Raw genomic sequence first — 57,496 nt, 5'->3', positions numbered from 1 at the left:
AGTACTCCGGAAACCTCCTGCAGTTCTTCGACCCCGAGACGACGGCGCGCACCGCCGACGAGGTGTACGCGGCGCTGCCCGACGCGCTGCCCGAGGGCCTGAGCGTGCTGGACCAGTCCACCGCGACCGACCAGGACTCCTACACCGTGACGAAGGCATTCGCCGATGAGAACTCGCTCGTCGAGATCGGCGACCTCGCGAACGTGACCACCCCGCTCACCCTCGGCGGCGCACCCGAGCTCGCCGAGCGCCCCTACGGACCCACCGGGCTCCTGGACACGTACGGTGTGACCGTCGCGTTCTCCCCGACCGCGGATACCACGGTCGAGGCGCTCCTGGCGAACACGATCCAGGTCGCGAACGTCTACACGGCCGACCCCCGCATCCAGACCGACGACCTCGTCGTGCTCGAAGACCCCGAGGGTCTGTTCCTCGCCTCGAACGTCGTCCCGGTCGTCAGCGGAGAGCTGCCCGACGGTGCGGCCGAGATCATCAACGAGATCAGCGCGGCGCTCACTCCCGAGGGTCTGGTTGCGCTGAACGTGCAGAGCACGGTCGACCAGGAGTCCACGCCCGACATCGCGACGGCCTGGCTCACCGAGAACGGCCTGATCTGATCCGGCCCTGACGGCCCTTCCGCGAGACTGCAGCGGAGCGCCGAGACTGCGGGTGATCCCCTCAGTCTCGGACGCCCGTTGCAGTCTCGCGGCTTTTCGCGGCCGACTACCCTGGGAGGGACATGGCACATCTTCTCGGGGCCGAGGCCCTGCAACTCGAGTTCCCCACGCGCATCATCTTCGACTCCGTCTCGCTCGGCGTCGACGAGGGCGACCGCATCGGCGTCGTCGGTCGCAACGGCGACGGCAAGTCCAGCCTCCTCGCGATGCTCGCCGGGCGACTCGAGCCCGACGGGGGTCGCGTGACCGTCCGCCGTGGCGTCAGCGTCGGTGTGCTCGACCAGGGCGACACGCTCGACGATGGCGACACGGTCGCCCGCGCCGTGGTGGGCGATCTTCCCGAGCACGAGTGGGCGGGTGATCCGCGGGTGCGCGACGTGACCGCGGGCCTGCTCTCGGGCTTCGACTGGAACGCGCCGATCTCCGACCTCTCCGGTGGTCAGCGGCGCCGCGTCGCGCTGGCGAAGCTGCTGATCGGCGACCATGACGTCCTCATGCTCGACGAGCCCACCAACCACCTCGATGTCGAGGCGATCGCCTGGCTCGCCGAGCACCTCAAGCGCCGCTGGGCGCCGAATTCCGGGGCGCTCCTCGTCGTCACGCACGACCGGTGGTTCCTCGACGAGGTCTGCACCCGCACGTGGGAGGTGCACGACCGCATCGTCGAACCGTTCGAGGGCGGTTACGCGGCGTACATCCTCCAGCGCGTCGAGCGCGACCGCATGGCGGCCGCTTCCGAGGCCAAGCGGCAGAACCTCGCCCGCAAGGAGCTGGCATGGCTGCGGCGTGGAGCGCCCGCGCGCACCTCCAAGCCCCAGTTCCGCATCGACGCGGCGAACGCGCTCATCGCCGACGTCCCGGAGATCCGCGACCCCGTCGCCCTCCGCTCGCTCGCCGTCTCGCGACTCGGCAAGGACGTCGTCGACCTCCTGGACGTCTCGGTCGCGTACGAGCGTCCCATCCTCACCGACGTGGAATGGCGGATCGCGCCGGGCGAGCGCACCGGCATCCTCGGGGTGAACGGCGCGGGCAAGTCGACCCTCCTGGGGCTCGTGGCCGGCTCCGTCCAGCCGACGTCGGGGCGGGTCAAGCGGGGCAAGACCGTGAAGGTGGCCACCCTCACGCAGCGCCTGGACGAGCTCGAGGCGCATCTGGACGATCCCGTGCGGGTCGTCCTCGAGCGCCTCCGTACGACCTACACGTTCGGCACCGGATCCAAGGCGCAGGATCTGACCCCCGGGCAGCTTCTGGAGCGCATGGGCTTCTCGAGCGCCCAGCTCTCCACTCCCGTGAAGGATCTCTCCGGCGGTCAGAAGCGGCGCCTGCAGCTCCTGCTCGTGCTCCTGGACCAGCCCAACGTCCTCATCCTCGACGAGCCGACGAACGACCTCGATACCGACATGCTCGCGGCGATCGAGGATCTGCTGGACTCCTGGCCGGGGACGCTCCTGGTCGTCTCGCACGACCGGTACTTCATCGAGCGCGTCACCGACCAGCAGTATGCGATCTTGGGCGGCCGCCTCCGGCACCTTCCCGGAGGCGTCGACGAGTATCTCCGCCTGCGGCACAGGCAGGAAGAGCAGGCGGATGCCGCCGCCGCGGCATCCGCTTCGGCCTCAGCCCCCGCGTCCACCGGTCTCACCGGCGCCGAGCTGCGCGCCGCGCAGAAGGAGGTCGGTGCGATCGAGCGACGGCTCGCGAAGCTCGCGACGCTGATCGACGCCGCGCACGTGAAGATCGCCGAACACGATCAGAACGACTACACCGGCGTCGCCGCGCAGACGGCGACCCTGCGGGAGCTCGAGACCGAGGTGTCTGAGCTCGAGGAGCGCTGGCTGGAGCTGTCCGAGCTCGTCTGATCCGCCTCAGCGCGGGCGCGGGGGCGGCGGAACCGCCTTCGCGGCGACCACGGTCGCCAGGCCCACGCGCTGAAGCCCCCGACGCGTCTCGATCACGACGCTGACGGCATCCCGTTCGCGGAGCTCGCCGAGCGCGTCCGTCGCGCTCCCGTCAGGCAGCAGGTAGCGCGCCACGACGCGTGTGCCGATCGGGATGCCGCGCAGGAAGTCCGCGGAGTGCGTCACCAGCTGCCGACCGCGTAGTCCTTCAGGAAAACCCCGAACACGTCCTCACCGGCTTCGCCGCGCACGATGGGGTCGTACACGCGTGCGGCGCCGTCCACGAGATCCAGGGGTGCGTGGAAGCCCTCTTCGGCGAGCCGCACTTTCGTCGGATGCGGTCGCTCGTCGGTGATCCATCCGGTGTCCACGCTCGTCATGAGGATGCCGTCCGTCTCGAACATCTCCCGCGCGCTCGTGCGCGTCAGCATGTTCACCGCGGCCTTCGCCATGTTCGTGTGCGGATGCCCGGGACCCTTGTAGCCGCGACCGAACACGCCCTCCATCGCGCTGACGTTCACGACGTACTTCCGCCGCGCCGGGCTCGCCGCCATCGACGGCCGGAGCTTGGACACGAGCAGGAACGGGGCGGTCGTGTTCGCGAGCTGCACCTCGAGCATCTCGAGCGGGTCCACTTCCTGCACGTGCTGCGTCCACGAGTTCACGTCGTGGAGGTCCGGGACGAGTCCGCCCGCGTCGATCGCGGTGCCGGCGGCGAGGCGGTCCAGCGAACTGGAGCCCGCGGCCATGGCCTGCTCGGTGAGCTCTTCGGCTTTCGCGGCGGCGGCGGCGAGGATCGGGTGGGCGCTGACGGACTGCGCGAGCGCGAGAGGGTGCGCGTCATTCGTGTGCCCGAACGTCACGAGTTCGGGCAGCGGACCGTCGGGCAGCGGCGCGAGCTCGGCATCCACGAGCGGCTGGTAGGCGCCGGGGGAGCGCCGCACGGTCTGGGTCGCGTTGTTGATCAGGATGTCCAACGGCCCCTGCTCTGCGACGGACTCCGCGAGCCCGATCACCTGGGCCGGGTCGCGCAGGTCGATGCCCACGACGCGCAGGCGGTCGATCCACTCGGCGGAGTCCGGCAGGCTCGAGAACCGCCGGACCGCGTCGCGAGGGAAGCGCGTGGTGATCGTCGTGTGCGCGCCGTCGCGAAGGAGCCGCAGTGCGATGTACATGCCGATCTTGGCGCGACCGCCGGTCAGCAGGGCCCGCTTTCCGCTCAGGTCCGTCCGCGCGTCGCGTTTGGCGTGGCTCATCGCCGCGCACGCGGGGCAGAGCTGGTGGTAGAACGCGTCGACCTGCGTGTAGGGCTGCTTGCAGATGTAGCACGGTCGGGCGACGCGCAGGGTGCCGGCCGTCGGCGCGGTCGCGCGGGTCTCCAGCGGGATGCCCCGCGTCTCGTCGTCGATCCGGTCGGGCGCACCGGTCGCCGTGGCGGCGATCACCGCGCGGTCGGCTTCGGCGATCTCGGCGCGCTTCGCGAGCCGCCGCTCCTTCTTGGCCGACTTGAACATGGCGGCCGTCGCGCGACGGACCGTGACGTAGTCGGGGTGCGTCTCGTCGACCTCGTGCAGGCGGCCGAGGACGCGGAGGGTGATCTCCAGTTCGGCGGGGTCGATGCCGCTCGGGGGGACGGCGGAAGAGTCATCGACGGAGGGCACACGGAATTCTATCCGGCCCGCGCGGCCCCGCTTCAGGTGTCGAAGCCGAGGCTGAGCTTGCGCAGCAGGCTCGCGAGGCGGTCCCGGTCCGACCGCGAGAGTGTGTCCAGCAGCAGCGCCTCTGCGTCGACGAGACGCGTGATGGCGGCATCCACCCGCGTGCGCCCGTCCCCGGTCAGCGTGACCAGGATGCTGCGCCCGTCGTCCGGGTCGGCCTCGCGGTGCACGAGGCGGCGGCCCACGAGCCGGTCGATGCGGTTCGTCATCGTGCCGCTGGAGACCAGCGTCTGCTGCAGGAGGGCCTTGGGGCTCAGCTGGAACGGCTCCCCGGCGCGCCGGAGCGCCGACAGCACGTCCCACTCCCACGGCTCGAGGTCGCTGCGACGGAACGCGTCCCGGCGGGCGCGGTCGAGGTGGCGCGAGAGCCGGTCCACGCGCGAGAGGACTTCGAGGGGCGAGAAGTCCAGGTCGGGGCGCTGGGCCATCCACGCCTGCACGATCCGGTCGACTTCGTCGCTCTCGTGGCCCATGCGCCCATTATCCCGGGGTCGCCGAGCCCGCCGTGCGCCTCCCCGGGGCCCGCACGCCGTCTTCCCGTGAAACGCCGGGGAGAAATCGCACGCTGCGACTCCGCGACGGCCCGGCTGAGCCGAAATCTCCCCGTGCTTTCACACGAGCCGCGCGACAGGGGTGCGGGTGCAACCGTCTGGCAGACTTGACGCGCGGTCCGGGCGGATGCCGGGGCCGTGGTCCGCCGTGGTGTAACGGCAGCACGACAGCCTTTGGAGCTGTTAAGTCCAGGTTCGAATCCTGGCGGCGGAGCATGTCGAACACGCACAGCACGGACGCGCCGGAACTCGCCGTCATCATCCTCGCCGCAGGACAGGGCACCCGGATGAAGTCCTCCCTGCCGAAGGTGCTGCACCGCATCGGGGGTCGACCGCTCCTCGGGCACGTGCTGGACACCGCGCGGAACCTGGAGCCGGCGAACATCCTCGTGGTCGTCCGCCACGAACGCGACCTCGTCGCCGACGCCGTCCTCGACATCGCGCCCGAGATCCTCGTGGTCGACCAGGACGAGATCCCGGGCACCGGCCGAGCCGTCGAGGTCGCCCTCGCGCGGGTACCCGACTTCTCGGGCGATGTGCTCGTCCTGAGCGGCGACGTGCCGCTCCTGGACGACGAGACGCTGGCCGGCCTCGTCCGTGCGCACCGCGCAAGCGGTGCGGCGGCCACCGTTCTGAGTGCCGTCGTCGCGGACGCGACCGGCTATGGCCGGATCGTGCGCGATTCCGTGGGCGGCGTGCAGCGCATCGTCGAGCAGAAGGACGCGACGGATGCCGAGGCGGAGATCACCGAGATCAACGCCGGGGTGTACGTCTTCCAGGCGCCCGCGCTGCGCGCGCACCTCTCGCTCGTCGGCACCGCGAATGCGCAGGGCGAGCGCTACCTCACCGATGTCGTCGGCCTTCTCCGGGACTCGCGGCTCGCGGTCGGCATCTCGCAGGCGTCCGATGCCGCAGCAGCGCTCGGTGTGAACGATCGGGTGCAGCTCTCGGAAGCTGCCCGCCTGCTGAACGCCCGGACGGTGCGTCGCTGGCAGCTGGAGGGCGCGACGATCCTCGATCCGGCCTCCACCTGGATCGATGTCACCGCGAGCCTCGCGCCGGACGTCACCGTGCTCCCGGGAACGCACATCCTCCGCTCCACCGCGATCGCCGCGGGAGCGACGGTCGGCCCCGACACGAGCCTGGTCGACTGCGAAGTGGGGGAGAACGCCACCGTCACGCGGACGGACGCGACCCTGGCGGTCATCGGCGCCGGTGCCACCGTCGGACCCTTCGCCTATCTGCGCCCCGGCACGTATCTCGGCGAGAAGGGCAAGATCGGCACGTTCGTGGAGACCAAGAACTCCACGATCGGCGCGCGCAGCAAGGTGCCGCACCTGTCGTACATCGGCGACACGACGATCGGCACCGGCGTGAACCTGGGAGCGGGCGCGATCACCGCGAATTACGACGACATCGCCAAGCATCGCACCGAGATCGGCGACGAGGTGCACACCGGGTCGCACAACGTGTTCGTGGCGCCCGTTAGGATCGGTGAAGGCGCGAAGACCGGGGCCGGAGCGGTGATCCGCAAGGATGTGCCCGCCGGTGCCCTGGCGCTCAGCGTGGCCCCTCAGCGCAACGTCGAGGGGTGGGTCGAGACGAACCGACCGGGCACCGCGGCGGCCGACGCTGCCGCGAAAGCCCGGTCCGCACAGAAAGCGGACGATGGCGCGCAAGAATAAGACGGTCGTCCTGGACCGGGCGAACGACATCGCCCCCGGACTGGTCGCCAAGACCAAGAAGCGTCTGGTCGTCGCCTCCGGCAGGTCGCACCCCGACCTGTCCGCGGACGTCGCCGCGGCGCTCGGCACCGAGCTCGTCCCGACCGAGTACCGCACGTTCGCCTCGGGTGAGATCCTCACGCGCTTCGAGGTGTCCATCCGCGGGTGCGACTTCTTCCTGATCCAGAGCTTCGGTCCGCCCGTGAACGAGTGGCTCATGGAGACGCTCATCATGTTGGATGCCGCCAAGCGGGCCTCTGCGAAGCGGATCACGGTCGTGGCCCCCTACTACCCGTACTCGCGCCAGGACAAGAAGAGCCGCGGACGCGAGCCGATCAGCGCCCGCCTCGTGGCGGACCTGCTCAAGACGGCCGGCGCCGACCGGGTCATGAGCGTCGACCTGCACGCCGCGCAGATCCAGGGCTTCTTCGACGGCCCCGTCGATCACCTCTTCGCCAAGCCCGTGCTGCTGGAGTACTTCGAGCAGAATCTGTCGACGGAGGACCGCGCGAAGCTCACGGTCGTCTCGCCCGACACCGGTCGGGTGCGTGTCGCGGACACGTGGTCGGACAGTCTCGGCGCCCCTCTCGCGATCATCCACAAGCGCCGCGACCCGAACGTGGCCAACCAGGTCACCGTCAACGAGATCGTCGGCCAGGTCGACGGCCGGGTGTGCCTCCTCGTGGACGACATGATCGACACCGGCGGCACGATCGTGAAGGCCGCCGAGGCGCTGAAGAAGAACGGCGCGGAGCGGGTCATCGTGGCGGCGACGCACGCGATCTTCAGTGACCCGGCGGCCGAGCGCCTCCAGTCCGAGGCGATCGACGAGGTCGTCGTCACGGACACGGTCCCGATCCCGGCCGAGAAGCGCTTCCCGTCGCTGACGATCCTTCCGATCGCCCCGCTGCTCGCCCGCGCGATCCACGAGGTCTTCGAGGACGGCTCGGTCACGAGCATGTTCGACGGAGCGGCGTGACGACCGCGGCAACTGCATGCGCGCGCATTCATAGGGACTTCTGAGGCGGAACGGTCGTTCCGACGCGGGCGGCCCGGATAGCGTGGAACCTCCCAGGCGTCGCTCGAGGAGGACCCCCATGATCCGCACCGCCGTACCCCGCCCCGTCCGCATGACCGTCGCCGCCGCCGGCGTCGCCGGCGCCTTCGCGCTCGCCGGCTGTGCGAGCACGGCCCCCGCCGCCGATCCGACGACCGACGCGCCGGCAGCCGAGCCCGAGTCGTCCTCGTCGCCGAGCGCGTCGGAGGCGGCATCCGGATCGAGCACGTATCAGAACGGCACTTACACCGCCGAGGGGTCCTACGCGACGCCGGAGTCGGTCGAGACGATCGTCGTCACCGTCACCCTCGAGGACGACGTCATCACGGCGGTCGACGTGACGGGCGACCCGCAGAAGCGCGAGTCGGAGGAGTACCAGAGCAAGTTCATCGGCGGCATCGCCGATGTCGTGGTCGGCAAGGACATCGACGAGATCTCGGTCAGTCGTGTCGCCGGATCCTCGCTCACCAGCGGGGGTTTCAACGAGGCGATCGACACGATCAAGTCCGAGGCGTCCTGACCCTCCGGTGAGCGGCGCATCGGGGCCGTTCTCGACGTGGCGCTTCGACGCGATCGGGACCGGCTGGCAGATCGACACGTCCGAGCCCCTGGATGAGTCCGCCCGCCGCCGGATCGACGCGGTGATCGATCGGTTCGACCGGGAGTGGTCGCGGTTCCGGGCGGACTCGGTCGTGAGCGGCCTGGCCCGCCGAGGTGGCTCTGCGCCCGCGCCGCCGGACGCCGCGCGCATGCTCGACGCGTACGCCGTACTGGACGCCGCCACCGGGGGAGCGGTCAATCCCCTCGTCGGCGCCTCGCTCGCCGCGCGGGGATACGACGCCGCCTACGCGTTCGTCGACCGGGGGGCGCGACCTGCCCCGCGGGACTGGCGTGACCGTCTCCGCTGGGAGCAGGGCACCCTCGAGCTGGGCGGGCCGGAACTGATCGACGTCGGCGCACTCGGCAAGGGCCGCCTGGTAGACAAGGTCGCCGCCGAGGTGGCCGCGTCCGTCGCAGGTCCGTTCGTCGTCGACGCGAGCGGCGACCTCGTCGTGGCGGGCACGGCCGAGCGGGTGGCGCTCGAGCACCCGTACGACTCGCGGCGCGCGATCGGTGTCGTCGAGGTGGCGGATGCCGCGCTCTGCGCCTCCGCGACGAACCGGCGGGCGTGGGGCGATGGCCTGCACCACGTCCTCGACGCGCGTACCGGAGAGCCCGTGCGGACGATCGCCGCGACCTGGGCGATCGCTCCGTGCGGCATCCCGGACCCCGCGATGCGCGCCGACGCCATCGCGACCGCGCTGTTCTTCGAGGGGGGTCCGGAGTCGGCCGCCGCGTGGGGGATCGACTGGGTGCGGATGACCACCGACGGCCGCGTGGAGTGGTCTCCCGGGAGTAAGGCAGAGTTGTTCACGTGATCGGAACCTTCACCTCGCTGTGGAACCGCGTCTTCGCGGTGCTCGGGCGCGTCTCGATGTACCGGCTGGCCCTGTACGCCCTCGCTGCGCTCGCCCTCGTGGCCCTCGCGGTGTCGTTCTTCGGGCTCGTCGCGCCGACCCCGCTCGAACTCCTCGCGTCCGCCGTGGTCCTCGCCCTCGTGTGCGTGCTGACGGATGCCGCCGCCCAAGCGGTCGTTCGCCTGCCGTGGCGTGTGGAGTCCTCGCTCATCACCGCGGGCATCCTGCTCTTCGTCCTGCGGCCGACGCTGGATCCTGCGGGGCTCGCCGGACTCGCGCTCGGCGCGGCCGTCGCATCGCTGTCGAAGTACGTCCTGGCCTGGCGGGGACGCCACATCTTCAACCCCGCCGCGGTCGGCGCGACCGTCTTGACGCTGGTGAGCATCGCGCTGCCGGCGCTGGGGGCGTCCTCGTGGTGGGTGGGTACACCGGTGCTCGCGGCTCCGGTCATCCTCTTCGGGCTCGCGGTCCTGATCCGGACCGAGAAGGTGCGCGTGATCGCGGTGTTCCTCCTCGTCGCGGTCGCCGTGGGCGTCGCCCGTGTCGCGACCCAGTACCAGCAGGCCGGCCTCGAGGTGGACACGGTCACGGTGCTCTTCTCGGTGCTGTGGTCGTCGCCGTTCCTCTTCCTCGGTGCGTTCATGCTCTCCGAGCCCCTCACGATGCCCCCGCGACGCTGGCAGCAGTTCACCGTCGCCGCGCTGGTCGGCATCCTCGCGGGGTGGCCGATCGACCTCGGGGAGATCAGTCTCGGCCAGGAGCGCGCGCTGCTGGTCGGCAATCTCCTCGCGTTCGTGTTCGCGTTCTCGACGCGCTCGGCGGTGAAGCTCACGCTGTCGTCGCGCGAGAACCTCACGCCCACGGTGCAGTCGCTCACCTTCCGGACCCGCCGGCCGCTGTCCTTCGTTCCGGGCCAGTACCTCGAGCTCGACGTGCCGCATCGCCATGCCGATGCCCGCGGCACGAGGCGGGAGTTCAGCATCGCCTCGGCGCCGGAAGACCTGCCTTCGCTCACGGTCGCGTTCCGTGAGGCTCCCGGGGCGCAGACGCAGAGCTCGTACAAGAAGGCCCTCGCGCGGGTGGGGGAGGGCGACACGCTCGCGGTCACCGGCGTGTGGGGAGACTTCGTGCTGCCGAAGAAGGCCACGAGCGCCGTGCTCATGGTCGCGGCCGGAATCGGCATCACTCCGTTCGTCTCCCAGCTGCGGCACGTGCGACTGGCGGAGGAGGACCGCGACATCGTGCTCGTGTACGTCGCTTCCGAGGCGGCCGAACTCGCCTTCCGCGATGAGCTGGAGGCATCCGGCATCCCGGTCATCGTCTTCACCCGCGACGAGCCTCGCGATCTGCCGCGCCATTGGCACTGGGCGCGCGGCGTGCGTCTGGACGCCGACGGACTGCTGCAGGTCGTGCCCGACATCGGCGCGCGCCATGCGTACATCTCGGGTCCGGCCGGGCTCATCGCCGATCTCGCCCCCGCCCTCGAGCGCGCGCGCTCGCTCACGACGGACGCCTTCAGCGGCTACTGATCGTCACCGTCACAACCACGCCCGGATCAGGAGATTCGGTGCAGACGGGCCGATTCCGGCCCACATCGTCCTTCGTCGGCCAAATCACCTGATCCGGGTCAGACGGATGCCGCGTCCGGCGTATCGGGAGACAGCGGCAGCCGCACCTCGAACGTCGTGGATCCGGGGGTGCTCCGCACCGTGATCGAGCCGCCGTGGGCGACGACGATCGCCTGGGCGATCGAGAGTCCGAGTCCGGTGCCGCCCGTCTTGCGCGCGCGTGACCGATCCGCCCTCGAGAAGCGCTCGAACAGCTCGTCGGCGATCGTGGGATCGATGCCCGGGCCGTCGTCGTGCACGCGGAGGACGGCATCCGCACCGTCGCGGTGGAGGCTCAGCGTCACGGCGGTTCCGGCCGGCGTGTGCGTGCGCGCGTTCGCGAGAAGATTGCCGACCACCTGGTGCAGGCGTGCGGCGTCACCGGTGACCACGACGGGCTCTTCGTCGAGATCCAGCTCCCATCCGTGGTCCGGCCCCGCTGGAGTGGCGTCGGCGATCGCCTCGATCGCGAGCCGCGACAGATCCACCGTGCCGTAGACGAGCTCCTGCCCCTCGTCCAGGCGCGCGAGCAGCAGCAGATCCTCGACGAGAGCCGTCATCCGGATCGACTGCGCCTGGATGCGCTCGAGCGACGACTCGGTCGTCTCGCTCAGCGCGGGATCACGCAGCGACAACTCGGAGTAGCCCCGGATCGACGCCAGCGGCGTCCGCAGCTCGTGACTCGCGTCCGCGACGAAGCTGCGCATGCGCTCCTCGTTGCGCTGCCGAGCATCCAGGGACTGTCCGACGTGGTCGAGCAGCGTGTTCAGCGCGTGGCCGACGCGACCGATCTCGGTGTGCTCGTCGGTCTCGTCGTCCGGCACGCGCTCGGTGATCGATACGGCGCCTTCGGCCAGCGGCAGTGCGGCCACCCGCGTGGCGGTGTCCGCGACGACCCGGAGCGGCTTCAGCCCGGCGCGGATCACGAGCGCGATCGCGGCGACGAGCAGCAGCAGGCCACCGGCGGTGACCAGCGCGATCGTCGTGAGCGTCTGGGCGATCGTGCTGCGCACCTCGGTGACGGGAAGGCCCGCGATCCCGACGAAGCTGTCGCCCGTGACGAGACGGATGCGGTAGTCGCCGATGCCGTCGCCCAACGAGACGGTCGTGAACCCGCCCTGACTGATCGCGTCGCCGATCCGTGCGATCTGCGAAGAGGTCAGACGGACGACGTCGCCCTCGTTGTCGATGTACGCACCCGAGATGCTCCCTTGTGCGGATTGCGCGATGAACAGGAAGCCGGGCTCCTGCGGACCCTGGCTCAAGACGTCCACCGCGTCCTGCGTCGCGTTGGGGAACTGATTCATCTGCAGCGCCCGGCCCGCCTGTCGGGCGCTTTCTTCCAGGCGGTTGTCCAGGTTCTGCTCGAGCACACGCCCGAGGGCCGCACTCGTCGCGATCGCCACGATCACGAGGATGAGCGAGACGATGCCGATCACGGTCGCCATGAGCCGGGTCTGCAGGCTCCAGGTGCGGCGTGATCGGCCGCGGGCGGCTGAGGTCACTGAGGGGCCTTGATCATGTAGCCGACGCCGCGCACGGTGTGGATGAGCGGCTCGCGGCCCTGATCGATCTTCTTCCGCAGGTAGGAGATGTAGAGCTCGACGACGCTGGAGCGTCCGCCGAAGTCGTAGTTCCAGACCCGGTCGAGGATCTGCGCCTTGGACACGACGCGACGCTGGTTGCGCATGAGGAAGCGCAGCAGCTCGAACTCGGTGGCTGTGAGCTCGAACGCGACGCCGCCGCGCTCGACCTCGTGGCTGTCTTCGTTCAGGCTGAGATCGCCGACCCGGAGGATCGGCTCGGACTCGGCCGACTGCGCGGTTCCCGCGCGACGCATGAGTCCGCGCAGGCGCGCCACGACTTCTTCCAGGCTGAACGGCTTCGTGACGTAGTCGTCGCCTCCGGCGGTGAGGCCGGCGACCCGGTCGCCCACGGCGTCCTTGGCCGTGAGGAAGAGGACGGGGACGTCGTTGCCGGACTGCCGCAGGCGCTGCAGCACCGCCATCCCGTCCAGGTCCGGCATCATGATGTCGAGCACCATCGCGTCGGGCGCGAAATCACGCGCCGCCTGGAGCGCCTGCAGACCGGAGCTCGCGGTGCGCACGTCCCACCCCTCCATGCGCAGTGCCATCGACAGCAGATCGGTGAGCATCTGTTCGTCGTCGACGACGAGGACACGGACGGCGGAGCCGTCGATTCGGCGCAGAGCCGGGGCGGAAGCAGGAGTGGCCATGCGTCCATTGTGCGCACGTTCCTATGCCCTTCCTATGGAGCCGGCTATGCGTGTGCTGTGAGTCGGTCTGCGGCTCATCGCATTTCCATATGCCGCGCTGACGCTGTGCACCGACGGCATCCCTAGCGTCGTCTCGAACGGCTCGACCGGCCGTCAGGAGGAGACCCATGTACTGGACGTATCTGCGGCGCGAGCTGTTCGGCCGCAAGAAGCAGACGATCATCGTCGCGATCGGGATGGCGATCGCGATCGCGCTCGTGATCATCGTGAATTCGCTCGCTGCGGGAGTGCGGGACGCGCAGGCGCAAGCCCTCGAATCCGTCTACGGCGTCGGCACGGATCTCACCGTGACGGGCGCCGCCGCTGAGCCGGGGGAAGGGCGCGGCGGACCTCGGTTCGAGTTCGGAGAGGATGACGGTGCGACCTCCGACGGCACCACCACCCTCAGCCAGTCACGACTGATGGCCGACCCGATGCGCGGCACGCTCGACGCGTCGACGGTGCAGACGATCACCGGCATCGACGGGGTCGCCGCAGCGACCGGCGCCCTGACGCTCACGAACACGACGTTCTCGGGCGAGCTGCCTGAGCGCCCCGCCGACGGGGCCGCTCCCGACGACGCCACCGTGCCGCAGGACGGTACCGCGCCCGAGGGACAAGGCGGCGCGGCGCAGGGCGGCGGCTTCGGCGGAGGCAACTTCGACGTCGACGCGTTCTCGGTGCTCGGCATCGACCCGGGCGCCACGGCGGTCGGCCCGCTGTCTGCGGCGAGCGTCACCGAAGGGCGCGGCCTGGAGGCCGGCGACGCCGGCCGGAACGTCGCTGTCCTGGACGCGACGTATGCCGCCACGAGCGACATCGCCGTCGGCGACACGATCGACGTGGGAGGAACCGACGTCGAAGTCGTCGGCCTCGTGACCTCGACCTCGAGCGAGGCCGACACCGCGGCGAACGTCTACATCCCCCTGGACGTCGCGCAGACGATCGCCGGAGTCGACGACGTCGTCTCCACCGTGTACGTCCAGGCCGCTTCGGCCGACGCGATCACCGCCGTGCAGGCGGACGTGGAGGCGGCCCTGCCGGACGCCACGGTCAGCTCGCAGTCCGACCTCGCCTCGACGGTCTCCGGATCGCTCTCCAGCGCGTCGAGCCTCATCACCAACCTCGGCACGTGGCTGTCGCTCGTCGTCCTCGTCGTCGCACTCGGCCTCGCCGTGCTCTTCACGATCTCGGGGGTCTCGCGCCGCACCCGCGAGTTCGGAACGCTGAAGGCGATCGGGTGGTCCGACGGCCGTGTCGTGCGCCAGGTGGCCGGCGAGTCGGTCGTACAGGGGCTCATCGGCGGCGCGGCGGGCTTGGCGCTCGGTCTCGTCGGGATCTGGGCCGTCAACATGATCGCGCCGACGATCTCCACGGCTCCGTCGGCCGTCGACGTCGGCGGCACAAGTGGGGGAATGGGCGCCGGACCGGGCGGCGGCTTCGGCGGTCTGGCCGCGCAGACGACCACGGCTGATGTCGTGCTGAGCGCACCGCTCACCCTGTGGGTCGTGGTCGCGGCCGTCGGCATCTCCGTCCTCGGCGGTCTGGTCGCCGGCGCCTTCGGCGGATGGAGGGCGGCCCGCCTCAGCCCGGCCGAGGCCCTCCGGTCGGTCGGGTGACACCTGCCATGTCCACCCCGTCCGCCCACCCTGCCCACGAATCCTCAGAACCGATCGGAGAGACCATGACCATGCTCGACACGCAGAACGTCCCGCGGACGCCGGACCCGGCATCCGCCCCGCTCTACCGTCTGCAGTCCGTGACGCGCACCTATCCGCAGCGCGGTCGTGTCGTCACGGCGCTCGCCGGGGTGGACCTGGAGATCCGCGAGGGGGACTTCGTCGCGATCCAGGGCCCCACCGGCGGCGGCAAGTCCACGCTCCTGCAGATCCTCGGAGCGCTCGACCGGCCCACGGCCGGCAGCGTCGTCCTCGCCGGCTCCGATATCGCGACGGCGACGCGCAGCGAACTCGGACGCCTGCGCGCCCACGAGATCGGCTTCGTGTTCCAGGGTTTCAACCTGATCCCGACGCTCACCGCGCAGGAGAACGTCGACATGGCGCTGGAGCCGCTGGGTCTGGAGAAGTCCGAACGCACGCGCCGCGTCGCGGAGGCCCTCGCCCACGTGGGGCTCGCGGATCGCGCCGATCACCGGCCGACCGAGCTCTCCGGCGGTCAGCAGCAGCGCGTCGCGATCGCCCGAGCGATCGTCAAGCGCCCGCGCGTGCTGCTCGCGGACGAGCCGACGGGCAACCTCGACGAGAGCATGCGCGACGAGATCCTCGCGGTGCTGCAGACCCTGAACGCGGAGGGCCTGACGCTCATCGTCGTGACGCACGATTCCGCCGTTGCGCGCCGCGCGGGACGGCGGCTGCGCCTGGAGAAGGGCACCGTGCACGAGATCACCCGCTGAGCGCCCGCCGAGCTGTCACAACGCTCGCCGCCGCGCATGCGAGGCGGCCGCTCGTGACACGTCCGTCGGCTCAGCCCGCGCTGCGCGCGTACGCCGCCATCCGGTCGAACGCGCCGTCCAGGTCCGCGTCGACGCGCTGCTCGGCTGGATGCGCGTCGTAGTACTCGACGATCCGCCGGGCGCCCTCGTCGAAGGTGATCGTCGTGCGGAACTCCGGGACGAGCGCGGTGACCTTCGCATTGTCGAAGACGGCAGAGTGGGCCTTGTCGCCGAGCAGGGTCGGGCCGAGGGCGGGCGCGAACGCGGCGATCGCCTCGGACGAGACGTGCACGAGATCCGGAGCCTTCACACCGGCGGCATCCGCGAGCCAGCCGTAGATCTGGTTCCACGTCGGGGCGTGCGAACCGGTGATCGTGAACGCCTCACCGATCGCCGCCGGATTGCCGAGGAGTCCCGTGAAGGCGACCGCGAAGTCGTCGCTGTGGGTGAGGGTCCACAGGCTCGTGCCGTCGCCGTGGACGATCACCGGTCGGCCGGCGCGCAGGCGCGCGATGTCCGTCCAGTGCCCCATCGTCGGGATCAGCCGTTCGTCGTACGTGTGCGACGGGCGGACGATCGTGGTCGGGATGCCGCGCTCGCGGTACGCGTCGACGAGTACGTCCTCGCACGCGATCTTGTCCCGCGAGTACTGCCAGAACGGGTTGCGCAGCGGTGTCGACTCCGTGATCGGCAGGCGCTGAGGCGGCTTCTGGTACGCCGAGGCCGAACTGATGAACACGTACTGCCCGCAGCGCCCCTCGAACCTCTCGAGGTCGGCGCGCACATGCTCCGGGGTGAACGCGAGGAACTGGGCGACGACGTCGAACTCGCGGCTCCCGATGGCCGCCGACACGGCTCGCGCGTCGTGCACGTCTGCGGTCAGCTCGTGAACCCCCTCGGGCAGCGGGCGGCGGCCCGAGCCGCGGTTCAGCACTGTCACGTCATGGCCCAGGGCGACCGAGCGTCGTACGCTCGCCGCGCTGATCGTGCCGGTTCCGCCGATGTACAGGATGCGTTGGTGGGTCATGGTGCCATCGTGCCCGATCTCGCCGCGCTCGCGACGTAGAGTGTCCGCGGGAGTGAAATGACCGTCGTGGACAACGCCATCTATGTGGGTGGGCACCGCACGTCCGATCCGTCGTCGCTGGACCAGACTTTCGAGGAGATGAACGAGCGCCACGGCATGGCGTGGATCGGTCTCTATCGGCCGGACGAACCCGAGCTGCGCGAGATCGCAGACGAGTTCGCGTTGCACCCGCTCGCCGTCGAGGACGCGCTGACCGGACACCAGCGACCCAAGCTCGACAGGTACGGGGACGCCGTCTTCCTGGTGCTCCGGCCCGCGCGCTATCGCGACGCGGCGGAGGAGGTCGAGTTCGGCGAGGTGCACATCTTCGCCGGGCAGGATTACGTCGTGACGGTCCGCCACGCCGAATCTCCGGATCTGGCTCGTGTGCGCCACCGTCTGGAGGCGGAACCGGAACTGCTCGAGCGCGGGCCGATGGCAGTGCTGTACGGCATCATCGACGAAGTCGTCGACGAGTACGAGCCGGTCGTGGTGGGCCTGGAGAACGACATCGACGAGATCGAGAACCAGCTCTTCGCGAACGATCCGGCAGTCGCTCGGCGCATCTTCGGCCTGACGCGCGAGGTGATCGACTTCCAGCGTGCGGTGGGCCCGCTCGTGCCGATCCTCGAGCGTCTTCAAGTGGATGCCGAGAGCTTCGGGGTGGACCTCGAGGTCAAGCGCGCGTTCCGCGACGTGCACGACCACGCGATCCGGATCGTGGAGCGCTCCGCCAGCTTCCGCACGATCCTCGAGAACGCCCTCCTGCTGCACTCCACTCTGGTGACACAGCGGCAGAACGACGCGATGGCGGAGATGACGGAGTTCAGCCTCACCCAGAACGAGCAGGTGAAGAAGGTGTCCGGCTGGGCCGCGATCCTGTTCGCCCCGACGCTCGTGGGCACGATCTACGGAATGAACTTCGACTACATGCCCGAGCTGCACTGGACTTTCGGGTATCCGATGGCGTTGGCGCTCATGGCGACGACGAGCTTCACGCTGTACAAGGTGTTCAAGCGCAAGGGATGGCTCTGACCCGAGCCACCCCTTCCGCGTGTCCCTGCCCGCGAGTAGCCTCTGGGCGATGCGGGTGGACGAGATGGGTTCAGAGGCCTCGGCGCGAATGATCACGCGCGCAGACGAGGCGTGGGAAGGTGCTCGGCACTTCCACGCGGGCAGCGGCGACCCGGACGCGATCGTGCAGGCCCGATCCGTGGAAGACGTGGTGACGGCGGTCCGGTGGGCCTCCCTTCGGCAGGTCCCGATCACGGTGATCGGCGGGGGACACAGCGCGTGGGGCACGGTCCCCGGCGGGCTGACCCTCGACGTATCGGGGCTGCGCACGGTCGAGGTCGTCGGAGACTTGGTGCGGATCGGCGGCGGAGCCACGTGGGGGGCAGTGGCCGACATCCTGGCCGGGCGCGGTCTCGGGATCAGCTCCGGCGACACCGCGTCGGTCGGCGTCGGTGGGCTCACGCTCGGCGGCGGCATCGGATGGATGGTGCGCGCGTGGGGTCTCGCGGCCGACCAGCTGGTCGGCGCCCAGGTGGTGGCGGCGTCGGGAGACGTGGTCGAGGTGACGGCGCAGACGCACCCCGAGCTGATGTGGGCGCTCCGCGGTGGGGGAGGCAACTTCGGCGTCGTGACCCGGTTCGACTTCCGCGCCCACGCGTTGGACGCCGTGGTCTTCGCCGCCTGCCGGGTCGTGGGCGACAAGCGCGCGGCCCTCCGCGCTGTGCGTGAACTCATGCGCGATGCGCCCCGCGAGCTGACGGTGACCTACATGGACGTGCCCCCGATGGACCCGAGCGCACCCGCGGGCGCGGGCATCACCGCGGTGTGGGCAGAGCCCGACGAGGAAGCGGCGCGCGACGCGCTCGCGCCGCTTCTCGCCCGCGACGACCTCGTCTTCGACAGCCTCGCTGTGGCGCGCTATCCCGACATCCTGCTCGATATGCCCGCCGCGGATCCGAGCGCTCCGCCGCCGGGCTTCGCCGGCGGCAACGCGCTGCTCGCAGAGCTCGGTGACGAGGCCGTCGACGAGCTCGTGTCCTTCCGCGAGCGGCATCCCGCGTCCGTCCTGCTCCTGCGCTCGCTCGGTGGCGCGTACGCGGACGTCGCCCAGGAGGACACGCCGTTCCCGGCACGCGACGCGACGTGGTTCGCGATGGCCGGGGCTTTCGACCTCCCCGGAGTGCTCGACGTCGCCGGTCGCGCGGACGCGCTGCGCCTGGAGGAGCGTCTCGACGCCCTCGGCTGCGGGTTCTACGGCAACTTCACGACGTCCACGGATGCCGCCCTCGCGGCGAAGGTGTTCCCTCCGCCGACGATGGCCCGGCTTGCCGCCGTCAAGCGCGAGTGGGATCCGCAGAACCTCTTCCGCCGAAACCACAACGTGCTGCCCGCCTGACGTCGGCGAGCAGCACGTCGATGATCACCCGGTCAGTGGGTGTCTTCGGCTTCGATCTCGGTGCGGTCGCCCGACCAGAGCGTGTGGAAGGTGCCGGGCTTGTCGATGCGCTTGTAGGTGTGCGCGCCGAAGAAGTCGCGCTGCCCCTGCACGAGCGCGGCGGGGAGGCGCTCGGCGCGCAGGCCGTCGTAGTACGACAGTGAGGATGAGAACGCGGGGGCGGGGATGCCGGCTCCCGCGGCGGTCTGGACGATGCGGCGCCACGAACCCTGGGCGCGGCCGAGGGCCTCGACGAAGTACGGGGCCGTGAGCAGGACGGGCAGGTCCGGCGTCTGACCATACGCATCGGCGATGCGGTTGAGGAACTGGGCGCGGATGATGCACCCGCCGCGCCAGATCTTCGAGACGGCACCGAGGTCGATGTTCCAGTCGTACTCCGCCGCGCCCGCGCGGATCTCGTCGAACCCCTGCGAGTAGGCGACGATCTTCGAGGCGTACAGCGCGAGCCGGACGTCTTCGATGAACGCATCCGGGTCGGTGACCGTGAGTCCTTCGACCGGTCCGGGGAGGTCTCCGGAGACTTCGCGCTGCTCGGGGTGGGAGGACAGCGACCGGGCGAAGACGGCCTCGGCGATCCCGGAGACCGGCACGCCCAGGTTCAGCGCGGTCTGCACGGTCCACGCGCCGGTGCCCTTCGCGCCGGCCTGGTCGAGGATCACGTCCACGAGCGGCTTGCCGGTCTCGGCGTCCACCTGACGCAGGACCTCGGCGGTGATCTCGATCAGGTACGACTCCAGTTCGCCGCGGTTCCACTCGGCGAACACGTCCGCGATCTCGGCGGGGGTCTTGCCGGTGCCGCGGCGGATCAGGTCGTACGCCTCGGCGATCAGCTGCATGTCGGCGTACTCGATGCCGTTGTGCACCATCTTCACGAAATGGCCGGCGCCGTCGTGCCCGACGTGCGTGACGCACGGCTCACCCTCGGCGACCGCGGCGATGCTCTTCAGAATCGGGCCCAGCGTCACCCACGACTCGTCCGAGCCGCCGGGCATGATCGACGGGCCGAGGAGGGCTCCCTCTTCGCCGCCGGAGATCCCCGCGCCGACGAAGTTGATGCCGGTCTCGCGGACCGCCTTCTCGCGCCGGATCGTGTCGGTGAACAGGGCGTTGCCGCCGTCGACGATGATGTCGCCCGGCTCGAACACGTCCACGAGCGCGTCGATCACGGCATCCGTCCCGGCGCCCGCCTTGACCATGATGATCGCCGTCCGCGGCTTGGTGAGCGATGCGGCGAACTCCTCGTAGGTCGCGGCCGGGACGAACCCGGCCTCGGGGTGGGCCTGCACGAGGTGATCGGTCTTGTCGTGACTGCGGTTGAAGATCGCCACCGTGTTGCCCTCGCGCGAGGCGAGGTTGCGGGCGAGGTTCGAGCCCATCACGGCCAGACCGACGACGCCGATGTTGGCAACAGATTCAGACACACGCACTCCTCATGATTCGCGCCAGGGGATGACACCCAGCCTAGAGTCTGCGCGGTCGGCGTCACGGCTCCGTGACGAAGCGTCAGTCCTTGCGGTAGCTCGCGCGGCCGAGGGACCAGAAGGCGAGGACCGTGCCGACCAGGCCGGCGGCGGAGATGAGTCCGATCACCGCGAGGAGCAGTGCCGAGGCGGTCTGGCTGTCGAGCATGGGGTCCTCCGGGAGCAGAAGCGGGTCTCTTCATCGTAGCGGTGCGGCGCGCGGGGCCACGCTGGTAGACTGGGCGATTGAACTTCGGCGAGGGATGCCTCGCACCGACCGCAAGGTCTGCGTGCGGCATCCGTGATCGACGCGGTGATGCGGGCTCCGGCTTTCCTCACGCGCAGGCGTTCGAGTCGAAACAGACCCCATTACCCCGGGCCGCAGCCGCCCGCCACCGCGTGGACCGTCGCCGAGACGATCCGCCCTTTCGCAAGGAGAACCCCATGGTCACCGAGACCGACACCAAGGTCGTCGCCGAGACGCGCGAGAACTTCGGCAAGGGCTTCGCCCGCCGCCTGCGCGCCGCCGGCAAGATCCCCGCCGTCATCTACGGTCACGGCACCACGCCCGTGCACGTGGCGCTGCCCGGCCACCAGGTCGCGCTGCTCATCCGTCGCGCGAACGCCGTCCTCGAACTCGAGCTCGACGGCACGCAGCAGCTCACGCTGGTCAAGGACGTCCAGAAGGATCCCGTGCACCAGATCATCGAGCACATCGACCTGCTCGTGGTGAAGAAGGGCGAGAAGATCCAGGTCGACGTCCCGGTCACCGTCATCGGCGAGCCCGCCGCGGGCACCGTCGCCACGCAGGACGCGAACACGGTTCTGCTCGAGGTCGAGGCGACGCACATCCCGGAGCGCATCGAGCTCGACGTCGAGGGTCTCGAAGACGGCACCCACGTCACCGCCGCCGACCTGGTGCTGCCCAAGGGCGCTGCGCTCGTCGTCGACGCCGACACGCTCATCGTCGCCGTCGCGGTGCCGGTCGACACGCTCGAGGCCGAGGCGGAGATCGCCGAGGCGGACGCGGAGATCGCGGCCGAGCAGTCCGAAGAGGCGCAGGAGTCCAAGGGCGAAGAGTCCGAGTAAGTCCTTCAGCGGGGGAGGGGGTGCGGTTTCCGCGCCCCCTTTTCCGTCCCCGGCAGGAGAGGATCGGCGATGGCTGACAAATGGCTGATCGTGGGGCTGGGCAATCCCGGGCCGCGATACGAGCTGACCCGGCACAACGTCGGTCAGCTCGTGCTGGATGAGCTCGCGGCGCGTCGGGGCGAGACATTCCGCGCTCACAAGACGAACGCGCGTGTCGTGGAGACCTGGCTGCGTCCCGGGGGTCCCGGGATCATCCTGGCCAAGCCGAACACGTTCATGAACGTCTCCGGGGGACCGGTCGCCGGGCTCGCGAAGTTCTACGGCATCGCGCCGGACCGCGTCGTCGTCGTCCACGACGAGCTGGACATCCCGTTCGACACGATCAAGCTCAAGATCGGCGGCGGTCACGGCGGCCACAACGGCGTCCGCGATGTCGCGAAGGCGCTCGACACGCCGGAGTTCGCCCGCGTGCGTGTCGGCATCGGCCGGCCGGCCGGCCGGCAGGACCCGGCGGACTGGGTGCTCGAGCCGTTCGGCGCGGCAGAGCGGAAGAACCTGCCGATCCTCGTCGGCGACGCCGCGGACGCGGTCGAGCAGCTCGTGGACGAAGGACTTCTGGCGGCCCAGCAGAAGCATCACGCCCCGCGGACCTAGTGTTCAGCCGCCCGCGGTGGCCCCCGCGGCGAAACCGGCGGTGACGAAGACCTGCACGACGGTGGCGAACACGATCGGCCCGAGCACGGCGATGATCACCGCGGCGATCCCCCAGCCGCGTCCGCGATTGCGCACGATCGCGATGATTCCCTGCACGAGTGCCCACGTTCCGAGGATCGTTCCGCCCCAGAAGGCGAGCTCTCCCGTGAGCACCCATTCGCGCACCGGCGTGAGAATCGACCAGTCGAACGTGAGATCCGTCGGCTGGAGCGCGATGTCACGGCCGGTCCCCGCGCCGATCCCGTAGCCGGCGATCCCGCCGATCATGCTCGCACCGACCGCCGCGATCAGCGCGAGCACGAACGCGACGACGCCGAGGGTCGATGCGCCCGCAACCGCTTTCGGCGCGGCAGGGGGAACGTAGGGACCGTAGCCCTGCGCCGGCGCGACCTGTCCGCCCGGCGGCGCGTATCCCTGCGGTGGTGCGTAGCCCTGCGGTGCCGGGTAGCCCTGGGGCGGTGCGTAGCCCTGCGGTGCCGGGTAGCCCTGGGGCGGTGCGTAGCCCTGCGGTGCCGGGTAGCCCTGCGGGGGCGCATAGCCCTGCGGGGGCGCGAAGCCCTGCGGTGGCGCGAAGCCCGGGGCGGGCGGCACCGGGGGGACAGGGCCCGCCGCAGGGGGAGGCAGCTGCTCGGGTGCCGGATTCTCGCTCACGGCACTCATCCTAGGAGTCGGGCCCGCCGGTGCGCCCGCACCGTCCGGGTGTCGGTGGGCGCCCGTAGACTCTTCCGGTGACAGTTCCCGGGATCGTGCGCGCCCTCGAGGAGGCTCCGTCCTTCCGGGATGCCGCGGCAGCAGCATCCGTCGATGCCGATTTCTCGCTCGTCGAGGGGTTGGACGCCCCGCTTCTGGCCTCCCTGCTGGAGCACCGCCGCTCCACGGGGCGCGCCGGCGCCGTCTTCGTCGTCGCGCCGACCGGACGCCGCGCCGAAGCGCTGGGGCCGGCCCTGCGGGCGTTGCTGCCCGGCGCCGAGGTCCTGCACTTCCCCGCGTGGGAGACGCTGCCGCACGAGCGGTTGAGTCCCAGCCCCGAGACGGTCGGCAGGCGCCTCGACGTCCTCGGTCGCATCGCCCGCTGGGACGGACGGACTCCGCTCGTGGTCACGGCGTCCGTGCGCGGCGCGCTGCAACCTCTTGCCGCCGGTCTCGCGGACGCCGCCGCGGTGCAGCTGGCTGTCGGCGGGCGCGGGCACGACCTCGCCGAGGTCTCCGCGCGGCTGGTCGAATTGGCGTACCACCGGGTCGACATGGTCTCGCGACGCGGCGAGTTCGCGATGCGCGGCGGAATCCTCGACGTCTTCCCGCCGATCGCCGACCACCCGTTCCGCATCGAGTTCTTCGGCGACGAAGTCGACCAGATCCGGGCCTTCTCGGTCGCCGATCAGCGTTCGCTGCCCGGTGAAGTGGCCTCCGTCGACCTCCCGGCCAGCCGGGAACTGCTGCTCACCCCCGCTGTCCGGGCCCGCGCCCTCGCCCTGAAGGACGATTTCCCCGGCATCCGCGGCATGCTCGAGAAGATGGCGGAGGGCATCCCCGCCGAGGGCATGGAGTCCCTCATCCCGGCCCTCGTGGACGAGATCGTCACGGTCGTCGACTACCTTCCCGAAGCCTCGGCGATCGCGCTCGTGGACCCCGAGCGCGCCGTCACCCGTGCGGTCACCTTGCTGGAGACCAACCGCGAGTTCCTGGAGGCGGCATGGAACGCCGCGACCGCGGGCGCGGCGAGCCCCGTCGACATCGGCTCCGGCGACTTCGTGAGCCTCCCGGCACTGCGCGAGGCCGCGTCCGCACGCGGGATCGCCTGGTGGACGCTGAGCGCGTTCGACTCCGGCGAGGCCGACGCGTCCGCCGAAGGGCTCCTCGACGCCGCCGCGGGTTCGACGGTGCGCGTCCCGGGCACCGCCGTCCCGTCCTTCCAGGGCAATGTCGACGGTGCGACGGCCCACATCGGCGAACTGCTGGCCCAGGGCTGGCGCGTCGTGGTGGCGGCATCCGGGACGGGCCTGGTGGAACGCGCGCGCGACGTCATGGCCGAGCGGGGGATCGCCGCACGGCGCGTCGACGAGGTGCTCACCCCGCCCGAACCCGGCGTCGCCCACGTCGTGGCATGCGAGCTGGAGCGCGGCTTCGAGTCTGCCGACGCGAAGCTCGCGGTGCTCACCGAGACCGAGTTCTACGGGCGCACGATCGGCGGCGACCAGCGGCTGGTGAAGAAGCTCGCCTCACGCCGCCGGAACGTCGTGGACCCGCTGCAGCTGAAGGCGGGGGACTTCGTCGTGCACGCGACCCACGGCATCGGCCGCTTCGCCGAGCTCACCCAGCGTGAGGTCTCCAGCGGCGGGCGCAACCCCGTCAAGAGCATGCGCGAGTACCTCGTGCTCGAATACGCGCCGTCCAAGCGCGGCTACCCGGGCGACAAGCTCTTCGTGCCGACCGATCAGCTCGACCTGCTGTCGAAGTACGTCGGCGGCGAAGAGCCGACGCTGTCGAAGATGGGCGGCAGCGACTGGGCGCAGGCCAAGGGGCGGGCGCGCAAGGCCGTCCGCGACATCGCCGTCGAGCTCGTCAAGCTGTACTCGGCGCGGATGGCGGCGAAGGGACACGCCTTCGGACCGGACACGCCGTGGCAGCGCGAGCTCGAAGAAGCCTTCCCGTTCGCCGAGACCGCCGATCAGCTGCAGACGATCGACGAGATCAAGGCCGACATGGAGAAGCCCATCCCGATGGACCGCCTTCTCTCCGGCGACGTCGGGTTCGGCAAGACCGAAGTGGCGGTGCGCGCGGCGTTCAAGGCGATCCAGGACGGCAAGCAGGTCGCGATGCTCGTGCCGACGACGCTGCTGGTCAAACAGCACCTCGAAACGTTCACCGAGCGCTTCGCCGGGTTCCCGGTGCAGGTGCGGGCGCTCTCGCGCTTCCAGACCGACAAGCAGGTCCGCGATGTCCTCGCGGGTCTGACGGACGGCACCGTGGACATGGTGATCGGCACGCACCGGATCCTGACGGAGAACGTGATCTTCAAGGATCTCGGGCTGCTGATCATCGACGAGGAGCAGCGCTTCGGCGTCGAGCACAAGGACAAGCTGAAGAAGCTCAAGACGAACGTCGACATCCTCGCCATGAGTGCGACGCCGATTCCGCGCACGCTCGAGATGGCGGTGACCGGGATCCGCGAGATGTCGACGCTGCAGACCCCGCCCGAGGACCGGCATCCGATCCTCACGTACGTCGGCGCCCGCAACGACAAGCAGATCGCGGCGGCGATCCGCCGAGAGCTGCTGCGCGAGGGGCAGATCTTCTACGTCCACAACCGCGTGTCCTCGATCCAGCGGGTCGCGGCGCATCTCGCGGAGCTCGTCCCCGAGGCCCGTATCGCCGTGGCGCACGGGCAGATGGGTGAGCACGCGCTCGAGCAGGTCGTCGACGACTTCTGGGAGCGTCGCGCCGATGTGCTGGTCTCCACCACGATCGTGGAGACGGGCCTGGACATCGCGAACGCGAACACGATCATCATCGACCGCGCCGACAAGTACGGCCTGTCGCAGCTGCATCAGCTGCGCGGCCGCGTCGGGCGCGCCCGCGAGCGCGCCTACGCGTACTTCCTCTACGACGAGAACAAGCCGCTGTCCGAAACGGCCGCCGACCGCCTCGAGACGATCGCGGTGAACAACGACCTCGGCAGCGGGATGCAGGTCGCCCTGAAGGACCTCGAGCTGCGCGGCGCCGGAAACCTCCTCGGCGCCGAACAAGCCGGGCACATCGCCGGCGTCGGCTTCGACCTGTACCTGCGGATGATCGGGGAGGCCGTCGCCACGTTCCGCGGGGAGGAGACCGAGGGGCCGACCGAGCTTCGGCTCGAACTGCCCGTCCAGGCCCGCATCCCCGAGTCGTACATCGACAGCGAGCGTCTGCGTCTGGAGGCGTACCAGAAGCTGTCGGCCGCGGCATCCGCGACCGCGAAGGACGACGCGATCGACCTCGTCGTCGAAGAGCTCCGCGACCGGTACGGCGAGTTGCCGGCAGAGGCGGAGGGACTTCTCGCCGCGGCGCGCTTGAGGCGTCGCGCGGCGCAAGCGGGGCTCGCGGACGTCGTCGCGATGGGTCCGAACCTGCGCATCGCCCCGGCGAACCTGCCGGACTCGATGAAGGTGCGCGTCCAGCGCCTGTACCCGAAAGCGAAACTCCTGTCCGGCGGCGATGCCCTCGTCGTGCCGCTGCCGACCGCGGGCGGGGAGCGTGTCGGCGACGCCGAGCTCATCGCGTGGGTCGGGCAGCTGCTGGACCAGCTCTGGCCGCAGAAGAGCACTGAAGCCGCCTCCTGACGCGCCGCGGCGCCCGCGCTACGCTGACTCGCAGATCCAGCGGTGCGAGGAGGCGCGGTGCAGTTCGAGCACATCGGGGCACGACCCCGTATTCATCCGGATGCCGTCATCGCGCCCACCGCCGTCATCAGCGGCGACGTGACGATCGGCGCGGATTGTCAGATCCTGCACGGCGCCGTCATCACGGCCGAGGGCGGGCCGATCACGCTCGCGACGAATGTGATCGTGATGGAGAACGCGCTCATCCGCGCCAGCGCGACGAACGCCGTCCACATCGGCGAACACACGCTGGTCGGTCCGATGGCGAGCGTGTCGGGCGCGACGATCGGCGACGAGGTGTTCCTCGCGACGGGCACGCGCGTGTTCAACGGCGCGCGGATCGGCGACCGCTGCGAAGTGCGCATCAACGCCGTCGTTCATCTGCGCACCGTGCTGCCCGCAGAGACCGTCGTGCCGATCGGGTGGGTCGCGGTCGGCGATCCGCTGCAGCTTCTGTCCGCCGACCGCCACGAGGAGATCTGGGCGGCGCAGAAGGAGCTCGACTTTCCCGGCTACGTCTTCGGGCTGGACCGTGAGACGCCCGACCTGATGGTCCAGCTGACCGAGCGGTACGGTCGCAGCCTCGCCCGCCACGACCGCGACGTGCGGCTGGACTGAGCGCGGCCGGTCAGCCGGTGTTCTGCAGGCCCGCGGCGACGCCGCTGACGGATAGCAGCAGCAGCCGCTGCTGATCCGGGTCGGCGGGGGCGCCGGCGGCGGCATCCGCCCGCAGCTGGCGCAGCGCCCGCAACTGCAGCAACGACAGCGCGTCGACGTAGGGGCTGCGCATCTTCACCGCGCGCTGCAGGACGGGCTTGTTCTCCAGGACATCTGTCGCGGCGGTCACCCGCACGACCCAGGCCCGCGTCAGCTCCATCTCCGACATCACGAGTTCGGCGAGATCGTCGCGATCACCGAGAGCCAGGTAGCGACGGGCGATGCGGTGATCCGCCTTGGCGAGGCTCATCGCGACGTTGTCGACCATCGTCTGGAACAGCGGCCATTCACGATAGGCCTGTCGCAGCAGGGCCTCGTCGCCCACGGCCTCCAGCGCCGACCCGAGACCGAACCAGCCGGCGAGGTTGATGCGGGCCTGGGTCCACGCGAACACCCACGGGATCGCGCGCAGGTCCTCCAGCGACTCGACCGACAGTCCGCGGCGTGCCGGGCGCGATCCCAGGGCGAGCAGGCCGACCTCCTCCATCGGTGTCACCTGTGCGAACCAGGGCGCGAAGCCGGGAGCCTTGACGAGGTCGAAGAAGCGGGCGCGGGATGCCGTGTCCATCGTCGCGGCGACGTCGGCGAACCGTGCGGCGGCGCTGCGGTTGCGCTCCTCGATCGACGGAGCGGAGGCCATCAGGACGGCCGCGGCCACCTGGTCGATGTGGCGCATCGCGATCGCCGGGTCGCCGTAGCGCGCGAAGATCACCTCGCCCTGCTCGGTGAGCTTGAAGCGCCCGTCGACCGAGTGCGGCGGCTGCGCGAGGACCGCGGAGTTCGCGGGACCGCCGCCGCGGCCGAGCGCTCCGCCGCGGCCGTGGAAGAGCGTGAGTTCGATGCGGTTCTCCTGCGCCCACGCCGCGATGGCGGCCTGCGCGACGTAGAGTGCGAGGTTCGCCGCGACCGGACCGACGTCCTTCGAGGAGTCCGAGTAGCCGAGCATGACCTCCAGGCGCCGTCCGGTCGCATCCAGCCGGGCCGCGAACTCCGGGTGGTCGATGATCTCGGCCAGGATCCGGGGCGCGGCCTGCAGGTCGGCGAACGTCTCGAACAGCGGGATGACATCGAGCACCGGACGGTCGGCATCCGAGGTGGCATAGCGGGCCAGGCGGTGCACGTTGGCCAGGTCTTCCGCCGACTGCGTGAACGAGACGATGTAGCGTCCGGCGGCGCGCGGCCCGTAGCGCTTCTGCAGGAACGACACCGCGCGGAAGACGTCGAGGACCTCTTCGGCCTGCTCGGAGCGCGGACCGCCGGCTTCGAGCTCGGCGAGGACCTTGCGGTGCACCGCCGAGTGCTGGCGCACCTCCAGCTCCGTGAGGTGGAATCCGAACGTCTCGACCTGCCAGATGAGCTGCTGCAGGTGCCCGTAGGCCTGACGCGGGGCGCGCGCCTGCACGAGGGAATCCTGCACGACGCGGAGGTCGCCCAGGAGCTCCTCCGGGTCGACGTAGGCCAGATCGGCGTCACGCGAGCGGGTCGCGGCGATCTTGCGGGCGATCAGCAGCAGGATGCGGCGGTGCGGCTCGTTGGGCGACCGCTTGGCGATCTCGGTCGCGGCGTCCTCGTCGGCGCCCTTCAGGCGCTGCCAGAGCGCGAGCAGCGCGTCGCTCGGCGGCGTGCTGGCGGCGTCGAGCGTGAGTCCGCGCCCGATGCGGTTCGCCGTGCGCTCCAAGCCCAGCAGGACGTGCTCGCTCGCGATCGCCGCGGCCTTTCGGGTGACGGACGCCGTGACGAACGGGTTGCCGTCGCGGTCCCCGCCGACCCACGAGCCCACGCGCACGAACGGGCGCACGACGGGCGCGCGTCCGCCCGCAGCAGGGCCCTGGAGTGCGTCGTCGACGCGCCGGTAGACGTGGGGGATGGCGGTGTACAGCGTCTCGTCGAACACCGCCATGACCGCGCGGACCTCGTCCGTCGGCGACGGCTTCTCCGGGCGCAGCGGCGCGGTGCGCCAGAGCGTGTCGATCTCCTCCAGCATGCGGCGCTCGGCCCGGCGCTGGTCTGCACCGTTGCGCAGCGACGCGTCGTGCTCCTCGAGGAACGCCGCGAGGCGGCGGATGCTGGTGGAGATCGCCCGCCGGCGCGCCTCCGTGGGGTGCGCGGTGAAGACGGGGTGGAAGCGCAGCGCCTGCAGACGTTGCAGCGCGGTCTCGTCGCCGACCTCGGCCGCGAGTGTGACGAACGCGGCGGCGACGGAATCCGTGGCGTTCTCGCGGTCCGGGCGTCCGTCGCGCTCGCGGAGGACGCGCACGCGCTGGTGCTCCTCGGCGAGGTTCACCAGGTGGAAGTAGGCCGTGAAGGCCCGGGCGACCTCGTCGGCGCGCTCGATCGTGAAGGAGTCCGCGATCGACGCCGCGTTCTCGAAGGCCTCGGGCGTCTCGTCGGTGTACGCGTGGATCGTCGCGAGCCGCAGCCGCTCGACGTCTTCGTAGAGACCGGGGGTGCCGCTCTCGCGCAGGACACGGCCCAAGAGAGAGCCGAGCAGACGCACGTCGGCGCGCATCCGCTCCGGGATCTCCTGCCCGGCCTCGAACCGGCCTACGAGGTCGATCGCTTCGGTCTGGGTGAACTCACGCATGCGGACAACGGTAGTGCGGTTGTGTTTCCTGCTCGTCACGTGTGACATCGGCAGGGGCGCCGGTGTGCACGTCGGTAGACTGGGCAGCGGTGTGCCGGGAAGTCTGGTCGGCGGCGGTGCGCGTGCGCCTGCCGCCTCCTCCCACGAAAGGACCCCTGTGTCCCTGTTGCGTTCTGCCCGCTTTCCGGCGATCATCCTCCTCGCCGCCGCGATCCTCGCCCTGATCGTCGCCAACACGGCCGCAGGCCCCGCTGCGCTCGCGGTGAAGGACACCTACATCGGCATCCCCGGCGTCTTCGAGATGTCGATCGGCCACTGGGTCCAGGACGGTCTGCTGGCCGTGTTCTTCTTCATGGTCGCCGTCGAACTGCAGTTCGAGCTCACGAACGGCGAGCTCAATTCGGCGCGCAAGGCGATGCAGCCGGCGATCGCCGCGGCGGGCGGCGTGATCGTCCCGATCGTGATCTTCCTGATCGTCTCGGCGGGCACCGACTCCGCGCGCGGGTGGCCGATCCCGACCGCGACCGACATCGCGTTCGCACTGGGGGTTCTCGCCGTGTTCGGCAAGGGCCTGCCGTCCGGCATCCGGATCTTCCTGCTGGCCCTCGCGATCCTGGACGACATCGTCGGGATCGTCTTCATCGCGGTGCTGTTCACCGCGGACGTGAATCTCGTCATGCTGGGCCTCGCCGCCGTCGCCGTCGTGCTGTTCGGCATCCTGAGCCGTCAGCTCGACACCCGCGCGCGCGTGCCGATCGCCGTCGTCCTGGTCGTGCTCGGGATCGCGACGTGGGTGTTCGTGTACGAGTCGGGCGTCCACGCCACGATCGCCGGCGTCGCGCTGGGCCTCGCGATGGCGCAGCACCCGGCGATGCGGGTCCGGCACGCGCTCGAGCCGTGGGTGAACGGACTCGTCTTGCCCCTGTTCGCGTTCTCGGCCGCTCTCGTCGTGATCCCGGCGGTTTCGCCGTCGCAGCTCGCGCCCGCCTTCTGGGGCGTGCTGATCGCGCTCCCGGTCGGCAAGGTGATCGGCATCTCTGTCTTCGGATGGATCTCGTTGCGCATCGGCAACCGCGGCGCGACGCCGCACCTCTCCTTCGCCGACCTCGTGGCGGCGGGGGCGCTCGGGGGCATCGGCTTCACGGTATCGCTCCTGCTCTCGGAGCTCGCGTTCGCCTCCGATCCGCTGCTGCGCGACGAGGCGACCCTCGGTGTGCTCGGCGGCTCGGCGATCTCGCTCATCGCCGCCGGGATCCTCGTCGCCCAGCGCGCTCGCCACCACCGCCGGCGCGGATCGGCGGAGCCGGCACCGGCGATGGCGACGGGCGCGGACGGAGGGCAGCTGGCATGACCGACACGCAGCCTCAGCAGGACCCGCTCCGTCAGGCGGCCGAGACGATGCGTCTCGTACGGGACCGCTGCGTGTGGACCCGGCAGATCACGCACCGCGACCTCGTGCCGTATCTGGTGGAGGAGAGCGCGGAGCTGGTCGACGCGGTCGAGGAGGGGTCGCGCGCGGACCTGCGCGAAGAACTCGGCGATCTGCTGTGGCAGGTGCTGTTCCACGCCGAGATCGCCTCCCGCGATCCTGTCGAGCCGTTCGACATCGACGAGGTCGCCCGTGGCCTGACCGAGAAGATGGTGCGGCGGCATCCGCATGTCTTCGCGGGCGAGGTCGCGGAGACCCCCGAGCAGGTGCTCGTGCTGTGGAACGCGGCGAAGGCGGTGGAGAAGAGCACACGCACGAGCGTGCTGGACGGGGTCTCCGAGCGCATGCCCTCGCTCGCCCTCGCGCAGAAGATGCTCGGCAAGGGGGCGCCCCTCGGGCTCGGTGCCGCCCCGGTCGACGCGCCGTCGTCGGAGGCGGAGCTCGGGGAGGCGCTCCTCGGGCTCGTCGCGCTCGCCCGCGAGAACGGGTGGGATGCCGAGCGGGCGCTCCGGGAACGTCTGCGTGGGCTCTCGATGGGGATTCGGGAGGCGGAGGCCGGACTGAGAGACTAGTCCGGTGGCATCAGTGACCCCGCCGCGCGGCATGCGCGACTTCCTTCCCGCAGACAAGGCCCGGCGCGAGCGCGTGCTCGCCGTCATCCGCGAGCGCTACCGCGCGCACGGATTCGATGAGATCGAGACGCCGGTCATGGAGGAGTACGCGCGTCTGCACGCCGGCATCGGCGGCGACAACGAGAAGCTCGCGTACAACGTGCTCAAGCGCGGGCTGGATGCCGAGGCGATCCGCGCGGCAGCCGAGGATCCGTCCGCGCTCACCGATCTCGGACTGCGCTACGACCTCACCGTTCCGCTCGCCCGCTTCTACGCCACGAACCGGGGTCAGCTGCCCTCGGTCTTCCGGTCGATCCAGATCGCGCCCGTGTGGCGCGCCGAGCGTCCGCAGAAGGGGCGGTACCGGCAGTTCGTCCAGTGCGACATCGACATCATCGGCGACGCCTCGGGGCGTGCCGAAGCGGAGCTCGCCGTCGCGACGCTGGACACGCTGGACGCGCTCGGGCTCACCGGCGGCAGCATCCGGATCAATGATCGGCGGATCCTCGATGCGATGCTCGAAGGCTTCGGCTTCGCGCCCGATGAGCGTCCGGGGGTGCTCATCACGATCGACAAGCTCGACAAGGTCGGACCCTCCGGCGTGATCGCCGAGCTCACCGGACGCGGCGCGGATCCTGCGGCCGTCCGTGCGCTGGGGGCGTTCCTGGAGCGTCCGCAGACGCGCGAGCACATCCCGTTCGGGTCCGCGCACATCCGCCGCGCGCTGCCGGACGGCATCCCGGATCGGCCCGTCGAGGATCTCGCCGCCATCGGCGATGCGGTCGCCGCCTCGCGCGCCGAGCGGGACGTGCCGCTCGTCTTCGACCCGTTCCTCGTGCGCGGCATGGGGTACTACACCGGCACGATCATGGAGCTCGCCCACCCCTCGGTGGACTACTCGCTCGGCGGCGGAGGCCGGTACGACGGCATGATCGGGCGCTTCCTCGGGCAGGACGTCCCGGCGGTCGGGTTCTCGATCGGATTCGAGCGGATCGTGGACCTCGTCGGCGAGCAGACCGCGTCGGCCGCCCCCGCGGTCGTCCTCGTGCATGATCGGGATGCCGATCTCGGCGCGCTGCTGACGCTCAAGTCCCGTCTCGTGGCCGAAGGCTCCCGCGTGCGGCTCGAGCAGCGCACGAAGAACCTCAAGGCCCTGCTCGAGCGCGCCGCGAACGACGGGTACACCGCCTTCGGTCTGGTCGGCGCCGACGCGTCAGATCTCGAGGTCAAGCCCCTCGGCTGACGCCCCGTCCGCCGCTTTCTTCGTGTCGGCTGCACTTCCCTGCGATGGCCCTACGAAACCTGTGTGGCCATCGCAGGTTGGTGCCGCCATCGTGCTCGGGGAGGTGCGGGGTTGACGGGGGCACGGGGGGCGGGTTGGCTGGCCGCATGGCCGACCCCACACCCGAGTCCTGGCGTCGCGTGGACGCTTATCTGACCGACACGCTCGTCGGCCACGACCCCGTGCTGGATGACGCGGTCCACTCGCAGCAGGAGGCGGGACTGCCGGCGATCGAGGTGGCTCCGGTGTCCGGGAAACTCCTGAATCTGCTCGTGCGCATCTCGGGTGCCCAGCGGGTGCTCGAGATCGGCACGCTCGGCGCGTACTCGACGATCTGGATGGCCCGCGCGGTCGGCGCGGACGGCCGGGTCGTCACGGTCGAGGCCGAAGAGCGCAACGCCGTCGTCGCCCGGACGAACCTCGAGAGGGCGGGTGTCTCCGACCGTGTCGAGATCCGGATCGGCCGCGCCGCGGACGTGCTGCCCTCCCTCGTGGGCGCCGAGCCGTTCGATCTCGTCTTCATCGACGCGGACAAGGAATCGAACACGATCTACCTCGACTGGGCGGCACGCCTCGGGCGCCCGGGAACGGTCGTCGTCCTGGACAACATCGGACGCGGGGGAGAAGTGGCCAACCCCGCGACGACGTCGGCCCAGGTGATCGGCACGCAGCGAGGTCTGGAGATGCTCCGGCGCGATGCGCGCTTCGATGCCACCGCGCTGCAGACGCTCGACCGCAAGGGCTGGGACGGCGTGGCGATCGCGCTCGTGACGGATCACGTGACGGATGCCGCGTCGCTAGACTGACGGCGGACCGACGACGCTCCCGATCCACCCTCCACCACTCAAGGAGTCCTCTGTGGCACTAATCGAGGCTGTCAACGCGCGCGAGATCTTGGATTCGCGCGGAAACCCCACCGTCGAAGTGGAGGTTCTGCTCGACGACGGCATCGTCCAGCGTGCGGCGGTCCCCTCCGGCGCATCGACGGGCGCCTTCGAGGCGTACGAGCTGCGCGACGGCGACAAGACGCGCTACAGCGGCAAGGGCGTGCTCAAGGCCGTCGCCGCCGTGGTCGACGAGCTGGGTCCGGCGATCGAAGGCGTCGAGGCCAGCGAGCAGCGCATCGTCGACGAGATCCTGAACGAGGTCGACGGCACCGAGAACAAGAAGCGCGTCGGCGCGAACGCGATCCTCGGCGTGAGCCTCGCCGTCGCGAAGGCCGCCGCCGACAGCGCGGACCTCCCGCTGTTCCGCTACCTCGGCGGACCGAACGCGCACGTGCTGCCCGTACCGCTGTTCAACGTCATCAACGGCGGCGAGCACGCCGACAACGGCATCGACTTCCAGGAGTACTTCCTCGCGCCGATCGGTGCGGACACGTACGCCGAGTCGCTGCGGTGGGGCACCGAGATCTACCACGTCCTCAAGGGCGAGCTGAAGGCCGCGGGCTTCAACACGGCGCTCGGCGACGAGGGCGGCTTCGCCCCCGATCTGCCCAGCAACCGCGGGGGCCTGGACTTCCTCATCAAGGCGATCGAGAAGGCCGGGTTCGCGCCCGGAACCGACATCGCCGTCGGCCTGGACGTCGCGGCGACCGAGTTCTTCAAGGACGGCGTCTACACCGTCGAGGGCAAGACCTGGTCGGCCGAGCAGCTCACCGACTACTTCGCCGACCTCGTCGCGAACTACCCGATCGTCACGATCGAGGACGCGCTCGCCGAAGACGACTGGGACGCGTGGAAGGCGCTCACCGACAAGATCGGCACGAAGGTGCAGCTCGTCGGCGACGACCTCTTCGTCACGAACCCGGTCCGACTTCAGCGCGGCATCGACCTCGGCGTCGCGAACGCGCTGCTGGTGAAGGTGAACCAGATCGGCACGCTGTCCGAGACCCTCGATGCGATCTCGCTCGCGACCCAGAACGGCTACCGCTCGATGCTGTCGCACCGCTCCGGTGAGACGGAGGACACGACGATCGCCGACCTCGCCGTCGCCGTGAACGCGGGTCAGATCAAGACCGGTGCGCCTGCTCGCAGCGAACGTGTCGCGAAATACAATCAGCTTCTGCGCATCGAGGAAGAACTCGGCGACGCGGCGGAGTTCGCCGGTCGCGGAGCGTTCCCGAGGTACCGCGCGTAGAGCAGACATCCGGGCCGAATGAGGTCCACGTGAGGGGGAGCCGTGCCGAACACGACGGCTCCCCCTTCGCGTGCCCGGCCGATCCGTCGGCCGGCGCGTGGACCCGTCGACGTCCGGGGCTGGCTGGGCGGCATCCGTCTGTCCGGCTTCATGGTGATCATGATGGGGCTGGTCGTCCTCGCCGCGTTCGTGCTCGTGCCGACGATCGGCACCTACGTCGATCAGCGCCAGCAGATCGCGGCTCTGCAGGCAGCGGTCGAAGTGAGCCGCGAGGACGTCGCCGACCTCGAGGCGCAGCGGGAACGCTTCACGGATCCCGCGTACATCACGACCCAGGCACGCGAGCGGCTGTACTACGTCAAGCCCGGCGAGGTCGTCTACCTCGTGGACGACGACCTGCCCGCAGCGCTCGTGCCGCAGGAACAGGCGCCCGTGAGCGACGAGGTGGAGCGCACCCGCACCGACTGGATGTCCCAGTTCGTCCGTTCGGTCGTGCAGGCCGGCCTCGCGCAGACGGTGAAGGCCCCGGCGATCGGTGTGCCGGACCCCGCGCCCACCGAGAGTCCCGCGCCCTGACGGTTCCATTCAGGGCCGGAAGGTACCCTGGCGCGGTGAGCACTCCGCCGTATGCCCCCGTGAGCGATGCCGACCTCGCCGTGCTGCGGGAGCAGCTGGGGCGGCCCGCTCGTGGTGTCGTGGGGATCGCGGCCCGGTGCGTGTGCGGCAACCCGACGGTGGCGGCGACCGCCCCCCGACTGGACGACGGGACGCCTTTCCCGACGTTCTACTACCTGACGCACCCGGGCGCGACCTCCGCGATGTCGCAGCTGGAGGCGACGCAAGTGATGCGCACGCTCGGCGACGAGCTGGACGACCCCGAGGTGGCCGCGGCCTACCGACGTGCGCACGAGGCCTATCTCGCCGACCGCGTGCAATTCGGCGTCGTCGAGGAGATCGACGGAATCTCGGCGGGAGGGATGCCGACACGCGTGAAGTGCCTGCATGCCCTGGCCGCACACGCGCTGGCCGCGGGTCCGGGCGTCAACCCGATCGGGGACCGTGCCCTCGCGCTGTCGACGTGGTCGCCCGAGCGCTGCGTGTGCGCGCAGCCGGGAGCGGCCGGATGAAAATCCGGGCGGGGCTCGCCGCGCTCGTCGCCGCCGCGACCGTGCTGCTGGCGGGGTCCACCGCGACCCCGTCCCCGGCGTCGTCGGACCCGGTGCGCGCGGCGGAGTACTGGCTCGACGAGTACGGGGTCACGCAGGCCTGGACGACGACCCGCGGTGAAGGGGTGCGCATCGCGATCATCGACACCGGTGTCGGGCGCGGTCCTGTCGAGTTCGAGGGGGCGGTCGTCGCCGGCACCGACGTGTCGGGGATCGGGTCGCCGGACGGACGGACGCCCGTGGGTGCCGTGGACGCGAACCACGGCAGCTGGGTGGCCTCGCTCGCCGCGTCGCGGGGGACCGGGGCGAACACGGGCATGATCGGCGTGGCCCCGGCCTCGGAGATCCTGTCCGTGTCGGTGGGCTTCGGGTCCTCCGCGACCGTGCCGTTCACGCAGCAGATCGCCGAGGCGATCCGCTGGTCGGTCGACAACGGCGCCGACATCATCAACCTCTCGCTGACCACGAACACCCCGGATTGGGACCGGAGCTGGGACGACGCGTTCCTCTACGCGTACGACAACGACGTCGTCGTCGTCGTCGCAGCCGGGAACCGGGGGAGCGGGACGTCGCGCGTCGGGGCCCCGGCCACGATTCCGGGTGTGCTGACCGTCGGCGGCGTCGACCCGCAGGGTCGGGCGAGCCTCGAGGCCTCGACCCAGGGCATCACGATCGGCGTGTCGGCCCCCAGCGAGAACCTGCTCGGAGTCTCGGCCGATGGCCGCCTCGTGCTCTGGAACGGCACGAGCGGCGCAGCCCCGATCGTCGCCGGCATCGCCGCCCTCGTGCGCGCCGCGCACCCCGAGCTGGACGCCGCGAACGTGATCAACCGGATCATCCGCACCGCCGACCCCGCCGCGGCCGCCACCGACGTCCCCGATCCGCTGTACGGATACGGGCTCGTGGACGCCGCCGCCGCCGTGGCGGCCAGCGTGCCGCTGGTGTCCGAGAATCCGATGGGGAGCCTGAAGGACTGGATCCGGCTGTATCGCCGCGCGGACACCGGGCCCGCGCCGATCCCCACCGCGGATCCGGTGCAGATCCCCGCGCTGCCGCCCGCGGACGCGGCATCCCGTCCCGCCTCGCCGCTGCTGCCGTCGTCCGAGACGCTGCTGTACGGGACGCTTCCGCTGATGGCCGGTTCGGCGGCCGCTATACTGGTGGCGCTCGGCGTCATCGCAGCTGTCCGACGAATCCGATTGGCGTCCCGGACGCCGAGCCGCTGACACCCCAGGAGTACTCCCCACCGTGAGCAACATTGCGTCCGCGAAGAACCGCGTGCCCAGGATCCTGATCGTCGGCGGCGGCTACGCGGGGTTCTACACCGCGTGGAAGCTCGAGAAGCAGCTGCGCAAGGGTGAGGCAGAGGTCACGATCGTCGACCCGCTTCCCTACATGACGTACCAGCCGTTCCTCCCCGAGGTCGCGGCGGGCTCGATCGAGGCCCGCCACTCGGTCGTGGCGCTGCGTCGTCACCTGAAGAAGACGAAGATCGTCGCGGCGAAGGTCACCGGCATCTCGCACGCCGGCAAGGTCGCCACGATCACCCCGATCGTCGGTGAGCCGTACGAGCTCGAGTACGACCAGATCGTCGTGACCGCCGGTGCCGTCTCGCGCACCTTCCCGATCCCGGGCATCGCCGACAACGCGATCGGTCTGAAGACGATCGAGGAGGCCGTCGCGATCCGCGACCGCCTGATGTCCAATTTCGACAAGGCCTCCGTGCTGCCTCCCGGCCCCGAGCGGGATCGCCTGCTCACCGTCGTCGTCATCGGCGGCGGCTTCGCCGGGATCGAGGTGTTCGCCGAGCTCCGCGACTTCGCGTCGGCGCTGGTGGGCAAGTACCCCGAAGTGACCTTCGACGACACGCACTTCCACCTGATCGAGGCGATGGGCCGCATCATGCCCGAGGTCTCGCTCAAGACGAGCGAGTGGGTGCTGAAGGACCTCGCCAAGCGGGGCGCTTCGGTGCACCTGGACACCCAGGTGACGGGCGCGGTCGACGGCAACATCGAACTGTCCACCGGTGAGGTGATCCCGAGCGACCTGATCATCTGGACTGCCGGTGTGATGGCCAACCCGACCGTCGTGCGCGGCGGCGACCTGCCGGTCGAAGAGCGCGGCCGCATCCGCACGCGCGCCGACCTCCGCGTCGGCACCGAAGACGAGATCGTCGAGGGCGCGTGGGCTGCAGGTGACGTCTCGGCGGTCCCCGACCTGAGTGGCGGCGGCGTCGGCGGGTACTGCGTCCCGAACGCCCAGCACGCCGTGCGTCAGGCGAAGCTCCTTGCGAAGAACCTGGTGGCTGTCCTGCGCGGCGAGGAGCCGCGCGACTACTTCCACAAGAACCTCGGCGCGGTGGCCGGGCTCGGCCTCTACAACGGCGTCTTCCAGTCCGGCAAGATCGCTCTGAAGGGCTTCGTCGCCTGGGTCGCGCACCGCGGATACCACGGTCTCGCGATGCCCTCGTGGGAGCGCAAGTTCCGCGTCGTGTGGGGCTGGTGGAACAACTTCTGGCTCGGTCGCGACCTCGTGAACCTGCAGGCTGTGCAGGACCCTCGGTATGTCTTCGAGGAGTTCGCCGCGCGCCCGCGTCCGCCGCAGCCCGCCGAGGCGGCACCGGCGAAGGCTCCGAAGGCCGCGCCGGCCGAGAAGGTCGCCGCCGGCAGCTGAGCGGTACCGTGGTAGCGCCCGCTTCGGCGTGCGCCCCCGTAGCCCAATCGGCAGAGGCAGGCGACTTAAAATCGCCCAAGTGTCAGTTCGAACCTGACCGGGGGTACGGTCCGGGCTCCCGTCGTAGGCTGGTGCCCATGCGTGCCCCGACGCCTTCGAGCGTGATGCCATGACGATCGATCTGCTCGCCGCGAGCGATGCACCGCTGCGCACGCCATGGGCCGATCCGGACTCGTACTGGGGTGCGATGACGGATGCCGTTGCCGGCGTGCCCGCCCCGGCGGCGGCGCTTCATCTGGACGCGCTGCGCTACAACGCGCTGGACATGCTCGTCCGCGCCGCCGGAGTTCCGATCCGTGTCGCGAGCAAGTCGGTGCGCGTGCGCGAGGTCCTGGATGCCGTGCTCCGCCTTCCCGGATATTGCGGCATCCTCGCCTTCACGCTGCCGGAGGCGCTCTGGCTCGCCGAGATCCATGGCGACATCGTCCTGGGCTACCCGACCGTGGACCGCGCGGCGCTGCGGGTGCTGGCCTCCGACGAACGGGCGGCGTCGCGGATCACGCTCATGGTCGATGACCTCGCTCAGCTGGACGCGTTGGATGCGGTCGCCCCGCCGACCGGGCGACCCGAGATCCGTGTCGCGATCGACGCCGACGCGTCCTGGCGGGCTCCCGGGCTCGGACACGTCGGTGTGCGCCGTTCCCCCGTGCACGAGGCGGCAGAGGTCGCGGCTCTGGCCCGGGCGATCGCCCGGCGACCCGGCGTGCGCGTGGTCGGGCTCATGATGTACGAAGCGCAGATCGCCGGTCAGGGCGACGCGACGGGGGCGGGCGATCCCGTCATCCGGTGGATGCAGCGCCGCTCCGCGCAGGAGCTGCGAGACCGTCGCGCGGCGATCGTCGACGCCGTCCGCGCGATCGCGCCGTTGGAATTCGTCAACGGCGGCGGCACCGGCTCCCTCGAGCTGACGGCCGCCGACCAGTCCGTGACCGAGCTCACGGCGGGGAGCGGTCTGCTCGCCGGCCACCTCTTCGACGGGTACCAGGCCTTCGACCCGGCACCCGCGGCTGCGTTCGCCCTCGACGTCGTGCGCCGGCCCGCTCCCGACATCGTCACCGTCCTCGGCGGCGGGTGGATCGCGTCCGGACCCCCGGTCGCGTCGCGTCAGCCGCAGCCGGTGTGGCCGCACGGCCTGCGGACTCTCGCTCGGGAGGGAGCCGGTGAGGTGCAGACGCCGCTGCAGGGTCGTGCGGCAGCCGGCCTCGCGCTCGGGGACCGGGTGTGGTTCCGCCACGCGAAGAGCGGCGAGCTCGCCGAGCGTGTCGACGCGTATCACCTCGTCGGCGCCGGGGCGCCGGCGGGGACGGCGCCGACCTATCGCGGCGAAGGGAAGGCGTTCCTGTGACGCGCCCGGGCGACCGCTGGCAGAACTGGGGCCGCTCGGCGAGCGTCCGCCCGCAGCTGGTCGAGTTCCCTGCCTCCACGGCCGCGGTGCAGCGCTCCGTGCGCGCGGCAGCGGCGCGCGGGATGCGTGTGAAGGCGATCGGCGCGGGCCACAGCTTCACCGGCATCGCCGTCGCCCCGGGCGTCCTGCTGGATCTCAGCGACCTCACCGGTCTCGTCGGAGCCGACCGGCGAACCGGACGGGTGACGCTGCGCGCCGGAACGCGCCTGCATCAGATCCCGAGACTCCTCGCCCCGTACGGCCTCGCGATGCCCAACCTCGGCGACATCGACCGCCAGTCGATCGCCGGAGCGCTCTCCACCGGAACCCACGGCACCGGCGCGCGATTCGGCGGCATCGCGACGCAGGTCGTCGGTGTCACGCTCGTCACCGCCGACGGGGAGCTCCTGCGCGTCGACGACGAGCACGAAGCCGATCTGCTGCCCGCCGTCGCTCTCGGTCTGGGCGCGCTCGGCATCCTCGTCGAGGTGACGCTGCAGTGCGTTCCGGCCTTCCTCCTTCACGCGGTGGAAGCGCCGGAAGCCCTCGACGAGGTGCTGGACGGTCTCGAGGACCGCGTTGCCGCCGCAGACCACTTCGAGTTCTACTGGTTCGCGCACACCGACCGGGCCATGACGAAGACGAACACCCGGCTGCCCGAGAGCGCGGTGCGCCGGCCGCTGCCGCGGATCGGCAAGTGGGTCGACGACGTCGTGATCGGCAACGGACTGCACCAGATCGCGTGCAGCGTCGCCCGGACGGTGCCCGCCACGATTCCGGCGATCAACCGCGCGTCGGTGCGGCTGTGGGGCGACCGCGAATTCACGGATCTCTCGCACCGCGTGTTCGCGACCGAGCGGTCGGTGCGCTTCCGGGAGATGGAGTACGCGCTGCCCGCGGAGAACGTGCGCGCCGCCTTCGACGCCCTCCGCGCGCTCGTGGCGGACCGCGGCTGGCGTATCTCGTTCCCGGTGGAGGTGCGCTTCGCGGCTGCCGACGACCTCTGGCTCTCCACCGCCTCCGGGCGCGCGTCCGCATACATCGCGGTGCACCGGTACTGGCGCGAGGATCCGACGGAGTACTTCCACGCCGTCGAGCAGATCATGCTGGGCTTCGGAGGTCGCCCCCACTGGGGCAAGATGCACACTCTGGATGCCGCGGCCCTGCGCGACCGCTACCCCCGGTTCGGCGACTTCGTCGCCCTGCGAGACCGTCTCGACCCCGCGCGGATGTTCGCCAATCGGCATCTGGACCGCATCCTCGGTGAGTAAGCCCTGTGAGCGGGCGGACGGCCCTCATCCGGGAGTCCGCCGGTGGTTAGGATGGGTCAAACCTTGAACGGAGTCACCGGCATGTGGGAATGGCTGATCCCGGTACTGATCGTCGTGGCGCTTCTCGTCATCGCCGGCATCTACCTGTGGGCGACGTACAACTCGCTCGTCGCACTGAACGTGCGCGTCGACGAGGCGTGGAGCGACATCACGGTGCAGCTCAAACGCCGTGCCGACCTTCTGCCGAACCTCATCGAGGCGGTGAAGGGCTATGCGGCGCATGAGAAGGCGGTCTTCGAGAACGTGACGCGGGCCAGAGCCGAGACGCTGACCGCCGGCGGGCCCGCCGAAGCCGGAGTCGCCGAGGGCCACATGCAGCAGGCGCTGAAGTCTCTGTTCGCCGTCGCCGAGGCATATCCGCAGCTGCAGGCGAGTCAGAACTTCCTCCAGCTGCAGCAGTCGATCGTCGACACCGAGGATAAGATCCAGGCGTCGCGCCGCTTCTACAACGGCGGCGTGCGCGAGCTGAACACCAAGATCAAGGTGTTCCCGAACAACCTCTTCGCCCGCAACCTCGGCTTCACCGAGCGCGAGTTCTTCGAGGTCGTGGATGGCGCGGCCATCAGCGAGCCGCCCAGGGTCCAGTTCTGATCTGACGTCTTCGCATGTATAGCGCCATCGCGCGCAACAAGCGCAACACGTGGTTCATCCTGGGCGCGTTCATCCTGCTGCTCGGTGCTGTCGGAGTACTCGCGGGATGGCTCGCGGGCAACAACTGGTGGATCACCGCGTTCATCCTGGTCTTCGCCGCCGGCTACGCGACGTTCCAGTACTTCTTCGCCGACCGCGAAGCGATCGCGATGGCCGGCGCGACGCCGGTCTCGCAGACGGACGCACCTCGCTACTACCGGCTGGTGGAGAACCTGTGCATCGCGACCGGGACTCCGATGCCGCGTCTGTACGTCGTGGAGGACCCCGCGCCCAACGCCTTCGCCACCGGTCGGAAGCCCGAGGAAGCGTCGATCACGGTCACGACGGGGCTGTTCGAGCTCATGTCGGATCGTGAACTCGAGGGAGTCCTCGGGCACGAGCTCGGTCATATCCGCAACTACGACATCCGGGTTTCGCTCATCGTCTTCGGTCTCGTCGTCGCTGTCGGCATCCTCGCCGACATATTCCTGCGCTTCGCGTTCTTCGGCGGCGGGCGCCGCGGCGGGAACGGCCAGGCGCAGCTCCTCTTCGTGCTGTTCGGCGTGGTCGCCGCGATCGTCGCCCCTCTCCTCGCGGGAGCCGTGCAGGCGGCGATCTCCCGCCAGCGCGAGTACCTCGCGGACGCGACGAGTGCGATGACCACACGCGACCCGGACGGACTTGCCTCGGCGCTCGGCAAGCTCGCGGAGTCCGGCGCGCCGTTGCGCAAGGCGAACACGTCCATGGCGCACTTGTGGATCGCCGACCCCCTCAAGCCGAATGCACTGGCGCGGATGTTCGCCACCCACCCGCCGCTCGCGGAGCGCATCGAGCGGCTCCACACCATGGGCGGGCAGTTCTGAGGACTCCGTGCACGAGTTGACGAGAAAGCAGGCGCGCCGGATCGCCGTGACTGCGCAGGCGCTGACAGCCGAACGCCCCGGCGGCATCGTCGAGACCGTCGACGCTCTCTCCGTCGTCAACATCGATCCGACCGCGGCGATCGCACCCAGCGCCGACCACATCCTGTGGAGCAGGATCGGCTGGCCCTACCGCCCCGCCGATCTCACCCGCGCCGTCGAGGTCGACCGGGCGATCTTCGAATGGGCGGGCTTCTACCGCCCGATGACCGACCTTGCGCTGTACCTGCCGGTCATGCGGGCGTGGCCGGTGTACCGCGATCAGCGGGACTGGATGGAGGCGAATGCGCGCTTCGCGGACGACGTGATCGCTCAGCTGCGGGCGTCGGGTCCACTCCGCACCGGCGAGATCCCCGACACGAGTCAGGTGTCCTGGAAGTCGTCCGGATGGACGAACGAGCGCAACGTCACCCAGATGCTCGAGTTCCTCGTCCTCCGCGGCGACGTGGCGATCGCGGGACGAGAGGGCAAGGAGCGCGTCTGGGACGTCGCCGAGCGGGTGTACGCGCTCTCCTCTCCGGAGCTCGGAGACGAGGACGCCGCGCGGGGACGTGCCGAGCGTCGGCTCGGCTCCCTCGGGATCGCACGGGTGAAGTCGGTGAAGCAGCCCGTCGAGCCGATCGACGTGGGTGAGATCGGCGAGCCCGCGCGCGTCGAGGGCGTCCGCGGCGTATGGCGGGTCGATCCCGTGGTCCTGCGGGCCTCGGGGTCGTTCGCCCCGCGCACGGCCCTGCTCTCGCCGTTCGACCGTCTCGTGTTCGACCGCACGCGCGCCCAGGAGATCTTCGACTTCGAGTATATCGTGGAGATGTACAAGCCCGCGGGGCGGCGGCGGTGGGGCTACTTCGCGCTCCCGATCCTGTACGCCGACCGCCTCGTCGGGAAGCTCGACGCGGCCGCCGACCGCAAGGCGGGACTCCTCCGCGTGCACGCCGTCCACGAGGACGAGCCGTTCACCGCCGAGATGCACGATGCGGTGCGGGCCGAGATCCGCGAACTCGCGTCCTGGCTCGGACTCGAGGTGGTCGGCATCCCCGCGGAGTGAGCCTCACCGCCGCGTGAGGTCGTGCCTTCTCGCCTCAGGGAGCGTGTCCGCCAGGTCGTCCGTCGCGTCGCCCCAGTGCGACACCGAGAGCGAGGACAGCCCCTGCCAGGAGGCGGCGAGCCGGATCTCGTCCGCAAGCCGTGCGGCGGCATCCGCACCCACGCCGTGTTCCCACCAGGCGGACTGCACGAGGAGCGTCGAGGACGCTCGGTCGGCCTTGAGGTCCACGCGGCCGACGATGTCGTCGCCGATGAGCACCGGCAGGCTGTAGTAGCCGAACCGGCGTTTGGGAGCGGGCGTGTAGATCTCGATCCGGTAGTCGAAGTCGAAGAGGCGCGCGGCGCGGTCTCGGAACCACACCACCGGGTCGAACGGCGTGAGGATCGCTGTCGCGTCGATCCGGCGCGGGAGAGTGGCGTCGCGGTGCAGCCAGGCCTGTGCGGGGCGTCCCGCGACGCTCCAGCCGGCCACGGTGACCGGGCGCAGCTCGCCCGCATCGACGAGGTCGTGCAGCGATGAGAGGACTGCGGCGCGATCCTTGATCCGCCAGTAGTCCGCGATATCGGACGCCGTCGCGACGCCCGACGCCCGGGCGGCCCGGCGGACGAGTTCGCGGATCGCCTCCGCTCGGGGAACCGGCCGGTCGAGCACGTCGGCGGGCAGGACCTGCTCGGCGAGAGCGTAGCGTCGTTCGAAACCGCGTCGGCCGGCGATCGCCACCTCGCCGAAGAGGAACAGGTGCTCGAGCGCGTTCTTGACGACGTCCCAGTCCCACCACGGCCCGCGCCGGGCCCGCTTCGCATCGTGGTCGATCTCGGCCGGACGCAGCGGCCCGCGCCGGGCGAGCTCTGCGAGCACCCATTCGGCGATGTCGCGGTGGCCGTCGAACCAACTCCCCGGTTTGGCATATCGAGCGCGAAGGTCGTCGCGTCGGAACTGGAACAGGCTCCAGTCCGCCGCGGGGATGAATGCCGCCACGTGTGCCCAGGATTCGACGTACGCCGGACGGCGGGAGAACAGCAGGCGATCCAGGGTCGCCGTGTCGTACGCGCCGAGCCGCGAGAACAGCGGCACATAGTGCGAGCGCGCGAAGACGTTGACGGAGTCTATCTGCAGCGTCCCCATCCGGGCCATCGCGAGGTTGAGCTGCCGGGTGCCGGGAGCGCTCGGACGCGGTTGCCCGAATCCCTGGGCGGCCAGCGTGACGCGCCGTGCCTCGGGGATGCTCAGGGTGTCTTTCACGGCGTGAGCCTATCGGCGGACCGCGACATCGCCCGCCCGTAGAATGGCCGGATGAGCACACCCGAGGGCCGGCCGAAAGGCTCGTTCCTCGACGCCCTCCGTGACCGCGGTCGCGTGGTGTCCACCGATGTGTCCGGTGCCGTCCCACGAGGGCTCAAGCTCGCCACCGCCTACTCGTGGCGGTTGCTCGTCGTCGCCGCGGCGATCGGCGTGGGCATCTGGATCGTCATCCAGTTGAAGCTGCTCGTCATCCCGCTGCTCGTGGCGATCCTCATCACGGCGCTGCTGTGGCCTGCGTTCAGCTGGATGCTGCGTCACCGCGTGCCGCGGTGGCTGGCGATCACGATCTCGGTTGTCGGGACGATCGCGATCGTGGCGGGGCTCATCTGGCTCGTCGTGTGGCAGGTCTCGCGGCAGTGGGCCTCGGTGCAGACGCGGACGATCGCTGCCGTCGAGCAGTTCCGTCAGTATCTGATCGACGGCCCGCTGCACCTGACGACCGGACAGATCGACGACCTCCTCTCCCAGGGGCTGACGCTTCTGCAGGAGCAGGCGCAGCTGCTGCTGTCCGGAGCGCTCGCGATCGGCACGACCCTCGGGCACGTCGGCGTCGGTGCCCTCCTCGCCCTCTTCATCCTGCTGTGCCTCCTCGCCGACGGCGGCGGGATCTGGCGGTGGACGACGCGGCTCTTCCCGAAGGCGGCGCGGCCGGCCGTCGACGGCTCGGCAAGGGCCGGCTGGGTCATGGTCGTGAACTACGCGCGCACCCAGCTCATGGTCGCGACGATCGACGCGGTCGGCATCGGCCTGGGCGCGTTCCTCCTCGGTGTGCCGCTCGCGATCCCGGTTGCCGTCCTGGTCTTCCTCGGCGCGTTCATCCCGATCGTCGGGGCCGTCGTGACCGGAGCGGTCGCGGTCTTCCTCGCCCTCGTCTACAACGGCCCCTGGATCGCGCTGTGGATGCTTGTCGTCGTCCTCGGCGTCCAGCAGATCGAGGGCCACGTCCTCCAGCCGCTTCTGATGGGGTCCGCGGTGAAGGTTCATCCGCTCGCCGTCGTGCTCGTCGTCGCGGGCGGTGCGATGATCGCCGGCATCCCCGGTGCCCTCTTCGCCGTCCCGCTGGCGGCATTCGTGAACGTCGTGGCGGTCTACATCGGCGACAAGGCCTGGCAGTCCGGCGCGCCGCCTTCATCCGTCGACCTGATCTGGACGACCGTGCCGCGCCCCAGGAGGGTCCGTTCGTGAGCATTCCCACTCTGGCGGAGTTCGAGGACGCCGCCGCATCGCTGCAGGGCGTCATCACGCGGACGCCGCTGGATGAGTCCCAGCACCTGAGCGAACTCCTCGGCGTCCCCGTGCACCTCAAGCTCGAGAACCTCCAGCGCACGGGATCCTTCAAGATCCGGGGTGCCACCTACCGGCTGTCCCGGCTGACGCCGGAAGAGCGCGCGCGGGGTGTGGTCGCCGCTTCCGCGGGCAATCACGCCCAGGGAGTGGCGCTGGCTGCGCAGGCGCTCGGCATCTCGGCCACGATCTTCATGCCGCTCGGGGTCCCCGTCCCCAAGCTCCTGGCCACGCGCGGGTACGGCGCAGAGGTGATCCTGGAGGGCGCGACGGTCGAGACGCCGCTGCGTCTCGCGGCCGAGTTCGCCGAGCGCACCGGTGCGGTGCTGATCCCCCCGTTCGATCATCGCGACATCATCATCGGCCAGGGGACGCTCGGCCTCGAGCTGTTCGACGCGGTGCCGGACCTCGACACGGTGCTGGTCGGCATCGGCGGCGGCGGTCTGATCGCGGGCGTGGCCGCCGCGGTGAAGGCGCGCGCCGCCGCCGTGGGTCGCCGTGTCCGTGTGATCGGCATCCAGGCGGAGAACTCCGCCGCCTATCCCTCGTCGCTCGCAGCGGGCAGACCACTTGTGGTGGACACGCTGCCGACGATCGCCGACGGCATCGCGGTGGCCCGCCCGGGTGACGTGCCGTTCGCGATCATCAGCGAGCTCGTCGACGAGGTCGTCACGGTGACCGACGACGACATCGCGCGGGCGCTGCTGATGCTCCTCGAACGCGCCAAGCAGGTCGTCGAACCTGCCGGCGCCGTCGGCGTGGCGGCGATCCTCGCGGGCAAGATCACCGCGACAGGCCCCACCGTATCGGTGCTCTCGGGGGGAAACATCGACCCGTTGCTGCTGCAGCGCGTCGTTTCACACGGCCTCGCGGCCTCGGGGCGCTACATGACGCTGCGGATCCCGCTCCCGGACCGGCCCGGTCAGCTCGCGCGCGTGTCCGAACTGCTCGCGCACGCGGGGGCGAACGTGATCGAGGTCATGCACACCCGGCATGGCCAGGGCCTGCAGATCAGCGAAGTGATCCTGCAGCTGAGCGTGGAGACCCGAGGAGAGGAGCACCGTGCGCACGTGATCCAGACGCTGCGCGACGCCGGCTTCCTGCCGACGGTCGTGCCCGACTGATCTCGTCAGCGACGCGGGGCGTTCACTGGCCCGAGTAGGTCTCGACCTTCACGATCTCCACGGCGATCGCGCGACCGTTGGGGGCGGTGTACGAGGTCTTCTCGCCTTCGCTCAGCCCGAGGATCGCCGCGCCCAGCGGCGAGGCCTCGCTGTAGACGTCCAGTTCGGAGTCCGCGGCGATCTCGCGATTGCCCAGGAGGAAGATCTCTTCGCCTCCGGCCACGATCGCCGTCACGACGGTTCCGGGCTCGACGACGCCGGTGCTCTCGGGCGCTTCGCTGACCGTCGCGTTCTTGAGGAGGTGCTGCAGCGTGCGGATGCGGGCCTCCTGCTTGCCCTGCTCGTCCTTGGCCGCGTGATAGCCGCCGTTCTCCTTCAGGTCGCCTTCTTCGCGCGCGGCTTCGATTCGCTTCGCGATCTCCTCGCGGCCCGTCGTGGACAGGCGCTCGAGTTCGGCCGCCAGGCGGTCGTAGGCGTCCTGGGTCAGGAACGTCACCGGGGCATCATTGGACACGAGGTCTCCTTCGGTCGCGGCGAGGGTGTGAGCATCCACAGTCCCGACTGCTCGGATGCCAAAACGCCCCGGCTCCCGCCAGGGCGTCTGTCGACTGTGCTGCGGTCAGACTACGTCACCCAGCACGCGTTGACCAAACCTGTCGTCGCCTCTGCCGTCGTCGGGATCGTCTCCCGGAACGCCCGTGCGTGGGTCTGAGATGCGGGCAATTCCACGACCTTCCAGCCGACCACGCCGTGATCTTCGTCCTGCGCTTCCAGGACGCACGCCACCGTGCGACCGATGGGAGCGGTCACCTGGAACGACAGAGTCACCGACCGCGCGTCGTCCACGGTGAACCCGGTCGTGTCCGCGGAGACGTCATCGAGGGCGTTCGCGATCGTCATCCAGGCGAACAGACCCGCGATGACGACGCCCGCCGCGATGATGAGCCCGATCGTCCATCTTCTGCGCGGGGTGCTCGTGCGCCCGTAGCGCTCGTCGAGCATGTCCTGTGTCGTCGTGGGGGTCGTCATCGTCGCGGATTCGTCCGTACCGGGTGCTGGGGCGGGGGCGGAGGCTCCGCCCCCGTGGAAGTTAGGCTGGTATCTCCAGGCTAGGCGCTTGCGCGCGGAACGAGGACATCCATGCACGACGCGTTCGGCGTGATCGCACACGCCGCCCTGACGGTGTTCACGGGCACGATGACGCCCACACCCGAGGAGACCGTCGATCCCGTCCTGGTCACACCGGGACCGGCCGGCTTCGTGGTGATCGCCCTGCTCTCGCTCGCCGTCGTCGCGCTCGTCTGGGACATGATGCGCCGCATCCGTCGCGGCCGCGTGCGCGCCGACATCAACGAGGAGTTGGATGCGCAGGAGCGGGCGGATGCCGAGGCGGCGGCCCAGCCGCCGACCGAGGAGCCCGAGGGCGACACGCCTCCGCGCGCCTGACTGCTCAGCCGGGGACGCCGAGCGACGGCGAGAGGGGCTGGAGGGCGATCAGCGCACATGCGGTCCAATGGCAGAGGAAGGCCAGCACCGTGCACACGTGGAAGATCTCGTGGAAGCCGAAATGCCCGGGCCACGGGTTCGGCTTCTTCATCGCGTAGACGACCGCACCGAGGGTGTACAGCAGGCCGCCGATGATGACGAGGATCATCATGGCGGCGTTCGCCTGGAACAGATCGACGATGTACATGATCGCCGCCCATCCGAGCACCAGATAGAGGGCCACGTAGAGCCAGCGGGGGGCGCCGATCCAGAAGACGCGGAACAGGATGCCGATCAACGCCCCGGACCAGACCAGGGACAGCAGCAGCACCCCCTTCTCGGGCGGCAGGGCGAGCGTCGCGAGCGGCGTGTACGTGCCCGCGATCAGCAGGAAGATGTTGGCGTGGTCGATGCGCTTGAGCACCGCTTTGGTCTTCGGCCCCCAGGTGAAGCGGTGGTAGACCGCGGAGGCCCCGAACAGCAGCATCGAGGTCACCATGAACACGGCCGCAGCCCATTTCGCGACCGATCCCTGCGCGATCGCGATCAGGACGATGCCCGCGGCGATCGCGATCGGGAACGTGCCGGCGTGCAGCCAGCCGCGCCACGTCGGCTTGATGTCGACGTGGGCGGTGTCCTCCGCCTCTTCCATGAGCGGAAGCTGGATCAGGTCGACGCCTTCGTCTGCAGGCTCGTCCGCTCGCGCGTCGGAACTCATGCGGGAAGCCACGCGTCGAGCCTACGCTTCGGCGTATGCCGACGGGCGCACGCGCGGTGGGGGAGCGAGGGTAGCGTAGGCGTGTGAGTGCGTCGAGCGGAGGCAGAGGGCCCCTCTACCGGCTGTACATCAACCGGCTCCGCCGTCAGATCGAGCCGTCGGCGGTGCCGCATCACGTCGCGATGATGATCGACGGCAATCGCCGCTGGGCCCGTCAGCTCGGCTACGACTCCGCTGCCCACGGTCATCGGGCCGGCGCGGCGAAGATGCGCGAGTTCCTGGAGTGGTGCGACGACGTGGGCGTCAAGGTCGTCTCCCTGTATCTGCTCTCGAACGACAATCTCGTCAAGCGCGAATCGGGGGAGCTCGCGGACCTCATCGAGATCATCGCCGAGCTCGCCGTGGAGCTGTCGACCGAGCGCGATTGGCGCGTCCGGCACATGGGCCGCGCGCACCTGCTGCCTCCCGAACTCGCGCGCGTTCTCCGCGATGCCGAGGAGCGCACCCGCGACCACACAGGTCTGCACGTCAACCTCGCGGTCGGCTACGGCGGACGCGGCGAGATCGTCGATGCCGTGCGCAGCATCATCGCCACCCACGATCGGGAGGGCGGTTCGCTCGAAGAGCTCGCGGCGAGCCTGACTCCGGAGCAGATCGGCGAGCACCTGTACACGACAGGACAGCCGGACCCGGACCTGGTGATCCGCACGTCGGGGGAGCAGCGGTTGAGCGACTTCCTGCTGTGGCAGTCCGCACACAGCGAGTTCTACTTCGTCGAGGCGCTCGGCCCGGACCTCCGGGAAGTGGACTTCCTGCGGGCGATCCGCGACTACGCGAGCCGCGATCGGCGCTACGGCAGCTGAGCGCGTTCGCGCGGAATTCACCCGCCCGTAACATCGCTCAGCGTGTCGGTGACGCCGACGTCACACGGCGGTCGTAGCGTCAACTCATCGGGCAAGGCGCCCGGTCGAGTCGGCCGTGAAGGATCACGACTCGTGGCCCTGGTCGACTCGAGACTGCCGGGTGGAACACCCGGGTCGGGAGTGGGTTGTGACCACACGAGCACCACAGCAGCGTCAGCACATCGACGGGGTTCGGGAACCGGAGACGGACCTGCGCACATATGTCCTGGACACCTCCGTCCTGCTGAGCGATCCGCGGGCATTCTTCCGCTTCGCCGAGCACAACGTCGTGATCCCCGTCGTGGTGATCACCGAGCTCGAGGGCAAGCGACACGATCCCGAGATCGGGTATTTCGCCCGTCAGGCGCTGCGCCATCTCGATGAACTGCGCGTGGAGCACGGCCGGCTCGACTTCCCGGTGCAGGTGGGCGAAGGCGGAACCCTGCGGGTCGAGCTGAACAACACCGAGGCAGGCGTCCTCCCTTCCGGAATGCGACTCGGGGACAATGACAGCCGGATCCTCGCAGTGGCGATGCACCTCGCTCAAGACGGCCAGGAGGTCACCGTCGTCTCGAAGGATCTGCCGATGCGCGTCAAGGCGGCATCCCTCGGCATCACCGCCGAGGAGTATCTCGCCGAGCAGGCGGTCGACTCCGGGTGGACCGGCATCGCGACGATCAACGTCTCGGGCGATGACCTCAGCGACCTGTACGAAACCGAGATCGCGACGGGCGACGAAGCGCGCGGGCTGCCGGTGAACACCGGGCTCATCATCCACTCCGAGCGGGGATCCGCGCTGGGCCGGGTCACCGGCGACGGCCAGTACCGGCTCGTCCGCGGCGATCGCGAGGTCTTCGGACTGCACGGACGCTCGGCCGAGCAGCGTATCGCGATCGACCTCCTGCTGGACCCGGACGTCGGCATCGTCTCCCTCGGTGGTCGCGCCGGAACGGGCAAGTCCGCGCTCGCGCTGTGCGCCGGACTCGAGTCGGTTCTCGAACGTCAGCAGCAGCGCAAGGTCATCGTGTTCCGACCGCTGTACGCCGTGGGTGGTCAGGAGCTCGGGTACCTGCCCGGAGATCAGGGCGAGAAGATGAACCCGTGGGGACAGGCGGTGTTCGACACGCTCGGATCCGTGGTGAGCGGCAACGTCGTCGAGGAGGTCGTCGCCCGCGGTCTGCTCGAGGTCATGCCCCTCACCCACATCCGCGGCCGCTCGCTGCACGACGCATTCGTGATCGTCGATGAGGCCCAGTCTCTCGAGCGGAACGTCCTGCTCACCGTCCTCAGCCGCATGGGTCAGAATTCGCGCATCGTCCTGACGCACGACGTCGGGCAGCGGGACAACCTCCGCGTCGGCCGTCACGACGGAGTCGCCTCCGTGATCGAGACGCTCAAGGGCCACGATCTGTTCGGTCACGTCACGCTCGCCCGCTCCGAGCGCTCGGCGATCGCCGCGCTCGTGACGGACCTGCTCGAGGCCGGCGAACTGGCCTGAGTCCCCTCCTCGCGCCCTCGCGGCGCATGAGAAGAGTCTCATGCGCCGCGAGGGCCGCGGGCAGGCACGGTCTGCCACGATGGGGGAAGCGCACGTCGTGCGCGGAACCGGAGGATCATTCGTGGAGGGCCGGACGCGACTGGCGGTGGGTGGTGGCGTGGCAGTGGCCGCAAGCATCGCGGTCGTCTGCGCGGTGGCACTCACGACGTCGGCATCCCTCGCCGACACGCCCGGGGCGACCGCGTACGCGGGGGGAGTGGTCGTGCCTGCCGCCCCGACGCCGTCACCGCCCTCCGAAGAAGTTCTGACTCCGGCGCCCGCCCCCGTCGACGTGGTGGAGTCGCCCGAGCTTCCGGCCGACGAGCCCGAGACCGTTCCCGCGCCCGCACCGGTCGATCTCGCCGCGGATGCCGACCGCGGAGGCGCTGCGACCTCCGATGCGCCGGGCCCGGCGGACGAGGAGCAGGTGCTCGCCGACGCAGTCCGCTCCGGCGACTGGGACACCGCGTACGCCTGGGCGCTCGGACAGGGCTGGAGTGCGGGTCGGCTGCAATCCTGGCTCGCGCGTCTGGAATCCTTGCGCGCCGATCAGTTCACCGCACCCGCTGAGATCGAGTCCTCCTCTTCTTCCCACCGGGTTGCGGAGATCGCCGCGGGGTCTTCGAGCGCCTCCTCGAAGCTCCTGCCCGAGCAGCCGGTGACACCGGGTCCGCAAGCGCAGTCGGAGCGGCGCGGCACGGAGGGCTCACCGCCCGTCGAGCCGGCACACGACCGTCCCGCCGAGAGGACGGATCATGCGTCCGAGCACGTCCCTTCTGGGCTGCCCGGGCCGATGAGAGAGCGATCGCAGGTCCCCCCAGACTGAGCGATCGCCGCGGCCGGCTTCCCCGAGCCCGGCCCCTCCCAGCCCCCGGTGTTTCCCCCACACCGGGGGCTTCTCCGTGGGCGCCGCCGCTTCACTCCCAGCGGTAGCCCGCTCCGCGAACGGTGATGATGTGCTCGGCGCCGAGCTTGCCGCGCAGGTAGCGCACGTAGACGTCCACGACATTGGATCCCGGGTCGAAGTCCAGACCCCATACGCGGCTCAGCAGGTGCTCGCGGCTGAGCACGCGTCCGGGACTGCGCAGGAACTGCTCGGCCAGCGCGAACTCGCGCGCCGAGAGCTCCACATCGCGGCCGTCCACGCTGGCCCGCCGAGCGAGGATGTCGAGCGTGACCCCGCCGTGGGTGACCGAGACGTCGGGGGTGGCGGTGCTCTCGCGAAGGCGTGAACGGATGCGGGCGAGCAGCTCCTCGAACGTGAAGGGCTTGCGCACGTAGTCGTTCGCGCCGAGATCGAGGCCCTGCACCGTGTCCTTCGTGCTGGTCCGCGCGGTCAGCATGATGACGGGAACCGGCGAGCCGTGACTGCGGATGGCGCGCAGCACTTCGAAGCCGTCCATGCTCGGAAGCCCCACATCCAGCAGCACGAGGTCGACGTCCGCGCGCAGCGCCCGCTGCAGGCCCTCGGCGCCGTCGCCGATCACGACCGTCGTGTAGCCGGCGGCATCCAGGCCGCGGCGAACGAACGCGGCGATGCGCGGCTCGTCCTCGATGAGCAGGATCGTGGTCATCCGGTCGCGTCCCTCTGCAGCACGACGTCGCCGGCCCGGACCGGTGCCGGGACCTCCGCCGCCGAGAGCGGGATGCGGACCGTGAACGTCGCACCGCCGCCTGGAGTCTCGGTGACGGTACAGGTGCCGCCGTGTCCCTTCGCGATCGCATCGACGATCGCCAGGCCCAGACCGGAGCCGCCCACGGCTCGGGTTCCCTGAGCGCGGTCGAACCGGCGGAAGATGCGGTGTCGCAGAGCCGGTGGGATGCCGGGGCCGTGATCGGCGACCCAGAGGAACGCGGCGGCGTCTGTCACCGCACTGCCCAGCTCGATCTCGCTTCCGGCGGGCGAGTACTTCGCGGCGTTCTCGGCCAGCTGCAGCCACGCCTGGAGCAGGCGGTCGGAGTCGCCCAGGATCTGCCCCTCGGCGACGCCCACGACCGTCCACGTGTGACCCGGGATCACCGCGACGAGTTCGCCGATGCGCGCCGTGAGTGCGCCGAGGTCGACGTCGGTCATCGCGTAGGCGTCTCCCTCGACGGTGGCGAGGAGGTCGATGTCGTCCACGAGCCTGGTCATCCGGTCGAGTTCGGCCATTCCGATCTCGCGTGTGACCGCCACGTCTCGGGCATCGCGCGGATCCATGAGCTCGAGGTGACCTCGCACGATCGTGATGGGTGTCTTCAGTTCGTGGCGGACGTCGTCCAGGAGCTGGCGCTGCACGTCGACGGACCCCTCGAGCCGATCGAGCATGGAGTTCATGGTGCGGGTCAGATCGGAGATGTCGTCGTCGCCGCGCGCGGGCAGGCGCGGGGACAGGTCATCCAGGGTCACCGCATCCGCCGCCTCCCGGAGGCGCCGGATGGGGGAGAGCAGTCGGCCCGCGACGAACCAGCCCACGAAGCCGATCGTCACGAGCATCACGACCGCGGCTGCGGAGTAGGTGGCGATCGCCGCCGTTACGGGACTGAGCTCGGCGCCGAGATCCACCGCGCGGACGTAGACGCCCTTCTGCGGGTCTCCGGGCATCGATACCGGGATTGCGATGTAGCGGAGCGACCCGCGCTCGGTGACGGCGGTCCCGAGGACGGTCTCGCCCCCGGCCGTCTCGGCGACGACGCGCTCGATGAATTGCTGGTCCCCGGAGATGTCGAAGCCCGAAAGCGTCGCCGGACGGTAGCGGGTCTTCCCGTCGATCACGGCGACCGCGCCTTCGTTGCGGGCGGGCGAGAGCCGTGCGACGGTGCTGTAGAGGAAGTCCGAGACCGTCGTGAATTCGCTGATGTCCAGATCCTCGCTGGCGGTCGTCGGTTCCCCGGCATCCGTCTGCGGCTCCGCTCCCGCGGCGACCGTCGTCAGGCGATCGACCTGTTCACGCAGGCGGCTGTCGACCTCGGTGAGCACACGCTCGCGCTGCACGAGGAAGGTCACCCCGCCCACGAGGGCGAGTCCGATGCACGCCACCGCCAGGATCGCGCCGAGGATTCGGGCGCGCGCCGAGAGGGGCCGGGGCAGGCGGGTCACCCCCCGATTATCGCCCGCGCCCCGGCACTTCGGGAGGGGCGCTCAGCCGGCGTGCGTCATGGACAGCAGGTCGAGCTTCTCGTCCAGCTGCTCGATCGTGATCTCTCCACGCTCGACGTAGCCGAGGTCGATCACCGCCTCACGGACGGTGATCCCCTTCGCGACGGAGTGCTTCGCGATCTTCGCGGCGGCCTCGTAGCCGATGAGCTTGTTGAGCGGCGTGACGATCGACGGGGACATGCCGGCGTATGCCGCCGCCCGCTCGACGTTCGCCTCGAGCCCGTCGATCGTCTTGTCGGCGAGGATGCGCATCGAGTTCGCCAGCAGCCGGATGGACTCCAGCACGGCGGTGCCCATGACCGGGATCGCGACGTTGAGCTCGAAAGCGCCGGAAGCGCCCGCCCACGCGACCGTCGCGTCATTGCCGATCACGCGCGCGCAGACCATGAGCGTCGCCTCCGGCACGACCGGGTTGACTTTGCCCGGCATGATCGAGGAGCCGGGCTGCAGGTCGGGGATGTGCAGTTCGCCGAGTCCCGTGTTGGGCCCCGAGCCCATCCAGCGGAGGTCGTTGTTGATCTTCGTGAGCGACACCGCGATCGTCCGCAGCGCACCCGAAGCCTCGACGAGACCGTCCCGGTTCGCCTGCGCCTCGAAGTGGTCCTTCGCCTCGGTGATGGGCAGCTCGGTGTCGGAGGCGATGAGCGCGATGACCTTCTGCGGGAACCCGAGCGGGGTGTTGATCCCGGTGCCGACAGCGGTGCCGCCCAAGGGGACCTCGGCAACGCGCGACAGCACCGCCTGCACGCGTTCGATGCCCAGGCGCATCTGGCGGGCGTATCCACCGAACTCCTGTCCGAGTGTGACCGGCGTCGCGTCCATCAGGTGGGTGCGACCGGACTTGACGACGTCCTTCCACGCCTCGGCCTTCGCCTCGAACGCCACGGCGAGGTGATCCAGAGCCGGGATCAGGTCATCGATGAGCTCTTGAGTCACGGCGATGTGCACGGAGGTGGGGAACACGTCGTTCGAGGACTGCGAAGCGTTCACGTGGTCGTTCGGATGCACGGGCGAGCCGAGATCCTGCGACGCGAGGGTCGCGAGCACTTCGTTCATGTTCATGTTCGACGACGTACCGCTGCCGGTCTGGTAGACGTCGATAGGGAACTGGTCGGCGTGCTCGCCGGCGATGATCCGGTCCGCGGCGCGCGCGATCGCGTCCGCGATCGCGCCGTCCAGCGTCCCGAGCTCCTTGTTCGCCAGCGCGGCGGCCTTCTTGATGCGGGCGAGCGCGACGATCTGCGCCGGGTCGAGGGCATCGCCCGAGATCGGGAAGTTCTCCACGGCGCGCTGCGTCTGCGCGGCGTACAGCGCATCGCGCGGCACGCGCACCTCGCCCATCGTGTCGTGTTCGATGCGGTACTCGATGTCGGTCACGTCGTCGTTCCTCCAGAGGTCGGGGTTGTCTTCACGGCACCGTCGCGGCGCCGACGGGTCAGTCTTCGGCGCCGAGGATCACAT

At 70.2% G+C, this 57,496-nt stretch carries 53 protein-coding genes and 2 tRNA genes (2 of these 55 only partly in view); 37 read left to right on the top strand and 18 right to left on the bottom strand.

Annotated elements, in window-relative coordinates:
* On the top strand, positions 1-617 hold the 3' portion of the coding sequence (locus tag ABD197_RS11410) for an ABC transporter substrate-binding protein (RefSeq protein WP_344054603.1). Its footprint begins 301 nt before the window's first position; 617 of the gene's 918 nt are visible here — the last part of the coding sequence; its start codon lies off the left edge, out of view; the stop codon is at positions 615-617.
* A 122-nt stretch (positions 618-739) separates the two neighbouring features.
* The gene (locus tag ABD197_RS11405; protein WP_344054601.1) at positions 740-2,536 is read left to right on the top strand and encodes an ABC-F family ATP-binding cassette domain-containing protein; all 1,797 of its coding nucleotides are present in this window, start codon (positions 740-742) and stop codon (positions 2,534-2,536) included.
* A gap of 6 nt (positions 2,537-2,542) precedes the next feature.
* On the opposite strand, the gene ABD197_RS11400 is transcribed toward ABD197_RS11405, so the two are convergent.
* Genes ABD197_RS11400 through ABD197_RS11390 form a run of 3 tightly spaced genes read right to left on the bottom strand, consistent with a single transcriptional unit; the run spans position 2,543 to position 4,766 of the window.
* Positions 2,543-2,761: a putative acetyltransferase gene (locus tag ABD197_RS11400; protein ID WP_344054599.1), complete on the bottom strand. Its 219-nt coding sequence runs from the start codon at positions 2,759-2,761 to the stop codon at positions 2,543-2,545.
* The gene (locus tag ABD197_RS11395; RefSeq protein WP_344054597.1) at positions 2,758-4,236 is read right to left on the bottom strand and encodes an SDR family NAD(P)-dependent oxidoreductase; all 1,479 of its coding nucleotides are present in this window, start codon (positions 4,234-4,236) and stop codon (positions 2,758-2,760) included. Before ABD197_RS11395 ends, ABD197_RS11400 begins: the two co-directional genes overlap by 4 nt.
* Positions 4,237-4,268: 32 nt before the next feature.
* Positions 4,269-4,766 carry a MarR family winged helix-turn-helix transcriptional regulator gene (locus tag ABD197_RS11390; protein ID WP_344054595.1) on the bottom strand — a complete coding sequence of 166 codons (498 nt, stop codon included), beginning with the start codon at positions 4,764-4,766 and terminating at the stop codon, positions 4,269-4,271.
* A gap of 220 nt (positions 4,767-4,986) precedes the next feature.
* Between ABD197_RS11390 and ABD197_RS11385 the strand changes: the two genes are divergently transcribed.
* The 6 genes from ABD197_RS11385 (at position 4,987) to ABD197_RS11360 (ending at position 10,611) form a co-directional block, all read left to right on the top strand.
* A tRNA-Gln gene (locus ABD197_RS11385) sits at positions 4,987-5,058 on the top strand.
* Position 5,059: 1 nt separating this feature from the next.
* The gene (gene glmU, locus ABD197_RS11380) at positions 5,060-6,529 is read left to right on the top strand and encodes a bifunctional UDP-N-acetylglucosamine diphosphorylase/glucosamine-1-phosphate N-acetyltransferase GlmU (protein WP_344054593.1); all 1,470 of its coding nucleotides are present in this window, start codon (positions 5,060-5,062) and stop codon (positions 6,527-6,529) included.
* Positions 6,513-7,547, top strand: a complete 1,035-nt coding sequence (locus ABD197_RS11375; RefSeq protein ID WP_344054591.1) for a ribose-phosphate diphosphokinase — start codon at positions 6,513-6,515, stop codon at positions 7,545-7,547. Before glmU ends, ABD197_RS11375 begins: the two co-directional genes overlap by 17 nt.
* 118 nt (positions 7,548-7,665) lie before the next feature.
* The gene (locus ABD197_RS11370) at positions 7,666-8,145 is read left to right on the top strand and encodes an FMN-binding protein (protein WP_344054589.1); all 480 of its coding nucleotides are present in this window, start codon (positions 7,666-7,668) and stop codon (positions 8,143-8,145) included.
* A gap of 7 nt (positions 8,146-8,152) precedes the next feature.
* Positions 8,153-9,043 (top strand): FAD:protein FMN transferase, encoded by an 891-nt coding sequence (locus ABD197_RS11365; RefSeq protein WP_344054588.1) that lies wholly within the window; start codon positions 8,153-8,155, stop codon positions 9,041-9,043.
* A complete protein-coding gene (locus tag ABD197_RS11360) occupies positions 9,040-10,611 on the top strand; it encodes an FAD-dependent oxidoreductase (RefSeq protein ID WP_344054586.1) in 1,572 nt (523 codons plus the stop codon). Before ABD197_RS11365 ends, ABD197_RS11360 begins: the two co-directional genes overlap by 4 nt.
* Positions 10,612-10,709: 98 nt before the next feature.
* On the opposite strand, the gene ABD197_RS11355 is transcribed toward ABD197_RS11360, so the two are convergent.
* Together ABD197_RS11355 and ABD197_RS11350 are read right to left on the bottom strand one after the other, a co-directional pair.
* Complete coding sequence (locus tag ABD197_RS11355; protein WP_425561039.1) at positions 10,710-12,137, bottom strand: sensor histidine kinase; 1,428 nt, start codon at positions 12,135-12,137, stop codon at positions 10,710-10,712.
* A 53-nt stretch (positions 12,138-12,190) separates the two neighbouring features.
* Complete coding sequence (locus ABD197_RS11350; RefSeq protein ID WP_344054582.1) at positions 12,191-12,925, bottom strand: response regulator transcription factor; 735 nt, start codon at positions 12,923-12,925, stop codon at positions 12,191-12,193.
* A 167-nt stretch (positions 12,926-13,092) separates the two neighbouring features.
* Here ABD197_RS11350 and ABD197_RS11345 point away from each other — a divergent pair, with 167 nt between their 5' ends.
* Positions 13,093-14,583 carry an ABC transporter permease gene (locus tag ABD197_RS11345; RefSeq protein ID WP_344054580.1) on the top strand — a complete coding sequence of 497 codons (1,491 nt, stop codon included), beginning with the start codon at positions 13,093-13,095 and terminating at the stop codon, positions 14,581-14,583.
* Positions 14,584-14,648: 65 nt separating this feature from the next.
* Positions 14,649-15,377, top strand: a complete 729-nt coding sequence (locus tag ABD197_RS11340; RefSeq protein ID WP_344054578.1) for an ABC transporter ATP-binding protein — start codon at positions 14,649-14,651, stop codon at positions 15,375-15,377.
* Positions 15,378-15,447: 70 nt separating this feature from the next.
* Here the strand turns inward: ABD197_RS11340 and ABD197_RS11335 are convergent, their stop codons facing one another.
* On the bottom strand, positions 15,448-16,443 hold the full coding sequence (locus tag ABD197_RS11335; protein WP_344054576.1) for an SDR family oxidoreductase: 996 nt from the start codon (positions 16,441-16,443) through the stop codon (positions 15,448-15,450).
* A gap of 57 nt (positions 16,444-16,500) precedes the next feature.
* Here ABD197_RS11335 and corA point away from each other — a divergent pair, with 57 nt between their 5' ends.
* Both corA and ABD197_RS11325 read left to right on the top strand, forming a co-directional pair.
* A complete protein-coding gene (corA, locus tag ABD197_RS11330; protein ID WP_344054574.1) occupies positions 16,501-17,517 on the top strand; it encodes a magnesium/cobalt transporter CorA in 1,017 nt (338 codons plus the stop codon).
* A 49-nt stretch (positions 17,518-17,566) separates the two neighbouring features.
* The gene (locus ABD197_RS11325; RefSeq protein WP_344054573.1) at positions 17,567-18,892 is read left to right on the top strand and encodes an FAD-binding oxidoreductase; all 1,326 of its coding nucleotides are present in this window, start codon (positions 17,567-17,569) and stop codon (positions 18,890-18,892) included.
* A 32-nt stretch (positions 18,893-18,924) separates the two neighbouring features.
* Here the strand turns inward: ABD197_RS11325 and gndA are convergent, their stop codons facing one another.
* Complete coding sequence (gndA, locus tag ABD197_RS11320; protein ID WP_344054572.1) at positions 18,925-20,373, bottom strand: NADP-dependent phosphogluconate dehydrogenase; 1,449 nt, start codon at positions 20,371-20,373, stop codon at positions 18,925-18,927.
* 82 nt (positions 20,374-20,455) lie between these two features.
* The gene (locus tag ABD197_RS11315; RefSeq protein ID WP_344054570.1) at positions 20,456-20,581 is read right to left on the bottom strand and encodes a hypothetical protein; all 126 of its coding nucleotides are present in this window, start codon (positions 20,579-20,581) and stop codon (positions 20,456-20,458) included.
* A gap of 275 nt (positions 20,582-20,856) precedes the next feature.
* On the opposite strand from ABD197_RS11315, the gene ABD197_RS11310 reads away from it, so the two are divergent.
* Entirely contained in the window at positions 20,857-21,501 is a 645-nt protein-coding gene (locus tag ABD197_RS11310; RefSeq protein WP_344054568.1) for a 50S ribosomal protein L25/general stress protein Ctc, read from the top strand.
* Between the two features lie 69 nt (positions 21,502-21,570).
* The gene (gene pth, locus ABD197_RS11305; RefSeq protein WP_344054566.1) at positions 21,571-22,155 is read left to right on the top strand and encodes an aminoacyl-tRNA hydrolase; all 585 of its coding nucleotides are present in this window, start codon (positions 21,571-21,573) and stop codon (positions 22,153-22,155) included.
* Positions 22,156-22,158: 3 nt separating this feature from the next.
* On the opposite strand, the gene ABD197_RS11300 is transcribed toward pth, so the two are convergent.
* Positions 22,159-22,866, bottom strand: coding sequence for a hypothetical protein (locus ABD197_RS11300; RefSeq protein WP_344054564.1), 708 nt, complete (start codon positions 22,864-22,866; stop codon positions 22,159-22,161).
* Positions 22,867-22,943: 77 nt separating this feature from the next.
* Between ABD197_RS11300 and mfd the strand changes: the two genes are divergently transcribed.
* Positions 22,944-26,534, top strand: a complete 3,591-nt coding sequence (gene mfd, locus ABD197_RS11295) for a transcription-repair coupling factor (RefSeq protein ID WP_344054562.1) — start codon at positions 22,944-22,946, stop codon at positions 26,532-26,534.
* A 57-nt stretch (positions 26,535-26,591) separates the two neighbouring features.
* Positions 26,592-27,191, top strand: a complete 600-nt coding sequence (locus tag ABD197_RS11290; protein ID WP_344054560.1) for a gamma carbonic anhydrase family protein — start codon at positions 26,592-26,594, stop codon at positions 27,189-27,191.
* Positions 27,192-27,201: 10 nt separating this feature from the next.
* Here the strand turns inward: ABD197_RS11290 and ABD197_RS11285 are convergent, their stop codons facing one another.
* A complete protein-coding gene (locus tag ABD197_RS11285) occupies positions 27,202-29,874 on the bottom strand; it encodes a phosphoenolpyruvate carboxylase (RefSeq protein WP_344054558.1) in 2,673 nt (890 codons plus the stop codon).
* Positions 29,875-30,031: 157 nt separating this feature from the next.
* On the opposite strand from ABD197_RS11285, the gene nhaA reads away from it, so the two are divergent.
* From nhaA to ABD197_RS11210, 15 genes are all read left to right on the top strand, one after another.
* Positions 30,032-31,225, top strand: a complete 1,194-nt coding sequence (gene nhaA / locus ABD197_RS11280; protein ID WP_344054556.1) for a Na+/H+ antiporter NhaA — start codon at positions 30,032-30,034, stop codon at positions 31,223-31,225.
* A complete protein-coding gene (locus ABD197_RS11275) occupies positions 31,222-31,875 on the top strand; it encodes a nucleoside triphosphate pyrophosphohydrolase (protein ID WP_344054554.1) in 654 nt (217 codons plus the stop codon). Before nhaA ends, ABD197_RS11275 begins: the two co-directional genes overlap by 4 nt.
* A gap of 31 nt (positions 31,876-31,906) precedes the next feature.
* The gene (hisS, locus tag ABD197_RS11270; protein WP_344055847.1) at positions 31,907-33,157 is read left to right on the top strand and encodes a histidine--tRNA ligase; all 1,251 of its coding nucleotides are present in this window, start codon (positions 31,907-31,909) and stop codon (positions 33,155-33,157) included.
* A gap of 146 nt (positions 33,158-33,303) precedes the next feature.
* On the top strand, positions 33,304-34,002 hold the full coding sequence (locus ABD197_RS11265) for an O-methyltransferase (RefSeq protein ID WP_344054553.1): 699 nt from the start codon (positions 33,304-33,306) through the stop codon (positions 34,000-34,002).
* Between the two features lie 52 nt (positions 34,003-34,054).
* Positions 34,055-35,335, top strand: a complete 1,281-nt coding sequence (gene eno, locus ABD197_RS11260; protein WP_344054551.1) for a phosphopyruvate hydratase — start codon at positions 34,055-34,057, stop codon at positions 35,333-35,335.
* Between the two features lie 42 nt (positions 35,336-35,377).
* A complete protein-coding gene (locus ABD197_RS11255) occupies positions 35,378-35,911 on the top strand; it encodes an FtsB family cell division protein (protein ID WP_344054549.1) in 534 nt (177 codons plus the stop codon).
* A 35-nt stretch (positions 35,912-35,946) separates the two neighbouring features.
* Positions 35,947-36,462: a DUF501 domain-containing protein gene (locus ABD197_RS11250; RefSeq protein ID WP_344054547.1), complete on the top strand. Its 516-nt coding sequence runs from the start codon at positions 35,947-35,949 to the stop codon at positions 36,460-36,462.
* Positions 36,459-37,727, top strand: coding sequence for a S8 family serine peptidase (locus tag ABD197_RS11245; protein ID WP_344054545.1), 1,269 nt, complete (start codon positions 36,459-36,461; stop codon positions 37,725-37,727). The genes ABD197_RS11250 and ABD197_RS11245 overlap by 4 nt, the downstream gene beginning before the upstream one ends.
* A gap of 52 nt (positions 37,728-37,779) precedes the next feature.
* The gene (locus tag ABD197_RS11240) at positions 37,780-39,174 is read left to right on the top strand and encodes an NAD(P)/FAD-dependent oxidoreductase (RefSeq protein ID WP_344055846.1); all 1,395 of its coding nucleotides are present in this window, start codon (positions 37,780-37,782) and stop codon (positions 39,172-39,174) included.
* Positions 39,175-39,206: 32 nt separating this feature from the next.
* A tRNA-Leu gene (locus ABD197_RS11235) sits at positions 39,207-39,280 on the top strand.
* A 63-nt stretch (positions 39,281-39,343) separates the two neighbouring features.
* Positions 39,344-40,579: an alanine racemase gene (locus ABD197_RS11230; protein WP_344054544.1), complete on the top strand. Its 1,236-nt coding sequence runs from the start codon at positions 39,344-39,346 to the stop codon at positions 40,577-40,579.
* Positions 40,576-41,889 (top strand): D-arabinono-1,4-lactone oxidase, encoded by a 1,314-nt coding sequence (locus tag ABD197_RS11225; RefSeq protein WP_344054542.1) that lies wholly within the window; start codon positions 40,576-40,578, stop codon positions 41,887-41,889. Before ABD197_RS11230 ends, ABD197_RS11225 begins: the two co-directional genes overlap by 4 nt.
* Positions 41,890-41,970: 81 nt before the next feature.
* Complete coding sequence (locus ABD197_RS11220) at positions 41,971-42,540, top strand: LemA family protein (RefSeq protein WP_344055845.1); 570 nt, start codon at positions 41,971-41,973, stop codon at positions 42,538-42,540.
* 14 nt (positions 42,541-42,554) lie between these two features.
* The gene (locus ABD197_RS11215; RefSeq protein WP_344054540.1) at positions 42,555-43,442 is read left to right on the top strand and encodes a M48 family metalloprotease; all 888 of its coding nucleotides are present in this window, start codon (positions 42,555-42,557) and stop codon (positions 43,440-43,442) included.
* Between the two features lie 46 nt (positions 43,443-43,488).
* Positions 43,489-44,544: a DNA glycosylase AlkZ-like family protein gene (locus tag ABD197_RS11210; RefSeq protein WP_344054538.1), complete on the top strand. Its 1,056-nt coding sequence runs from the start codon at positions 43,489-43,491 to the stop codon at positions 44,542-44,544.
* Positions 44,545-44,547: 3 nt separating this feature from the next.
* On the opposite strand, the gene ABD197_RS11205 is transcribed toward ABD197_RS11210, so the two are convergent.
* Positions 44,548-45,786, bottom strand: a complete 1,239-nt coding sequence (locus ABD197_RS11205) for a winged helix-turn-helix domain-containing protein (protein WP_344054537.1) — start codon at positions 45,784-45,786, stop codon at positions 44,548-44,550.
* Positions 45,787-45,837: 51 nt separating this feature from the next.
* Between ABD197_RS11205 and ABD197_RS11200 the strand changes: the two genes are divergently transcribed.
* The gene (locus ABD197_RS11200) at positions 45,838-47,031 is read left to right on the top strand and encodes an AI-2E family transporter (protein WP_344054535.1); all 1,194 of its coding nucleotides are present in this window, start codon (positions 45,838-45,840) and stop codon (positions 47,029-47,031) included.
* Positions 47,028-48,254, top strand: coding sequence for a threonine ammonia-lyase (ilvA, locus tag ABD197_RS11195; protein ID WP_344054533.1), 1,227 nt, complete (start codon positions 47,028-47,030; stop codon positions 48,252-48,254). The genes ABD197_RS11200 and ilvA overlap by 4 nt, the downstream gene beginning before the upstream one ends.
* A gap of 22 nt (positions 48,255-48,276) precedes the next feature.
* On the opposite strand, the gene greA is transcribed toward ilvA, so the two are convergent.
* Together greA and ABD197_RS11185 are read right to left on the bottom strand one after the other, a co-directional pair.
* Complete coding sequence (gene greA / locus ABD197_RS11190) at positions 48,277-48,768, bottom strand: transcription elongation factor GreA (protein WP_344054531.1); 492 nt, start codon at positions 48,766-48,768, stop codon at positions 48,277-48,279.
* A gap of 110 nt (positions 48,769-48,878) precedes the next feature.
* Positions 48,879-49,283: a DUF4307 domain-containing protein gene (locus tag ABD197_RS11185; protein ID WP_344054528.1), complete on the bottom strand. Its 405-nt coding sequence runs from the start codon at positions 49,281-49,283 to the stop codon at positions 48,879-48,881.
* 111 nt (positions 49,284-49,394) lie between these two features.
* On the opposite strand from ABD197_RS11185, the gene ABD197_RS11180 reads away from it, so the two are divergent.
* A complete protein-coding gene (locus ABD197_RS11180; protein ID WP_344054526.1) occupies positions 49,395-49,700 on the top strand; it encodes a hypothetical protein in 306 nt (101 codons plus the stop codon).
* 4 nt (positions 49,701-49,704) lie between these two features.
* On the opposite strand, the gene trhA is transcribed toward ABD197_RS11180, so the two are convergent.
* Positions 49,705-50,457, bottom strand: coding sequence for a PAQR family membrane homeostasis protein TrhA (gene trhA / locus ABD197_RS11175; RefSeq protein ID WP_425561038.1), 753 nt, complete (start codon positions 50,455-50,457; stop codon positions 49,705-49,707).
* An 83-nt stretch (positions 50,458-50,540) separates the two neighbouring features.
* On the opposite strand from trhA, the gene ABD197_RS11170 reads away from it, so the two are divergent.
* The 3 genes from ABD197_RS11170 to ABD197_RS11160 all read left to right on the top strand — a co-directional run bounded on the left by ABD197_RS11170 (position 50,541) and on the right by ABD197_RS11160 (position 53,722).
* Positions 50,541-51,320 carry an isoprenyl transferase gene (locus tag ABD197_RS11170; RefSeq protein ID WP_344054524.1) on the top strand — a complete coding sequence of 260 codons (780 nt, stop codon included), beginning with the start codon at positions 50,541-50,543 and terminating at the stop codon, positions 51,318-51,320.
* Between the two features lie 187 nt (positions 51,321-51,507).
* Positions 51,508-52,857, top strand: a complete 1,350-nt coding sequence (gene phoH2 / locus ABD197_RS11165; protein WP_344054522.1) for an RNA 5'-3' helicase PhoH2 — start codon at positions 51,508-51,510, stop codon at positions 52,855-52,857.
* 40 nt (positions 52,858-52,897) lie between these two features.
* On the top strand, positions 52,898-53,722 hold the full coding sequence (locus ABD197_RS11160) for a hypothetical protein (RefSeq protein ID WP_344054520.1): 825 nt from the start codon (positions 52,898-52,900) through the stop codon (positions 53,720-53,722).
* 91 nt (positions 53,723-53,813) lie between these two features.
* Here ABD197_RS11160 and ABD197_RS11155 read toward each other — a convergent pair whose 3' ends face one another.
* The 4 genes in view from ABD197_RS11155 to ABD197_RS11140 are tightly spaced (at most 58 nt apart) and all read right to left on the bottom strand, a layout consistent with a single transcriptional unit that may run on beyond the window.
* On the bottom strand, positions 53,814-54,470 hold the full coding sequence (locus ABD197_RS11155; protein WP_344054518.1) for a response regulator transcription factor: 657 nt from the start codon (positions 54,468-54,470) through the stop codon (positions 53,814-53,816).
* Positions 54,467-55,975: a sensor histidine kinase gene (locus ABD197_RS11150; protein ID WP_344054516.1), complete on the bottom strand. Its 1,509-nt coding sequence runs from the start codon at positions 55,973-55,975 to the stop codon at positions 54,467-54,469. Before ABD197_RS11150 ends, ABD197_RS11155 begins: the two co-directional genes overlap by 4 nt.
* A gap of 42 nt (positions 55,976-56,017) precedes the next feature.
* On the bottom strand, positions 56,018-57,412 hold the full coding sequence (locus ABD197_RS11145) for a class II fumarate hydratase (RefSeq protein WP_344054514.1): 1,395 nt from the start codon (positions 57,410-57,412) through the stop codon (positions 56,018-56,020).
* 58 nt (positions 57,413-57,470) lie between these two features.
* On the bottom strand, positions 57,471-57,496 hold the end of the coding sequence (locus tag ABD197_RS11140) for a carbonic anhydrase (protein WP_344055843.1). 580 nt of this gene lie beyond the right edge of the window; only the last 26 of its 606 coding nucleotides appear in the window; the start codon falls outside the window, past its right edge; it ends in the stop codon at positions 57,471-57,473.

This window comes from Microbacterium lacus (genome assembly GCF_039531105.1).
GTDB classification, from domain to species: Bacteria; Actinomycetota; Actinomycetes; order Actinomycetales; family Microbacteriaceae; genus Microbacterium; species Microbacterium lacus.
The sequence above is the reverse complement of the archived record's forward strand: the minus strand, read 5'-3'. Positions and strand labels throughout refer to the sequence as shown.

Bases quoted from the DNA above. Each gene is read 5' to 3' on its own strand.
- ABD197_RS11405 (WP_344054601.1), top strand. From the start codon at position 740: ATGGCACATCTTCTCGGGGCCGAGGCCCTGCAACTCGAGTTCCCCACG.
- ABD197_RS11390 (WP_344054595.1), bottom strand. From the start codon at position 4,766: ATGGGCCACGAGAGCGACGAAGTCGACCGGATCGTGCAGGCGTGGATG.
- glmU (WP_344054593.1), top strand. From the start codon at position 5,060: ATGTCGAACACGCACAGCACGGACGCGCCGGAACTCGCCGTCATCATC.
- ABD197_RS11375 (WP_344054591.1), top strand. From the start codon at position 6,513: ATGGCGCGCAAGAATAAGACGGTCGTCCTGGACCGGGCGAACGACATC.
- ABD197_RS11370 (WP_344054589.1), top strand. From the start codon at position 7,666: ATGATCCGCACCGCCGTACCCCGCCCCGTCCGCATGACCGTCGCCGCC.
- ABD197_RS11355 (WP_425561039.1), bottom strand. From the start codon at position 12,137: ATGGCGACCGTGATCGGCATCGTCTCGCTCATCCTCGTGATCGTGGCG.
- ABD197_RS11350 (WP_344054582.1), bottom strand. From the start codon at position 12,925: ATGGCCACTCCTGCTTCCGCCCCGGCTCTGCGCCGAATCGACGGCTCC.
- ABD197_RS11345 (WP_344054580.1), top strand. From the start codon at position 13,093: ATGTACTGGACGTATCTGCGGCGCGAGCTGTTCGGCCGCAAGAAGCAG.
- ABD197_RS11340 (WP_344054578.1), top strand. From the start codon at position 14,649: ATGACCATGCTCGACACGCAGAACGTCCCGCGGACGCCGGACCCGGCA.
- ABD197_RS11335 (WP_344054576.1), bottom strand. From the start codon at position 16,443: ATGACCCACCAACGCATCCTGTACATCGGCGGAACCGGCACGATCAGC.
- corA (WP_344054574.1), top strand. From the start codon at position 16,501: ATGACCGTCGTGGACAACGCCATCTATGTGGGTGGGCACCGCACGTCC.
- ABD197_RS11325 (WP_344054573.1), top strand. From the start codon at position 17,567: ATGCGGGTGGACGAGATGGGTTCAGAGGCCTCGGCGCGAATGATCACG.
- ABD197_RS11315 (WP_344054570.1), bottom strand. From the start codon at position 20,581: ATGCTCGACAGCCAGACCGCCTCGGCACTGCTCCTCGCGGTGATCGGA.
- ABD197_RS11310 (WP_344054568.1), top strand. From the start codon at position 20,857: ATGGTCACCGAGACCGACACCAAGGTCGTCGCCGAGACGCGCGAGAAC.
- pth (WP_344054566.1), top strand. From the start codon at position 21,571: ATGGCTGACAAATGGCTGATCGTGGGGCTGGGCAATCCCGGGCCGCGA.
- ABD197_RS11285 (WP_344054558.1), bottom strand. From the start codon at position 29,874: ATGCGTGAGTTCACCCAGACCGAAGCGATCGACCTCGTAGGCCGGTTC.
- ABD197_RS11275 (WP_344054554.1), top strand. From the start codon at position 31,222: ATGACCGACACGCAGCCTCAGCAGGACCCGCTCCGTCAGGCGGCCGAG.
- hisS (WP_344055847.1), top strand. From the start codon at position 31,907: ATGCGCGACTTCCTTCCCGCAGACAAGGCCCGGCGCGAGCGCGTGCTC.
- ABD197_RS11265 (WP_344054553.1), top strand. From the start codon at position 33,304: ATGGCCGACCCCACACCCGAGTCCTGGCGTCGCGTGGACGCTTATCTG.
- ABD197_RS11245 (WP_344054545.1), top strand. From the start codon at position 36,459: ATGAAAATCCGGGCGGGGCTCGCCGCGCTCGTCGCCGCCGCGACCGTG.
- ABD197_RS11230 (WP_344054544.1), top strand. From the start codon at position 39,344: ATGACGATCGATCTGCTCGCCGCGAGCGATGCACCGCTGCGCACGCCA.
- ABD197_RS11220 (WP_344055845.1), top strand. From the start codon at position 41,971: ATGTGGGAATGGCTGATCCCGGTACTGATCGTCGTGGCGCTTCTCGTC.
- ABD197_RS11215 (WP_344054540.1), top strand. From the start codon at position 42,555: ATGTATAGCGCCATCGCGCGCAACAAGCGCAACACGTGGTTCATCCTG.
- ABD197_RS11200 (WP_344054535.1), top strand. From the start codon at position 45,838: ATGAGCACACCCGAGGGCCGGCCGAAAGGCTCGTTCCTCGACGCCCTC.
- ABD197_RS11185 (WP_344054528.1), bottom strand. From the start codon at position 49,283: ATGACGACCCCCACGACGACACAGGACATGCTCGACGAGCGCTACGGG.
- ABD197_RS11180 (WP_344054526.1), top strand. From the start codon at position 49,395: ATGCACGACGCGTTCGGCGTGATCGCACACGCCGCCCTGACGGTGTTC.
- trhA (WP_425561038.1), bottom strand. From the start codon at position 50,457: ATGAGTTCCGACGCGCGAGCGGACGAGCCTGCAGACGAAGGCGTCGAC.
- ABD197_RS11160 (WP_344054520.1), top strand. From the start codon at position 52,898: ATGCGCCGCGAGGGCCGCGGGCAGGCACGGTCTGCCACGATGGGGGAA.
- ABD197_RS11155 (WP_344054518.1), bottom strand. From the start codon at position 54,470: ATGACCACGATCCTGCTCATCGAGGACGAGCCGCGCATCGCCGCGTTC.